At 35.2% G+C, this 57,671-nt stretch carries 41 protein-coding genes (1 of these 41 running past the window's edge); 20 read left to right on the top strand and 21 right to left on the bottom strand.

What is annotated here, in order from left to right; all coding sequences use genetic code 11:
* The 4 genes from F6K15_RS00675 to F6K15_RS00660 all read left to right on the top strand — a co-directional run.
* On the top strand, positions 1-167 hold the end of the coding sequence (locus F6K15_RS00675; RefSeq protein ID WP_293055816.1) for a calcium-binding protein. It extends 772 nt beyond the left edge of the window; 167 of the gene's 939 nt are visible here — the last part of the coding sequence; its start codon lies off the left edge, out of view; it ends in the stop codon at positions 165-167.
* A 586-nt stretch (positions 168-753) separates the two neighbouring features.
* Complete coding sequence (locus F6K15_RS00670) at positions 754-3,630, top strand: tetratricopeptide repeat protein (protein ID WP_293055813.1); 2,877 nt, start codon at positions 754-756, stop codon at positions 3,628-3,630.
* Positions 3,631-5,840: 2,210 nt separating this feature from the next.
* Positions 5,841-10,421, top strand: a complete 4,581-nt coding sequence (locus F6K15_RS00665; protein ID WP_293055810.1) for a tetratricopeptide repeat protein — start codon at positions 5,841-5,843, stop codon at positions 10,419-10,421.
* A gap of 234 nt (positions 10,422-10,655) precedes the next feature.
* On the top strand, positions 10,656-10,856 hold the full coding sequence (locus F6K15_RS00660) for a hypothetical protein (RefSeq protein ID WP_293055807.1): 201 nt from the start codon (positions 10,656-10,658) through the stop codon (positions 10,854-10,856).
* A 332-nt stretch (positions 10,857-11,188) separates the two neighbouring features.
* On the opposite strand, the gene F6K15_RS00655 is transcribed toward F6K15_RS00660, so the two are convergent.
* Positions 11,189-12,361 carry a DNA cytosine methyltransferase gene (locus F6K15_RS00655; protein ID WP_293055804.1) on the bottom strand — a complete coding sequence of 391 codons (1,173 nt, stop codon included), beginning with the start codon at positions 12,359-12,361 and terminating at the stop codon, positions 11,189-11,191.
* 490 nt (positions 12,362-12,851) lie between these two features.
* Here F6K15_RS00655 and F6K15_RS00650 point away from each other — a divergent pair, with 490 nt between their 5' ends.
* Entirely contained in the window at positions 12,852-13,334 is a 483-nt protein-coding gene (locus F6K15_RS00650; protein ID WP_293055801.1) for a hypothetical protein, read from the top strand.
* A 292-nt stretch (positions 13,335-13,626) separates the two neighbouring features.
* Here the strand turns inward: F6K15_RS00650 and F6K15_RS00645 are convergent, their stop codons facing one another.
* The 3 genes from F6K15_RS00645 to F6K15_RS00635 all read right to left on the bottom strand — a co-directional run bounded on the left by F6K15_RS00645 (position 13,627) and on the right by F6K15_RS00635 (position 18,352).
* On the bottom strand, positions 13,627-14,307 hold the full coding sequence (locus tag F6K15_RS00645) for a pentapeptide repeat-containing protein (protein ID WP_293055798.1): 681 nt from the start codon (positions 14,305-14,307) through the stop codon (positions 13,627-13,629).
* A gap of 450 nt (positions 14,308-14,757) precedes the next feature.
* Positions 14,758-16,434, bottom strand: coding sequence for a peptidylprolyl isomerase (locus tag F6K15_RS00640; RefSeq protein WP_293055795.1), 1,677 nt, complete (start codon positions 16,432-16,434; stop codon positions 14,758-14,760).
* Positions 16,435-16,990: 556 nt separating this feature from the next.
* On the bottom strand, positions 16,991-18,352 hold the full coding sequence (locus F6K15_RS00635; RefSeq protein WP_293055793.1) for a peptidylprolyl isomerase: 1,362 nt from the start codon (positions 18,350-18,352) through the stop codon (positions 16,991-16,993).
* A 311-nt stretch (positions 18,353-18,663) separates the two neighbouring features.
* On the opposite strand from F6K15_RS00635, the gene F6K15_RS00630 reads away from it, so the two are divergent.
* The gene (locus tag F6K15_RS00630; RefSeq protein WP_293055790.1) at positions 18,664-19,215 is read left to right on the top strand and encodes a peroxiredoxin; all 552 of its coding nucleotides are present in this window, start codon (positions 18,664-18,666) and stop codon (positions 19,213-19,215) included.
* A 424-nt stretch (positions 19,216-19,639) separates the two neighbouring features.
* Here F6K15_RS00630 and F6K15_RS00625 read toward each other — a convergent pair whose 3' ends face one another.
* Positions 19,640-19,777, bottom strand: a complete 138-nt coding sequence (locus F6K15_RS00625; protein WP_293055787.1) for a hypothetical protein — start codon at positions 19,775-19,777, stop codon at positions 19,640-19,642.
* Between the two features lie 304 nt (positions 19,778-20,081).
* Here F6K15_RS00625 and F6K15_RS00620 point away from each other — a divergent pair, with 304 nt between their 5' ends.
* Positions 20,082-21,116, top strand: a complete 1,035-nt coding sequence (locus F6K15_RS00620) for an AI-2E family transporter (protein WP_293055784.1) — start codon at positions 20,082-20,084, stop codon at positions 21,114-21,116.
* Positions 21,117-21,714: 598 nt separating this feature from the next.
* On the opposite strand, the gene F6K15_RS00615 is transcribed toward F6K15_RS00620, so the two are convergent.
* Positions 21,715-22,551, bottom strand: coding sequence for a prephenate/arogenate dehydrogenase (locus F6K15_RS00615; protein ID WP_293056135.1), 837 nt, complete (start codon positions 22,549-22,551; stop codon positions 21,715-21,717).
* Between the two features lie 36 nt (positions 22,552-22,587).
* On the opposite strand from F6K15_RS00615, the gene F6K15_RS00610 reads away from it, so the two are divergent.
* From F6K15_RS00610 to F6K15_RS00585, 6 genes are all read left to right on the top strand, one after another.
* Positions 22,588-24,138 carry a pentapeptide repeat-containing protein gene (locus F6K15_RS00610; protein WP_293056133.1) on the top strand — a complete coding sequence of 517 codons (1,551 nt, stop codon included), beginning with the start codon at positions 22,588-22,590 and terminating at the stop codon, positions 24,136-24,138.
* Positions 24,139-24,856: 718 nt separating this feature from the next.
* Positions 24,857-26,374 carry a pentapeptide repeat-containing protein gene (locus F6K15_RS00605; protein ID WP_293055782.1) on the top strand — a complete coding sequence of 506 codons (1,518 nt, stop codon included), beginning with the start codon at positions 24,857-24,859 and terminating at the stop codon, positions 26,372-26,374.
* Positions 26,375-26,379: 5 nt separating this feature from the next.
* The gene (locus F6K15_RS00600; RefSeq protein ID WP_293055779.1) at positions 26,380-27,918 is read left to right on the top strand and encodes a helicase C-terminal domain-containing protein; all 1,539 of its coding nucleotides are present in this window, start codon (positions 26,380-26,382) and stop codon (positions 27,916-27,918) included.
* Between the two features lie 742 nt (positions 27,919-28,660).
* Positions 28,661-28,873: a DUF2839 domain-containing protein gene (locus tag F6K15_RS00595; RefSeq protein ID WP_202220845.1), complete on the top strand. Its 213-nt coding sequence runs from the start codon at positions 28,661-28,663 to the stop codon at positions 28,871-28,873.
* A 1,395-nt stretch (positions 28,874-30,268) separates the two neighbouring features.
* Positions 30,269-30,634: a DUF1815 family protein gene (locus F6K15_RS00590; RefSeq protein WP_293055768.1), complete on the top strand. Its 366-nt coding sequence runs from the start codon at positions 30,269-30,271 to the stop codon at positions 30,632-30,634.
* 336 nt (positions 30,635-30,970) lie between these two features.
* Positions 30,971-31,849, top strand: a complete 879-nt coding sequence (locus F6K15_RS00585; RefSeq protein ID WP_293055765.1) for an alpha/beta fold hydrolase — start codon at positions 30,971-30,973, stop codon at positions 31,847-31,849.
* Between the two features lie 431 nt (positions 31,850-32,280).
* On the opposite strand, the gene recA is transcribed toward F6K15_RS00585, so the two are convergent.
* Positions 32,281-33,363: a recombinase RecA gene (gene recA, locus F6K15_RS00580; RefSeq protein WP_293055762.1), complete on the bottom strand. Its 1,083-nt coding sequence runs from the start codon at positions 33,361-33,363 to the stop codon at positions 32,281-32,283.
* A gap of 1,166 nt (positions 33,364-34,529) precedes the next feature.
* Between recA and F6K15_RS00575 the strand changes: the two genes are divergently transcribed.
* The 5 genes from F6K15_RS00575 to F6K15_RS00555 all read left to right on the top strand — a co-directional run bounded on the left by F6K15_RS00575 (position 34,530) and on the right by F6K15_RS00555 (position 42,939).
* The gene (locus F6K15_RS00575; protein WP_293055759.1) at positions 34,530-35,660 is read left to right on the top strand and encodes a DegT/DnrJ/EryC1/StrS aminotransferase family protein; all 1,131 of its coding nucleotides are present in this window, start codon (positions 34,530-34,532) and stop codon (positions 35,658-35,660) included.
* Between the two features lie 583 nt (positions 35,661-36,243).
* Complete coding sequence (gene crtB / locus F6K15_RS00570) at positions 36,244-37,134, top strand: cyanoexosortase B (RefSeq protein ID WP_293055756.1); 891 nt, start codon at positions 36,244-36,246, stop codon at positions 37,132-37,134.
* A 586-nt stretch (positions 37,135-37,720) separates the two neighbouring features.
* On the top strand, positions 37,721-38,440 hold the full coding sequence (locus F6K15_RS00565) for a cyanoexosortase B system-associated protein (protein WP_293055753.1): 720 nt from the start codon (positions 37,721-37,723) through the stop codon (positions 38,438-38,440).
* 173 nt (positions 38,441-38,613) lie between these two features.
* On the top strand, positions 38,614-40,128 hold the full coding sequence (locus F6K15_RS00560; RefSeq protein ID WP_293055750.1) for an SLBB domain-containing protein: 1,515 nt from the start codon (positions 38,614-38,616) through the stop codon (positions 40,126-40,128).
* Between the two features lie 600 nt (positions 40,129-40,728).
* Positions 40,729-42,939, top strand: a complete 2,211-nt coding sequence (locus F6K15_RS00555; RefSeq protein ID WP_293055747.1) for a tyrosine-protein kinase domain-containing protein — start codon at positions 40,729-40,731, stop codon at positions 42,937-42,939.
* A 660-nt stretch (positions 42,940-43,599) separates the two neighbouring features.
* Here F6K15_RS00555 and F6K15_RS00550 read toward each other — a convergent pair.
* The 7 genes from F6K15_RS00550 to F6K15_RS00520 all read right to left on the bottom strand — a co-directional run bounded on the left by F6K15_RS00550 (position 43,600) and on the right by F6K15_RS00520 (position 48,873).
* On the bottom strand, positions 43,600-44,307 hold the full coding sequence (locus F6K15_RS00550; protein WP_293055745.1) for a rhomboid family intramembrane serine protease: 708 nt from the start codon (positions 44,305-44,307) through the stop codon (positions 43,600-43,602).
* Between the two features lie 252 nt (positions 44,308-44,559).
* The gene (psbV2, locus tag F6K15_RS00545) at positions 44,560-45,063 is read right to left on the bottom strand and encodes a photosystem II cytochrome PsbV2 (protein WP_293055742.1); all 504 of its coding nucleotides are present in this window, start codon (positions 45,061-45,063) and stop codon (positions 44,560-44,562) included.
* A gap of 154 nt (positions 45,064-45,217) precedes the next feature.
* Positions 45,218-45,709: a photosystem II cytochrome c-550 gene (gene psbV / locus F6K15_RS00540; protein WP_293056132.1), complete on the bottom strand. Its 492-nt coding sequence runs from the start codon at positions 45,707-45,709 to the stop codon at positions 45,218-45,220.
* Positions 45,710-45,975: 266 nt separating this feature from the next.
* On the bottom strand, positions 45,976-46,161 hold the full coding sequence (locus tag F6K15_RS00535) for a translation initiation factor IF-2 N-terminal domain-containing protein (protein ID WP_293055739.1): 186 nt from the start codon (positions 46,159-46,161) through the stop codon (positions 45,976-45,978).
* Positions 46,162-46,216: 55 nt separating this feature from the next.
* Positions 46,217-47,197, bottom strand: a complete 981-nt coding sequence (accD, locus tag F6K15_RS00530) for an acetyl-CoA carboxylase, carboxyltransferase subunit beta (RefSeq protein ID WP_293055736.1) — start codon at positions 47,195-47,197, stop codon at positions 46,217-46,219.
* 276 nt (positions 47,198-47,473) lie between these two features.
* Positions 47,474-48,301, bottom strand: coding sequence for an A24 family peptidase (locus F6K15_RS00525; RefSeq protein ID WP_293055733.1), 828 nt, complete (start codon positions 48,299-48,301; stop codon positions 47,474-47,476).
* Between the two features lie 311 nt (positions 48,302-48,612).
* Positions 48,613-48,873: a hypothetical protein gene (locus F6K15_RS00520; protein ID WP_293055730.1), complete on the bottom strand. Its 261-nt coding sequence runs from the start codon at positions 48,871-48,873 to the stop codon at positions 48,613-48,615.
* Between the two features lie 651 nt (positions 48,874-49,524).
* Here F6K15_RS00520 and uvrB point away from each other — a divergent pair.
* Complete coding sequence (gene uvrB / locus F6K15_RS00515; RefSeq protein ID WP_293055727.1) at positions 49,525-51,525, top strand: excinuclease ABC subunit UvrB; 2,001 nt, start codon at positions 49,525-49,527, stop codon at positions 51,523-51,525.
* Between the two features lie 67 nt (positions 51,526-51,592).
* Here uvrB and F6K15_RS00510 read toward each other — a convergent pair whose 3' ends face one another.
* From F6K15_RS00510 to F6K15_RS00500, 3 genes are read right to left on the bottom strand one after another with little or no spacing between them, the layout of a single operon-like run.
* A complete protein-coding gene (locus F6K15_RS00510; RefSeq protein WP_293055725.1) occupies positions 51,593-53,599 on the bottom strand; it encodes a DUF1036 domain-containing protein in 2,007 nt (668 codons plus the stop codon).
* A 26-nt stretch (positions 53,600-53,625) separates the two neighbouring features.
* Complete coding sequence (locus tag F6K15_RS00505) at positions 53,626-54,780, bottom strand: PP2C family serine/threonine-protein phosphatase (RefSeq protein ID WP_293055722.1); 1,155 nt, start codon at positions 54,778-54,780, stop codon at positions 53,626-53,628.
* An 18-nt stretch (positions 54,781-54,798) separates the two neighbouring features.
* Entirely contained in the window at positions 54,799-55,464 is a 666-nt protein-coding gene (locus tag F6K15_RS00500) for a VWA domain-containing protein (protein WP_293055719.1), read from the bottom strand.
* 106 nt (positions 55,465-55,570) lie between these two features.
* Here F6K15_RS00500 and F6K15_RS00495 point away from each other — a divergent pair, with 106 nt between their 5' ends.
* Entirely contained in the window at positions 55,571-56,101 is a 531-nt protein-coding gene (locus F6K15_RS00495; RefSeq protein ID WP_293055716.1) for a helix-turn-helix domain-containing protein, read from the top strand.
* A gap of 110 nt (positions 56,102-56,211) precedes the next feature.
* Here F6K15_RS00495 and F6K15_RS00490 read toward each other — a convergent pair whose 3' ends face one another.
* From F6K15_RS00490 to F6K15_RS00475, 4 genes are all read right to left on the bottom strand, one after another.
* Positions 56,212-56,604: a putative toxin-antitoxin system toxin component, PIN family gene (locus tag F6K15_RS00490; RefSeq protein WP_363267069.1), complete on the bottom strand. Its 393-nt coding sequence runs from the start codon at positions 56,602-56,604 to the stop codon at positions 56,212-56,214.
* A 160-nt stretch (positions 56,605-56,764) separates the two neighbouring features.
* Positions 56,765-56,986 (bottom strand): hypothetical protein, encoded by a 222-nt coding sequence (locus F6K15_RS00485; RefSeq protein ID WP_293055710.1) that lies wholly within the window; start codon positions 56,984-56,986, stop codon positions 56,765-56,767.
* A 92-nt stretch (positions 56,987-57,078) separates the two neighbouring features.
* A complete protein-coding gene (locus tag F6K15_RS00480) occupies positions 57,079-57,297 on the bottom strand; it encodes a hypothetical protein (RefSeq protein WP_293055707.1) in 219 nt (72 codons plus the stop codon).
* Between the two features lie 96 nt (positions 57,298-57,393).
* Positions 57,394-57,609: a hypothetical protein gene (locus tag F6K15_RS00475; protein ID WP_293055704.1), complete on the bottom strand. Its 216-nt coding sequence runs from the start codon at positions 57,607-57,609 to the stop codon at positions 57,394-57,396.
* Positions 57,610-57,671 lie beyond the last annotated feature (62 nt).

Here is a 57,671-nt window from a genome sequence, read left to right as displayed (position 1 = left end):
TTGATGGAGCAAGTTCTGCAGCAATTATATATGACCCTACTAATGGTTTAGTCTACTACAACCCAACAGTAGATCCTGGTTCTGATGAAAATCAAATTGCTCGGGTTGATAATAATGTATATAATGCGGATAACCCATTACAAAATACTGACTTTGAAATCTTCTAAGTCTGGTTAATATATAGATGCGGTTTTAAATATGGGTATAACCCGAGAATGAAGATTTTGAGTCCCTCCTAACCTAATTTTAGGAGGGATAAATTTTTAGGGCGTTAGCATATTTGGGTAATGGAGGGGGTGTGGGGGATGTGGGAGGTGTGGGGGGCGTGGGGAGTAAGAATCTTGTCTACAGTTCTCAAAAAAATGTACTTTTCAATATATGGCAGAAGGCAGAAGGAAAAATCTGGCGTTGTCTGAGTTTTCAGCTTTTGATATTTCCTTTAAAAAAATTGGTTGGTGGGGGTAACACGGGGACACGGAGACGCGGGGACGCGGACATGGGGGGAACAGGCAACGGTTTCGGTCATTTTATGTGAAGAAATTTTCTTGAATTTCAGCAGAAAATTTCAGTAAATTGATGCCAATAAGAGCCAATAATTAGGAGATAAACTGAATATAAAAAGCTTCTAAGTCTTAGGTATCCTGACTTTTAGTTTTATTCAGCAAGCCCTAATTATTAATTATTAATTATTGAGCCTTTCCTTTAAATTTGAGATAAAAAGCTAAATATTCAATGATTAACTATTAGCTAAGGATGGGAATAGAAGAATATCTCAGATTAGCAAAACTCTACTTGAGCGAAGGTAAATTAGGTCAAGCTATAGTAACCTGTCAAGAAGTTTTAGAATTACAATCAAATTCTGAGGATGCCTACAGAATATTAGGGGAAACTTATCAAGTTAAAGGCAATTTTCAGGCAGCTATGTTTGCTTATGCAAAGGCTTTGGAGATTAAGCCAGAGTTTGCAGAAGTTCATGCTTTTCTTGGTGAATTATATAGTCAGAAAAAGTGGTTGATTGAAGCAGCAAGTCAATATCAACAAGGGATTAATTTAGGGCTAAAATGGCCGGAAGTTTATTATAATTTGGGTAATATTAAGCATCAATTTGGTTATTTAGAAGCTGCTATAGAATGTTATGAAATAGCAATTATTCTGAATCCTGATTATATCAAGGCTTATTTTAGTTTAGGTATTGTTTTTGAGTTACAAAGAAATTATCAAGCAGCAGTTAATATTTATAGAAAAATCATCACATTCAAGCCTAATTATGTAGAAGCATATAATAATTTGGGTGGCGTTTTAGCAGATATGAATCGCAGGTCAGAAGCTATTGAAGTTTATCAGCAGGGGTTAGGTTTAAGACCAAATTCAGCAGATTTATATAATAATATTGGTCATGCTTTATCAACAGAAAATCCCGCACAAGCGATCGCTGCTTATCATCGTGCTATAGAGTTAGACCCTAAGTTTATTAAGGCGCATTATAATTTGGGTAAAGCATTACAAGGTATTGGGGAGCATGAATGGGCGGTAAAATATTTTCAAGCAGTTATTCGACTAAAGCAAGAAAAGGATAATGTATTAGTTTACAGTGATTGTGCTTTTTCTTTAATGACTATAGGCAGGTTTAAGGCTGCTTTTTTTTATTTACAAAAGGCGATTAGGAATAATTATTTTGTTGATGGTTATTGTCAGTTATGGGAAGGTAAGTTAGAGAATGCGGAGCAGGTAGTATCTGATGAATTGTATTTGAAAAAAGTAGCTGGTTGGAATTTTCTCAAGGAGTTGCAAAAATTAGATAGTGATTCAGATTTTTTTCAGCAGCAGTATCAGAAAATATCTGAATATTTGCTCAAATATTATATTCATTTTGGCAATGTATTGATGGAAAATGAGTCTTATGCTAGTGCAGAGAGCATTTATCAGAAAGCTTTACAACTTCAGCCAAGTTCACCAGAAATTTATTGTTTATTAGGGAAGAGTTTAGTTAAACAAAAACGGTTAAATTCAGCAATTATTAGTTATCGGGTAGCTATCCAAATATTATTAAGTGAAAATAGAATTTCTGAGACTATCGGCATTTATTTTGATTTGGGAAAGGTTCTGGAAAAGCAACAACGATGGGAGCAAGCGATAGATTGTTACAATAAAGTTTTATCTGAAAAAGCAATATTAGATTCGCAGATATTCAATAATAATCTTCACCCTTACCAAAAATTAGAAGGATTATATTTATCTACAAAAGATTGGGTAGAACAATTAGACATTAACAACGACTTGCTAAGATATATAGAAGTAAAATTAGAAAAATCCACAACAGAAAATATAGCAGAAATTACTAAACCTTCAATTCAGGAATTAAGCTCTAAAAATCAGCAGAAAGATGTAGAATGTCGTGGGTTAAATTGTAGTAAATGTTTATGGGAAATTTATCAGTATTTTGAACCTAAATACCTCGCTCCAGCAGTTTATAGTCTGAATGGTAGGAGTGGGTTTAGCCCAGATACGGATTTTTTGAGTAAGAGTTTAGGGAAAAAAAGCTCTTTCCTCAGCCAACTAAAAAAAGGGGATATACCCTCCTTGACAGAAGACTCAAAAAATAGTTTGTCGAATTTTTCTCACTTTCTGAAAATTTCCCAGACTCCCAATTTCGTAACAATAGTACCAGAGGGAAGAGCTTGGGTTATGCCCAAGAAAAATTACTGGAGACTATGTTACGCGATCGCTATTATGACTCCAGATAACTATTTACTGGCGGATGTTTCTCGGGAGTATCCATCCCCATTACCAGGATGTACCAACCATGACCCAGGTAAACATCGAATATTTGATTTAGAAGAACTTCCGTCTCTAGAGAAAATTCATGGTAAAGTAGCAGTATTATCAGTACTGTCGGGAAATGTGTATTTTCATTGGATGGTAGACCTGTTGCCCAGAATAGAAATATTACGTCGGGGCATAAATTTAGAAGAGATAGATTGGTTTTTGGTTAATAACTATCAACAACCTTTTCAACAGGAGACTTTGAAAATTCTTGGCATTCCCGAAGATAAAATTCTGGCAAGCGATCGCCATCCCTACATTCAAGCAGAAGAATTAGTCGTCCCTTCATATTCTAGTTATTTAGGATGGTTACAACCTTGGGGAGTAAAATTTTTGAGGGAAGTATTTCTCAAAGAAAGAATTATTGAAAAGTCAGGGTTGCCTGAAAGAATATATATAAGTAGGAGTAATGCTAGATATCGTCGAGTAATGAATGAACCAGAGGTAGTAGAGATATTAAGCAAATTTGGTTTTACCTGTATTGCTCCAGAGTCTATGTCCCTAGAAAGTCAAATTGCCACTTTTGCTCATGCAAAAATTATAGTTGCTCCTCATGGAAGTGGTCTCACAAATATAGTATTCTGTAATCCAGAGACCAAAATTATTGAGCTTTTTTCGCCCAACTATCTCAGATACTACTATTGGCATATTAGCCAATTATTAGGACTTGAACATTACTTTTTAGTAGGTGAAGCATTTAGTTGTTATCCTATTAGGAATTTAATGTATGAAAGTTCCCTTGTAGAAGATATTTTTGTGAACTTAGGGTCACTAAATTTAATGCTTAAAGCTGTAGGTATTATCTGAAAAAGTCTGAGGTTTAATTAGGGTTTGGGAGTAGGGGAGTAGGGGAGTAGAGGAGTGGGGGGAGATTAAATATTAGACATCTGGTAAAAATCCAAAATAAAATCAATTATTATCCATAAGTTATCAATTATTCCTCCCTGTTCTCTGTTCTCTGTTCCCTGTTCCCTCTATTGGAGGAAATGTCTATTGAAGTAATTATAGAATTATCAAAGATATATTTATTATATAACCGGACTCTATATCAGAACTCAGGAGAAATGGGAATTAATTAGGAAGTAGTCGGATGAATTGTCCATTTATTTTTCTGCCCAACTCTTGCCCAAAATACTAATACTAAATCTCAAAAAGTTTGTTACTTATCTTTAGTAATGGGGAGATGAGGAAATGGGCAGGTAGGGAGTAGTGAGATGGTAATCAAGTATAGTATTACTATTCACAAATGGTATAACTTTTTGAGCTTTGTTAGACCGAAAAGCTGGCACTTTTTTCGACCTAAAAAGGCACTTGCCTTTATCTGTCAATGCTTTGAGAGTTAATCAACAAGTCCTAATTAGGGTTTGCTGAAAAAGTCTTATGGGTGAGGGTAGGAGTCAGGAGTCAGGAGTCAGGAGTCAGGATAAATGGGAATTATAGAAGGAGATAGGAGGAAGAATCATCCCAAGATTGTTCTGCGCAACTATGCGCCTAAAATGCTAATTTTTTGAACCTAAGCAACCTAAAAGCTCGGATCTTTTTCAAATGCTTTTAGATTTAATCAACAACTCCTAATTAATACTAAAAAATAGTATAAAAGCCATTCATTCTGAGTCCTGACTCCAGAGTTATGACTCCTATTTAATAACTAACCCTTCATAACGTGATATTATACAATTTATCTATGAAGTTACCCTGAATAAAAGATGATAACGACCGGTAAAATAAGACCTTCAATAATGAATAATGAATAATGAATAATGAATAATTACCTCTCCTTGAAAAGAAGAGGATTGACAAAGAGATGAAAATTTTTATTTATTATCCCCTTAAAAGGGGAGGCACATACCCACAATTTTTCGGTAAAAAAATTATGGTAGTGCATCGTTACAAAGAAATAGTATTAGGTAAAATCTGATTACTTACAATTAATCCTCTATTCCCTAAAACTAATACCTACGGAGCATAATAACCAAAAAATAAGGTCTCAAACCCACCCTTTTAAGGGTATAAAAAAAAGATAATTCCGTATTTTCTTGCCTCCCTAGTTATACTAATTTGATCGACATTTGTTACCGAATAATTAATAATTAATAATTAATAATTAAATAATTCGCGCCTTGAAGCCTCCCCTTTTAAGGGGAAAAAAGCGGTTGAGGGATGGCGAGGGGACCTCGCCATATCCAATCAACCAAGAGAAGAAATAATATTTCCTTATATTCAATTCCGTAGCGGTTTTAACCAGAGGTAATTATCAATTATCTATGATCAATTATCAATTAATGAAAAATGATAGGGACGTTGCATGGAACGTCCGTACCTCAGAAGGAAGAAGCAAGAAGGAAGAAGGGATAAATTTTGGGTATTGGTGAAGCGCGGGTATGATACTAATCTTAATTACTTAGGAGTAAACCCACCCGCAGGCCCCTCCCCTCCTGGGAGGGGAACGACCGAGTCAGGAGGGAAGAAAGAAGAAGAAACCCCGAGTATAAGGAGAAAGTTTTTTAGTCGCGTAAGCGGAACTGAGTTCTATTGCGCTCTTATCCAAACAGATATCATATCATGTCCGTTGGGGCGCGTTTGTGTAAACCCAAGAGTGAATATCTGGAAATTTAAGTTTTTTTCTTGCTCTTAAGCATTCCTACTTCTTCCCTCTTCCTTCTTGCTTCTTCCTTACCTTAGCTATACAATACCGATGCTACCGGACATGATATCATACCTCTTTTCACCAACGCCAAATATTGAAAAAAAGGGAAAAATAATAGATATAACTATCTAAAATAAACTGGAGCAACTATTTTTAAGCATATCTGTTCGAGATGTACTTTTCCATAGCATTCTTTTTTTAAACTGGTATTACAGGAGGTACTGATAACTGATAACTGATAACTGATAACTGAAGTAATGAGGGTAAAAAATAAAGGAATAGGAAATAGAAACTATTGCCCGCTTTTCAATTAAATTTTGAATCAAACCGAAAATTAACTTAATTAATAGTAGTAAAAAAAAGAGAGACAATGGCATCAACAAATCCTCCAGAAAGCCCAGCAGAAAAATTTCACCAAAAAGCAGAAGCTTATGTAGCCGAAAAAAAATTAGATGAGGCGATCGCTTCCTGTGAATTAGCTATAAAAATAGAAGAAAATTATGCTCCAGCTTACAAAACTTTAGGTAATGTTTGGCAAGCAAAAGGAAAATTAGAAGCTGCAGAAAATTACTATAAAAAAGCGTTAGAAATTAAATCAGATTGGCCGGAAGTATATGCTAATCTCGGCAGTTTATACGCCATGCAGCAAAAATGGCAAGAGGCAATATCCTATTATCAAAAAGCTGTAAATTTGAAGCCAGATTTTGCTGGAGTTTATCGCAATATGACTAAAGTATGGTTATGTTTAGGCAATGAAAAATCGGCTACATATTGTCAGTACAAAGCATTTTCTCTAGAACCTGAAAAAGCCACCCTAGAAGAAATTCTTAACTTAGGTAAAAATCTACAGCAACAGGGTAGTTTAAATGAGGCAATATCTTGTTATCGAATTGCTATTAAATTAAATGCTAATTCAGCAGAAGCTTATCAAAATTTAGGAGCTGCTTTAAAGGAGCAAGGGAATCTAGATGAAGCTACAGTTTGTTTTCGCAGAGCTATCGAACTTAGACCAACTAATACCAATACAAAAGTAGGAACTTCAACAGATATTAAAGCGAGTGAATATGATTTAATTTCTGGTAAAGAATTAGAGCCAGAAGATACTTTAGTTGGCAGTTTAAATAATCATCAAGAAAATGCTAATGATACCCTGACTGCGGCAGAACAGACAGATAATATTCCACCTCAACTAACAACTGCGATTAATACTGAAGATATAGAAACTTATATGATGGTGGCAGAGACTTATGTGAATCAGAAAAAATGGCAACAAGCTATTACTGTGAGTCAGAAAATTATTTCAATTAAACCAGAACCCAAAGCTTATAAAATAATTGGTAATTCTTTACAAGCTATGGGGAAATTACCAGCAGCATTAGATTCGTACAAAAAAGCATTAGAAATTAAACCAGATTTTGTAGAAGTACATGCAAATATAGGAACTATATTTGCTCAACAACAACAGTGGGAAAAAGCAATACAATATTATCGAAGAGCAATTGCAATTAAACCAGAATTTGCTGGAGCATATCGTAATTTAGCGAAAATTTATACCCAACTTAATCAGTCAGCAGCAGCAGCAGAATATTTGTTTCAAGTATTAAGACTAGAACCAGGAAAAGCCACAGCAGAAGAATTTTTATTTACCGGAAATAGTCTGAATGAAAATGGTCAATTAGAACAGGCGATCGCTTGTTATCAAGGGGCAATTCAGTTAAAGCCACAGTTAGTAGAAGCTAGTTATAAATTAGGAGAAATTTTAATTCAAAACGGTCAGTGGGGAGAAGCAGTTGCTTGTTATCAAAGAGTCATATCTGCAAATCCAAATAATGTAGAACCTTACGAAAAATTAGCAGATGCTTTATTAAATCAAGGACAGCTAGAGTCAGCTTTACAAAATTATCAAAAAGCCAAACAGCTAGAACCAAATAAAATAGAAGTCAAGCAAAAAATTGGAGGAATTTATTATAGATATGGAGAAGTTTTTCAAGAACAAGGAAAAATAGAAGAGGCAATCAAAGCTTACAGTCAAGCAACAGAAAATTATCCAGAATTTGATATTCCCTATGGAAAATTAGGAGAAATTTTCTCACAACAGGAAAAATGGTCAGAAGCTGCCAAAGTATATAAAAAAGCAAGTGAAATAAAATCAGATAATTCTTGGTATCACAATAGCTTAGGAGAAGCTCTCAAGAAATTAGAAAAATGGTCAGAAGCTGTTGAACCTTATCGTCGAGCAATAGAATTAAATCCTGACTTTTCTTGGTCTCATAATAACTTAGGAGACTGTCTATTAAAACTAGAAAAATGGTCAGAAGCTGTTGAACCTTATCGTAAAGCAATAGAATTAAATCCTGACTTTTCTTGGTCTTATATTAACTTAGGAAAAGCTTTGTGGTCAGCAGGAAATTGGCAAGAAGCAATAGACCCATATCGTCGCGCCATAGAATTAAAAGCAGACCTACCAGAAGCTTATCAAAAATTAGGAGATGCCCTGAAAAAACGCGCTCAATTAGATTTAGATGAAGCCATAAAATGGTACGAAAAAGCCATAGAAAATAACCCTGAAAATGAACAGCTTTATCATAAAGCATTAGAAATCAAACCAGAAGACCACAAACTTTATTTACAACTAGGTAATACATTAGTAAAAAAAGGAAAAACTCATGGAGCGATCGCCTTTTATCAGTTAGGTTTACAAATTAATCCAGATGACCCTGAAATTCAGGCAGAATTAGAAAAGATATTACCAAAAAAAAAGACTTTAAAGGAACAAGGAACAAGTAATAGGCAACAGGCAACAGGCAACAGGCAACAGGCAAATTTCACTCTTTTGAAAAGGGAGCAGGAAATAGAAAATAAGGAACAAACAAATATTGCTATTTCTCCCTCGACTTCTCCTGTCATTGAAAAAGAAGATACCTATCAATTATGGCTAAAAGAAAACTTACCCAGCTCAGAAAAACTAAAGAAGATGTCGGAAAATTTAGACACCTTTCGATATCAACCATTAATTAGTATTATCTTGCCAGAAAAAACAGCATTTCTAGAGTTTCAAGAGACAATTGAATCAGTTATAAATCAAGTTTATCCAAACTGGGAAATTTGTTATATTGCCGATAAACTTCCACAAAATCTAGAAACAGATAACAGAGTAAAATTAGTCTTGAAAGACGAAAGTGGAGATATTGCCATAAATTTAAATACTGCCTTAGCATTAGCAACAGGAGATTTTGTTACCCTCTTAAATTCTGACGATATTTTAACCCCAGATGCTCTTTATGAAATGGCGCTATTTCTGAATAAACATCCAGAAGCAGATATGGTTTATTCAGACGAAGATAAATTAACAAAAGAAGGGAAATTAACTCAACCATACTTTAAACCAGATTGGTGTTCAGACTCATTTTTATCTCGAATGTACACTGGTCATTTGTGTATATATCGCCGAGAATTACTAGAAAAATTGAACGGTTTTCGAGCAGGATATGAAAATAGTTATGAATATGATTTAATTCTGCGCTTAAGCGAAACAAGTCAAAAAATATTCCACATTCCCAAAATACTTTATCACAACAAAATTTCTGAAAATGGAGTAGCAATAAATCAGAAAATTTCAGCAGAAACAGGCAAAAAAGCATTAGCAGAAGCATTAGAAAGAAGAGGAGAAAAAGGAACAATTTATAACCTCACTCAACATCCTGGTTTCTATCAAATTCGTTATCAAATTTCAGAGAAAAAGCTAGTCAGTATTATCATTCCCACCAGAAACTTAGGAGAAATTTTAGATAGATGTCTAGAGTCAATCTTTAGCAAAACAACCTACCCAAATTACGAAGTAATATTGATTGACAATGGCAGCGACGAATCAAAAACAAAAGATATTATCAAAGGGTGGAAAAATCAAGAACCACAACGTTTCAAATGTTATGAATATGATATTCCTTTCAATTTTTCCAAGCTCAATAACTTTGCCGCAGAAAAAGCAGAAGGAGATTATTTACTATTCTTAAATAATGACACAGAAGTAAAAACTCCTGACTGGTTAGAAGCAATGGTCGAACAAGCACAAAGAGAAAAAATAGGAGCAGTCGGTGCTTTATTATTATACCCAGACAATACAATTCAACACGCCGGAGTAGTATTAGGAATGAGGAGTATAGCAGACCATAGCCATCGTGGTTTTTCTCCCACTGATACTGGATATAATGGTCAAATTATTTCTGTGAATAATTATTCCGCCGTAACTGCCGCTTGTTTAATGTGTCGGCGAGAAGTATTTGAAGAAATGGGTGGGTTTGATGAAGAATTAGCCGTAGCATTTAACGACGTAGATTTATGTTTAAAAATGCTAGATAAAGGTTATCGAAATATTTATGTACCTCACGCTGTTTTGTATCACCATGAATCGAAAAGTAGGGGAGTAGAAAATACAGGAGAAAAACAATTACGTTTCCAACAAGAAATTCAGAAAATGAAGCAAAGGTGGAAATATTTAATAGATGAAGATCCTTGTTATAACCCTCATCTAACTCGACAACAAGAAGACTTCAGTTTAAGGATTAAAACAAATGTCGAAGTTGGTATTTCTTTATATGAAAAAGATCCAGAAATAGTTGGTTGTTCAATTGATGTACCCAAACCAGGAGTAGAAAAAGATATTAGTTCTATTTGTATAGGTGGATGGGTAGTAGGAAAAACATCTCCTCCAGTAACAGTAGAATTAATTGTAGCAGGCAAAGTCATCAGAGAAGTTCCTGCTAATTTACATCGTCCAGATGTAGGTCAAATTCATCCAGAAATTCCAGAGGCTAAATATTGTGGTTTTTGGGGAGAATTAGAAGTAATTGAATTTGCACCAGAGGTGAAAATTTCCTTAGAAGCTATTCTCAAAGATGGTTCCCATGTGCGACTGGGAATGGTGAATTTGAAATGTCCTAATTTGATTTAAAAGGAAGAAGGAAGAGGGAAGAAGGAAAAATTATCAAGATACTTGTCTGAAATGAATGAGTATTTCCTATTTCCTCTTTACTGAATAAGCAAGAACGAAGAAGCAAGAAGCAAGAAGCAAGAAGGAAAAATTATCAAGATATTTATCTAAAATCAATGAATATTTCCTATTCCCTCTTTACTGAAGAAGCAAGAAGGAAGAAGGAAAAATCATCAAGATATTTGTCTAAAATCAATGAGTATTTCCTATTCCCTCTTGACTGAAGAAGCAAGAAGGAAGAAGCAAGAAGGAAGAAGGAAAAATCATCAAGATATTTATCTAAAATCAATGAGTATTTCCTATTCCCTCTTGACTGAAGAAGCAAGAAGGAAGAAGGAAAAATCATCAAGATATTTGTCTAAAATCAATGAGTATTTCCTATTCCCTCTTGACTGAAGAAGCAAGAAGGAAGAAGAAAAAAACATCAAGATATTTGTCTAAAATCAATGAGTATTTCCTATTCCCTCATTTAGTGGAGATGTCTAATTTAAAATGGTAATTTTAACTGAATTGGAAAATTATTATCCTCACTTTTGCTATCAACTTTCACTCTATAGTTTTGATGATTATTAATACTCAAAAAATGCCAAGGAATAGGATTAATTTCTTATACTGTTAAAACTTTAATTATGTAGGAATAAAGAAGAAGGAAGAAGGAAAAATCATCAAAATATTTGTCTAAAATCAATGAGTATTTCCTATTCCCTCATTTGGTGGAGATGTCTAATTCAAAATGGTAACTTTAACTGAATTGGAAAATTATTATCCTCACTTTTGCTATCAACTTTCCCTCTGTAGTTTTGATGATTATTACTACTCAAAAAATGCCAAGGAATAGGATTAATTTCTTCTGCTGTGAAAACTTTAATTATGTAGGAACCAAATGCTTTTGCTAGAAGTGGCGGTACAGCATTGCAAATTTGTGTGTAGTTCTCAATTGTCGTACCCTTAAATATAAAGCGATCGGGAAATGATTGAATACGAGCACATTCTCTAGGCGATAAAAATCTATTCTCTTCAGGATGAATAGAAGTCATTCCTCTTGTCCAATAAGCAGTATAAGAAGGTAGATCCTTTTTTGCTCTTCTATATCCTCCACAATAAGTTACTTTATTCTCTTCATATTTGTCTATAAATACTTTCATTCCTTCTCCCATAGGAACAGAACTAATTTTTTCTAAAACTCTTTGACTATGATTTTGAGTAGTGTGGTTTTCTACATTTTTACTCCCTTCTCTCGCCCAAACTTGATATGCAAATTCAGGCAATTTATCATAATCAAAAATCCCTACTTTTTCCCCAATTCCTACTTGAGCTAGATCGGATATTGCTTGCCAAATAGTAATTGCTTTTTCTGTACCTAAAACCTCACCAAATTCTGAATGAGTTGCCTTTGGTTTTTCCGGTTTAAATTCTTTTGCTCCTATTACAAAAAATCTTTGACGTTTTTGTGGTACTCCATAATGACTTGCATCAATTAAACATGAATTCCAGTAATAAGACATTGAATTAAGGCGACTTTTAAGAGCTTGATAATAAACACCATTATATAGTCGTTTAAAACCAGGTACATTTTCAAATATCCACACTTGAGGAGAAAGCATTTCTACAAGATTAAAAAACGTCCAAACTAGACTATTTCGAGGGTCTTTTTCTTTTTTATAACCCTCATTACTAAAACCTTGACATGGAGGACTACCTACTATTAAGTCAGGATTAAGTAAGTTTTTATCTGGATTAAATTTAGTTAAATCTAGGCAAAAGATTTGATTACCTAAATTAGCTCTAGCTGTGCGACAAGCTGATTCATTTATATCATAGGAACCTAAATGTTTTAATCCAAGCATTTGTAATCCACAACCCCAACCACCTGCACCACTAAAAAAGTCAAGATAATTCATTAATTGATAATTGATAATGGATAATTGATAATTACCTTGGATTTTAACCGTTACGGAATTGAATATAAGGACATATTATTTCTTTTTTCCTCTTAAAAGGGGAAGCTTTAAACTATAGCAATCAGGAATCAGTTGTGAGAATTAAAGTATTCCTTAAAAGTATAGAATATAGCAATTATTACATTCATATGATACGTTTTTTTCTTCTTCTCTGTTGCCTGTTACCTTCCGGAGCTATTGCCTAAAAGTTTCCAATATCTCACAACTAAAATCATATTGCTATAGAATTATTTAATTACTAATTATTCGGTAAGCTTCATCAATACCACTCCTATAGTTTTATATATTTCTTTGAATCACCTTAACCATAAGGAAGAGGTAAAAATCACCCAATTAGGAACGGTTTATAATTTTTACCCGGAATTTACTGTCTCATCTTAGAACTATCAAACAGAAATAAATAACCCAATTAATTCCTAGAGAACTTTAGATGAATACTCAAACTAACCTCAACAAAATTATTAGTCTCAGTTTGGTTGCTTTAACTGCTACTTCTTTGTCATTTGCAACTATAATTCCCACGAAAGTTGCTTTTGCAGAACCAAGACAGTCAAAAAGTGTAAGTCCAGGTCTAATGAACGAAGGGATGAATGGAGTGTGGAATTTGCAATGGAGAGTAAATGGGTGGTTACACAGGGGACGTTTAAGAATGGATGGAAATTTTGGAACTATGATTGTCAATGTCACTGGACCTAATGGTAGAAAAGTTTATGCCGAACAACAAATGAATATGGTTCCAGATACTAATGGTTATACTCTTCAGGGTAGTAGACCTACTTATCCTGGTAGTAATAAGATAAACCCTGACTATAAACCTGATAATTTTTATGTTGAATGGGATAATTATGGTAATTTAGAAATGAGAAACTGTACTGATTATCATGATTGTATTCCAGTCAAGATAACAAAATAGCCTTAGTAAATTAAATCAAGTTTAATCAAGTTATTGTAGGGGTAAGTTTGGCAAAAAACCTATCCCTAATTAGTTATATATAATTTCTCAAATAGATAAAAGTTTTTGATTTTAAGGAACACTGGAATAGGGAATAAACAAAAGGAAAAAAATACTGTATCTCATTAATATGAGAATCCCTATAAATTAAGATTTATCACAATAAACTTTGTCTTATGTTTGCTTAATAGTACAATCAAAAAAAATCCCTCCTGAATTATGAGAACCGATAACTAAAATGACTACTACTTAACTAATCATTAATTGAACCATCAGGCATAATTGTTCCTCTCATAATTACTCCATTTAAATCTACATCAGTAATAATTGCACCTTCCAAATTAGCATTACTTAAATTAGTTTCTTGTTTATAACCCCGGAAATAGAAACTATGAAAATCTGTTCCATTCAAATTAGTATCAGCAAGATTAGCATATTCCAAGTTAGTACCACGGAGACTAGCATTACTTAAATTAGCCTTTTCTAGATTTGCTCCCCAGAGTCTTGCTTCTAACAAATTAGCATTAACTAAATTGGCATTACTTAAATCTGCTAAAGTTAGGTCAGCTTCCAACAAACGAGTGTTACTTAAGTTTGAATTTGTTAAATTAGCTCTATTAATATCTGCTCTGTATAAATTAGCTCCTGTTAAATTAGCTCCTGTTAAATTAGCTCCCGAAAAGTTAACACCATTCAAATCTGCACCCTGGAAATTTGCACCAGTTAAATTAGCTCCCGAAAGATTCGCATTACTTAGATTAGTTTCATGTAAATCTATCTCACTTAAATCGCACTGTTTCCATAAAAATGATACGCACCAATTATCTTGTAGTAGATGATTAATATCTTCAGAATTAGCTGCTATGACTGGTATGGATAAACTAAAATAAATTAAAGAAATGGCTAAGGTAATAGCGGCTAAAAATTTCATCATATCTCGTTATTTTGATTGAATTTAAATTACATCTTTTTGAACCTATGAAGGTAGAAAACAGCTTAACGAAGTCAGAAGTCCCCAAGTCAGAAGTCAAATTAGTAATGAAAAAACTTATCCTCTTGCTTAAACAGTAAATCTTTCTATTTTCCCTACTCCCCCGCTCCCCTACTCCCCTTTTGCTATAAAAAAGAAACTTTATCCAAAATCAATATAATAATATAAAATTCGCTAGTACAACTTTTATGTAATATTTTGTAAAAATTGTCTAGCGAACTAAATAACCCTTTTAATCTTACCGAATAATTCAGGTTTAAAGCCTCTCCTTTAAAGGAGAAAGAAGAAAAAATTTTCACGCTCCGCGTCAATCCTATCCGTTTTCAAGGAGATGTATTTGTTAATTATTAATTATTAATTATTAATTATTAATTATTAATTATTGAACATCCCTTAACCAAGACGGAGAGCATAATCATCAGGACTTACTGCAAAAATGTTATTTTCAACATCTTCTATAGAAGTCTCTGAAACTACTCCTAATATAAATCCACTGTCGGACAGTCTAATTACTGTGTCATCACCGAATAATTCATAAGTTAACCCTTCAGAAGGAATGAAATTAGCAACCACGATAATTTGATCGTTATCTGCGACATTAAAATCAGTAATCAAGTCAGCTTCGTCTATTTCTTCTATGCCATCAATAATATTAGCTCGCAGAATAAAACTATCTGCACCCAAACCACCAGTCAGGATATCAATACCATGATCGCCAATTAGAATATCGCCTCCTTTGCCACCTATTAATTCATCATCACCTTTTCCACCTCGCAGAAAGTCTCGACCGTCACGACCGCTAACTATATCATCACCTTCATTACCACTCAGGATATCTGTACCATTACCACCAGATATTTCATCATCACCTGCCAAACCCATAATTGCGAAAGATGAATCAGTATCAGCATCGCTTATTTCAAAAACATCAATAACATCATCACTCTCTGTTCCAATAGTGGTTGTGAAAGAAGAATCAACAACATCTATATCCAGCACGCTCTCACTGTCATCATTTTCAGCTACCTCAGTTGTTTCTTCTGGTTCTTCATCTTCATCTTCATCAACAGCGCTAGCTATTTCATCACCCTCATCATCATCTTCACTGTCTGAATTTTCTTCTCCTTCTCCTTCTTCTTCTCCTTCAACCTCTTCTTCTCCTTCAACTTCTTCATCAATAGTTTGCGTAATTTGACTGGAAAGGATAGTATCATTATTTAGTATAGATGTCTCAACAATATCATCCGGGGCTGAATTAGCATCGCTATCATCATTTTCATTTTCAGTATCTTCATCCATAGCAAGAACATAAGATACCTTCACTTCATTGTCCGCATTAACCCAATCATTGAGTAAATCTGAGTCAGTAGCTATCTCTGAAGTTCTACTAGATATATCTCCGTCAACTACCCTAGCTACAAGAATGCGATCGCCCTCTCGAATCTCTTGCACAAAATCAAAACCTTCAGTCACTTCACCGAATACTGCATAACTGCCATCCAGTTGATCGGCAATATTATCTAAAGAGAAGTAAAATTGTGAAGAAGCTGTATCTAGTGCTTGAGAGCGAGCCATCGCTATTACCCCTGCTTCATGGGATAGCTCTACTGGATCGGCAACTACCTCGTTATAGACAATTTCTCCTGTTTCTGCAACTTGAATTTCCAAAGGTATTTCCCGTGGTGCCTCTGTTGCGGGGTTAACAAATTTTCCTGAGCCTAAATCTTCAATCAAAAAATCAGGATCTCTTCCCTGGGGGTCGCCACCTTGAACTACAAAACCATCTACAAACCGATGGAATGCCAGAGCATCATAGAAATTTTGCTCTACCAGATCGACAAAGTTTGCTGCTGTGACTGGAGCAGCGGCAGAATTGAGTGTAACAGTAATTTTTTCTCTCTCACCACGCTCTTCTTCATTTTCATTTTCCTCTTCTTCATTTTCTTCATTTTCTTCTTCTTCTTCCTGGGAGACCCTCTGTACCACCATTTCTACAGTGACTTCTTGGCCTTCTAAATCAGCTAATTCTAGCTCTTCTAAATATTCTGCGGTACTTTTTTCTTCGTCCATTTGTTAATTAGTTCCTTAGTTTTCCAAAATTTGCTACTTTATTATATTCTATCCTTAAATTTTGTTGGCGACAAAACTGCTTAAATACATGAAAAAAGTCAATTTAAAAGAGGATAAACTTCTTTTAATTATTTTCGAACACTCCATGATTTTTTTCACTCTTGCATAGCAAAGTTTAAGAGCTGATTTATAGCAATCCTAAATTGCTTGTAACAAACAATTTTTATAATAGTTAGTTAATTTGAACTGAAAACCTTTAAAATTATGATTCCTGACTCCTGTACGAGCGAACGACAGTTCGCCCCTACCATCAAAATATTACAAATTAAATAGGATTGCTATAGCTTCAGTTAAAACTCAAATACTTTACTTTACGGAATAATTAACCTTTAAAGCCTCTCCTTTCAAAGAGAAACAAGCGGTCGAGGGATGGCTCCGAAACCTGCGCCATATCCAATCGACCAAGAGAGAAAAATTTTTCATAATTAGTCAATCCTATCCATTTTCAAGGATAGGCAATTATTAATTATTAATTATTAATTATTAATTGTTTAAATTATCCAATTCTCAAAGCTGCATCTCCAAAAGGCAGTGCATCAGGAACAGAAATAGTAGTAAAATCGACAAAGAAACTGGCGCTTCTAACTTCTTCTGCTGTGGAATTATTAACAGTACCAAGAATGATATTATCTTCCTCTGTTTCACCTTCTAATTGAATTACTGTATCATTTTCTTCTTGAGTAAAAGACAGAGAAGAAATTTGCACCGAAATACCTATTCTATCCCCTTCCGAAAAATTAAAATCTGCAATTATATCTGCATTATTTTCTTCATTTTCTATTAAGGTCAAAATAAAAGTATCTGCACCTGCTTCACCTAATAAATTATCCGTACCAGCATCACCAATTAAAATATCATTTCCTTCCCCACCACTTAATACATCGCTATCTTTACCACCGCGTAAAAAATCATCTCCTCCATCACCAAATAAAGTATCATTATCTAAGTTCCCATTCAGAATATCATCATCGAGACCACCAGATAATAAATCAAATCCTTTTCCACCCCGAAGATAATCAGAACTATCTCCACCATTTAAACTATCATCTCCTTGATTACCATTAATTACATCATTAAGTATTGAACCTGTAATTTCATCATTTCCTTCTAATCCCAAGACACCAAATACTTCTTGAGATAATTCTGTGGAAATTGGAAAAATATCGTCTCCTTCTGTTAAAACTTGAAAGAAATCAATAGGTAATGGAATATTGGCACGATTAACAATATTAATAAAATTATTGAGCAGAGTAGTATCAGTAATAATTTGTGAAACTCGACTAGGAACTATTCCTTGAGTAACTCTCGCAGCAGTAATACTATCGCCTAATTCTATTTCTTCTATAACATCCAACCCATCTATTACATTACCAAATATGGCAAAACTACCATCTAAGAATGATAAATCATTCAAGGGAATATAAAATTGAGAAGATGCAGAATTTAACTCTGTTGCACGAGCCATTCCAATTGCACCTACTACATTTGGCAGTTGTACTGGAGGAGAAACTATTTGATTGTAAATAATTTCTTGCCCAAGTCCTAACGGCCGAATTTCTAAAGGAATAAATCGAGTTTCATTTGTTAGTGGATCGACAAAATCACTACTTCCTAAAAGTTCCAAAGGAATATCTGGATTTCTACTGAAAGGGTCTCCTGCTTGAACTAATGAAAATTGTGGTTGATTTTCGATGCGATGAAATCTAACACCATCATAAAAATTTCGTTCTACTAAATCAACAAAATTACCTCCAGTTATTGGTGCATTTATACCATCAACTTCTATAGTAACTATTTGATTGTCGATAACCATTAATACTGTTGCCGGACTTGATATTTGTGGTAAATCTTCTTCCATTTTTCCTAATTTTATGGGTAAAGTTTTTGTACAAGTTGCTTATTATATAATAAAAATAAATTTTCTTGCTTTTCTGATAAACGCTATTTTTCCTCAAAATCCGAAATATTAGATTTGAACAATTTCCCCATAGAAAATTTGTTCCTAAATTTATCTTTAATATGGGTTTAATACCCCACCGTCACTTGCGGTGCTGAAAATTGCTTGGGGTTATAAGACACGGAGTGGCCTTTTGAAGACTATCCATCAGAAATTTTCCCTTCTGCCTTCTTCAAGTAAACTTATATAAAGTAGAGTTTTCATCGTAAATTATGACCACCCGTCGGAATCTAATTAGTATATTTTTAGCTAGTTGTTTAGCTTTGATAACTTGGTTTAACTTTATTCCTAATACTTGGGCACTTGGAGGCAAATTACCGGAGTTAAACCAACCAGCACCAGAATTTACTTTACCCACAAATACTGGAGATGGAGAAATTTCTTTATCTGATTATCAGGGTAAGTGGGTAGTGCTTTATTTTTATCCTAAAGATTTTACTTCTGGTTGTACTATTGAGGCGCGTAGGTTTCAACAAGATTTACCAAAATATATTTCTAGAAATGCTCAAATTTTAGGTGTTAGTGCAGATGATATAGACTCCCATGCAGAATTTTGTGATTCTGAAGGATTGAAATTTCCATTGTTAGCTGATACGGATGGAAGTGTTAGTAAAGCTTACGGTTCGTGGATGAATTTTTTCTCAATGCGACATACTTTTATTATCGATCCAGATGGAATGTTAGAGGAAATTTTTCTAGGAGTAAGACCGCCTATTCATAGTCAAGAAGTTTTAGCACGTTTAGATGAATTGCAACAGAGTTAACTAAGTTAATTAAGTAGGGAGCTATGCGCCACTCCCTACTAATTTTAAGTAGCAGATGAATTATTGCTACATATAGGCTTTTTTCCTCTCAGTATTATTTCTGGCGTAATTATTCCAGGTTCTTTACTTATACAAATTATTGAATTAGTTGTATGATCTCCTTCTAGAAATACTGCACCTCTAAAGCTATTTCAATAATTAATAATTAATTATTAATTATTAATTATGACCTCTCCTTCTTTAAATGAAGCTGCATAGAATAATATTTCAAGTATAGTTGACCGCAGATCGGTGTAAATAAATAGGGCTTGCTGATTACATCTAACAGCATTGACATATAAATACTTTAGCCTTTTTTGGTTCAAAAAAAGTGCCTGTTATCACGTCTAAAACGCTCAAAAAGGAGCGTATTTTAGACTCATAGTTAAGCAGAAAAATCATTCTGACAATTACTTACTCCTACCTTCTCACTCATTCCCATTTCTTCTGTCTCCTGTCTTCCCCTCCCCCGACTGTGGAGGGGCGAGGGGTGGGTTGTTTCCTGTCTCCTACCCTTACCCATAAGACTCTTTCAGCAAACCCTAAATATAGATCAATGAATGAATTTCATCATTCTATGCAACCTCATATAAAACTGGTATAAATACAATATTTATAGTATATAGTATAGCAATTATTACCCTTGGTGAGATACACAAGTTTTCGATTTGAGGGAATAGGGAATAAGGAAAAAAAAATCCTGTACCTGATGAATATGAGAACCGCTATATCATTGATTTGATAACTAAATATCAACACCTTTTCCCCAAAAAATCATAATTTTTAAGTTAATCTATTAATCTATGGAAGAGAAATAACTAAAAATTATGCTGAATGTATTAAATAAAAGATTATTTTGGTTCTTAGCATTACCAATAATTGTCATAAATGGTTGGGCTTTACTCCAAATATTTCAATATTTTGGTCGGATAATTACAATAGCCGTCTCTGCAACCTTACTCTCATTCCTGCTAGATTACCCAGTGTTTTTTTTAGAGAAACATCAAGTTAAACGCCCCAGAGCAGTTATTTTAGTATTCTTAATAGCATTAGTAATTATATTAGTTTTAGGAGTTATTCTAATTCCCCTGCTATTAGAACAACTTACCGGATTTATTGAAAAATTTCCTAGTTGGCTCGCATCAGGAAATCAACAATTAGAATCATTTGACCAATGGGCACATAAACAGAAATTACCGATTAATTTAACCCTTTGGACAAATCAATTTACAGAAAGCTTATCTTCTCAATTGCAAGATATTACAGGAGACATTATTAGTTTCATTGTTAATACATTAGGTAGAATTTTTGACATTTTAATCACCATCATTATCACTTTTTACCTAATGTTGCATGGCGATCGCTTATGGGATGGGATATTTAATTGGTTGCCCAATCACCTAGAGATTCATGTACGCAAATCATTAAGACAAAACTTTCAAAATTACTTTATTGGTCAGGCTACATTAGCTTGTTTAATGGGTGTAGCTATGACTATAGGTTTATTAGTTCTAGGAGCTCCTTTTGGTTTATTATTTGGCATCGGAATTGGTTTAATGACTTTAATTCCTTTTGGTACAGCTTTAGGTGTAACTCTCGTAAGTTTATTGATAACTTTAGAAGATTTTTGGCTAGGTATAAAAGTTTTAATAGTGATAGTTTTAATAGAACAAGCAATTGAAAACTTTGTTGCTCCTAGAATACTTGGAGGCTTCACCGGTCTTAATCCTGTCTTGATTTTAGTTAGTTTATTAGTGGGGGCACAAGTATGGGGAGTTTTGGGTTTATTAATTGCTGTACCCATAGCAGGTTTTGTCAAAAATACTGTTAATTACCTCCGCTACTATTCAGAATTTCATTAAAGGAAAGTACACCGTTTTACGGAAGTCAAAAGTTAAAAGTTAAAAGTTAAAAGTTAAATTTTATTAGCTCAAATACTGTTTCACGGAAGTCAAAAGTTAAAAGTTAAAAGTTAAAAGTTAAAAATTAGATTTTATCAGCTCAAAACTTTAATATTACAGTAATTTCAGGAAAATATTGAACATTTACAAGGAGTGAAACTATTTATGACACCTTTAAAGTGAATTGGTATTACAGCAGTTTTCGAGTTTTGGAGGTACAAAATTTTATTGCCCTAGTGCCGCTACGCGGAAGTTAAAAGTTAAAAGTTAAAAGTTAGTTAAAAGTTAAAAGTCAATCATTTTTGATTTGTAATTGTTTTGGGATTTTGTAACTGGTAAGTTATTTCCACCATCCTGCACTAGGGAGCAGGAAACAGGGAACAGGAAATACAAGAATAGTCTTACAATGTACCTCATGCTTCCTCAAAAGTGCTGTAAAACTCAGAGAAAGTAAGATTCTTCCTTCTTCCTTCTTCCTTCTTCCTTCTTCCTTCTTCCTTCTTCCTTTTTCCTTTTTCCTTCTTCCTTCTTCCTTTTTCCTTCTTCCTTCTTTCTTCTGCTATAAAAATAGTTTTCTATTTTGCTCTGTAGAGCTTAACTTTTCTTCCAGAGTATGCCAATCTTCTTGTTCAATTTGTTGAATAAACTGGTCAATTTGTTCGCGAAAAGAATAGAGCGATCGTAACACTTCCAAACGATTATATTTGGCCATCATTAGTCCTAATTCAGGATTACCTCCTCCCACCCTGCTAGTGTCACGGAAGCCAGAACTAGCCAAATCTTGTGCTAACTTGAAAACTGTAGGATTAGTCTCGCTCATACAAGCAAGAATCAAACTAGCACTGGCCATAACAGGCAAATGAGAAATCCAAGCAACAGCTCGATCATGTTCATCAGGATCGCAAAAGTAAACTTTGCTCTTGAGCATCCTAGCTATTGCTTCAACTTTCTCTATAGACCCTAGGGGAGTATTTTCCGTAGGGGTGATAACATAAGGTCTATTTTGAAATAAACCCAACTGAGCCACTTCAATTCCATTTTCTGCTTTGCCAGCCATGGGGTGTCCACCTACAAAATTAGGCCAAACTTGGAAAACAGCTTCCACAATAGGTACCTTAACCGAACCGACATCGGTTAAAATTGTAGTGGGAGAAAGAAAAGGAATCAGCTCTTCTAAAGTAGGAATAATAACAGCGATGGGAGTACAAATAAATATTACATCAGCAATAGATAATAAAGATAGATCCAAACTGGCCTCATCAACAGCCCCAAGAGCGAGTGCCTTTTGACAAGTTTTTTCTCGACGAGATACCCCAAGAACACGATAACCTAGGGTTCTTAAATCCAATCCAATTGAGCCACCGATTAAACCTAATCCGACAATACCTATATTAATCATAATCAAATGGGGATTATACCAGAGTCCGCCCTAATGATAATCGAAGAACTTCAAAAAAAATATGCTGCTGGTGAAAGAGACTTTACTGACTTCAATCTTTTTGAGGCCAATCTTAGTGGTATTAATCTCAGTGGTGCAAATCTTAGCAGAGTCAATCTCAGCGTTGCTAACCTCAGTGGAGCAAATTTAAGTGATGCTAACCTCAGTAAAGCTAAACTTAATATTACTAAACTTAACGGCGCTCATCTTAGTGGCACTAACTTAAATGATGCTGATCTTAATGTAGCTAATCTAGTTTTAGTTAATCTAAAAAAAGCTCAATTAGTTGGTGCTAAATTGATAAGAGCAGAGCTAATTAGGGCAGAATTAAGTGAAGCTAATCTATCTTTTGCTGATTTAAGTGGAGCAAGTCTGGTAGAAGCCACACTCAGAAAAACGAATCTTAGTGGTGCTAACTTAAAGGGAGCTAACCTGCGCTTTGCTTCTATGACAGGAGCTAATTTAATAGAAACTAACCTGCAAGGAGTAGACCTTAGTGGTGCTGACCTTAGTGGCGCTGACCTTAGTGGTGCTGAACTGAGACAAACTGATTTGACTGGTGCTAACTTGAATGGAGCTGATTTAAGTGGGGCTAATTTACGTTGGGCGACTATGATTGGGGCTAACCTGAAGTGGGCTAATCTTAGTGATGCCAAGCTTAGTGGTGCTGACCTAAGTAGATCTGACTTGTCCCAAGCTAATCTTTTAAATACTAGTTTAGTTCATGCTGATTTATCAAATGCTTGTTTAATTGAAGTAGATTGGATTGGATCGGATTTAACAGGTGCAACTTTAACAGGTGCAAAAATTTATGGTGCTTCTCGCTTAGGAATTAAAATAGAAGCAGCAATCTGTGAATGGTTTGACTTGAGTGCTAATGGAGATCAAAGTAAAGTCCATTATCTCAATTCTGAGAAAATAACAAGTTTCTTTCACCAGACTCTTCCTAAAGTAAAAATTATTGTTGATGCTCCCTTAGATAGTTCTAGTCATTATGCTCTAGCCGCAACATATTATCAAATTAGTAAGTATTTACCAGAGCTCAATCAACCACCTTCTATACAAATTAACTCTTGTCGAACAATAATCTCGTTTCAAATGAACAGCGACAAGAAACTATTTGCTACTGCTTATGCTGCTATTATTGCTTTTAATGATGCTGCTAAGACACAAGAGAAAATTAGCAATATTATGAAAATGCTTAACTCTCAAGATATAAACTATTTAACTCCTGTATCAGCTCAAAAAATTCAGCAGTTAACTACGGTTTTCAGCCAATCTATTAAACAAGTTAATCGAATTAATAAAGACAAGGAATTACTGAGGTTTTGCAACGGAATTAAGTTTTTTCAGACACCAACAAAAATAACCCTGCTTAATTCAAGCAATCAAACCTTTAATGTTTATCATCATCCTACATTTGGTAAGCGAAAAGTAAGTAAAAATAGTGAAGTAGACACGATCATTCAAGTACCTCAAACAGAGTCATATTCTCTAAATACAATTATGGATTTTATTGATGGTTTTCATAACTTTGAACATTAGTTTATTTATACAACATCATTATTAATAATGATGATCTCAAATTTAAAAGTTTTATTCTTTCAGAGTTGTTTGTTATTTTACATTAATGGGACTGATACCAGAATAAAATATTTGTTACATTAGTACAATAGAAAACTTGTATACAATACAATACAATGCCTCTAGATTAACTCAAACTTTGTGAGAGAAAATCCTCTTCTCTCAAAGAGATTTAAGATTTTCCCCTATTCCCTAAAATCTTGAATTTTGTACTTCACCTAAATTGCAGCAAACTATAAAATGATAGAGTTGAAAAAAACTCGACACAAAATTTGATCTTAAAAGTCAAAGCAAGATAAATACAGCAAATTACAATTATATGAAGTACAAACATTAACAATAAAACTTTTGTGGTCGGCCATCTTGGCCGCTACTGGTCTACATCACTTAGATAAAATCTTCTGTATCTTGATGATTAATGTAGCAGTGTTAATTTTAATTTGGCATAAAATATTTTGGAATTAAGGAAAAGGCTGTTAGATTTATTTTCTATTCCTGGATTTTTTACAAATTATTTAAGACTGCTAGAACCAGAAAATTAATATGGGCTTCAAGTCTAACAGTTAACTTGATTAGATTACCTACTTTTATTTTGTACAAATAACTAATTGATATAAAAAAATCATATTAAAATTCAGTAGAAAAAAATATTTAGTCAACTTGAGTTAATCAACAACAGATGTCAGAAGAAATATTCAGAAGATACGAATTAGTTAAAAGATATGCACAAGGGGAAAGAAATTTTACTGCCATCAACCTGACAGAAGTTAACCTCAGTAAGATGAACTTAAGTCAAAGTAATTTCAGTAATGCTGCCCTATTTGTCTCTAATCTTAGTGGTGCAAATCTTAGTGAATCAAATTTCAGTAAGGCTAATCTTAATGTAGCTCGCCTTAGCGGTGCCAATCTCAACAAGGCAATATTAAACCAAGCTACTTTAAATGTGGCCAATCTAGTCCAGGCGAATCTGACTGAAGCTCAATTAGTAGAAGCTACACTACTTAGAGGAGAATTAATCAGGGTAGATATGACTCAAGCTAATCTTCGGCGAGTTAATCTCAGTGGTGCTGATATGAGAGAAGCTATCCTGACAGAAGCAAACTTAAGCCAAGCTAATCTTAGTAATGTAAATCTACGAGTTGCCATAGCACAAGGAACTCATCTAGAACAAGCTGACCTACATAGCGCTGATCTGACAAAAGCAGATCTGCAAGGAGCTGATTTTACCCATGCTGAATTAAGGCAGGCCGATCTAAGTATGGCTAATCTCAGGAATGCCAAGCTAAATGGAGCTAATCTTAGATGGGCTACTCTTAATGGAGCTGACTTAACTAATGCTAACCTGAGTAATGTTAAGTTGAGTGGGGCAAATCTTCGTGGAGCAAATTTAACTAATACAAAATTAACTAATGCCAGTTTAGTTCATGCTGATTTAACTGAAGCTAATTTAATTAGAGCTGATTTAGTGGGAGTAGATTTATCAGGGGCAATTTTGACTGGAGCAAAACTTTATGAAGTCCCCAGATTAAATATTAAAGCTGAGGAAATTGTTTGTGAATGGATTGATACTAGCCCCAACGGAGACCATAGCCAAGTCTATTATTTTAAATCATCAGCAGAATCTAAGAGATTTTTTAACCAAAAATCCCCAACAGTTCAAATTATTGTTGATTTACCTTTAGACCTAAAAGGTAATGTAGCTCTTGCGACAACTTACTATCATTTGGCCAAGAATTATAATTTTATTACTCGCCCTCCCAGCATTGAAGTTAGCTACCGAAAAACTATTTTGAATTTTAGAGTAGATAGTGATGAACTTTTATTTCTGCTAGCATTTATTGTGATTTTTCCTTTCGCTGATGCTAAAAAAGCTCAAGTTAACGTGATAGAAATTGTCAAAAATATTCCTTTACAAAAAATGAATACCAAAATATTAGAATTAGAAATAGAAATGAAACAGCTTGTCAAAAAAAATCAGCGAATTCAAACAATTATCGAGTCTGTTAGAGGCAAAATTGCTTTTTTTTCCAGCCCTACTCAGTTGATTTTAAATAATTCAACTGGTCAGAGTTTAGTAGTAAGTAGTAATCCAAACTTTGGTAAAAAAAACTGTCAAAATATAAAAGAGCAAACATTTTCTTTGCCTTCTAAAGATAAGGTAGTTGATTTTATCAACAGCTTTTATTATTTGGGTTAAAGTTTGTGATCGAAGTAGAAGTCCATAGATCCCTGCGTAATTTTCTGCGATCGCAAAATGAACCTCACTGGCCTCATAATTTGACGATGGCACGTTTAGTAGCGAGGGCCTTGCGACTGGGACGTAGTGCTTTGATTCAAACAGGGTCTCCGCCAGGTAGTCATAATCAACAATATCAGTTAAGCTACCTAGTACCAATTTTAATGTGGCCTCAAAAAACAATATTAGTTGCTCCTCACCAAGTACAGCAACATTTACTTGGGGTAGAAATTCCTAAGTTGCTTGCAAATAATTCATACAGTAGCTCATCACTGCCCAATAAAGCAATCCAAACTTATCCACTAGAAGACTCTGACTTTAATGGACTACTCCTGATAACTCCTGAAGCTTGGTTAGTTAAACAATGGGAAAATGGGCAGTTTTTTCAAGGTATTCCCACAATTATAGATTGGGCAGACGATTTAGAAACTTGGGTCCAAAATTATTTAACTACCAGTTTTTTATCTGCTGACTGGAATCAACTAATGCAAGTTTACTCTGATCGAGCTGACTTTATTCGGGAAGCTAGGATAAATTTAACACGATCGCTCTTCCAACATCCAGCAAACCCCTACAGTTGCTACTTAATTGAACAAGATGAGGAGCAGATTTTACAAAATCTAATTGAACGTTTGTCATTGACCCCAAGAAACAAGGAATTACATCGTCATCATTTGAATAATGATTTTTGGTTGAGGTGGCAAAGCGATGGACAACTAAGGTGGGCAGAAATTCATCGCCAGAGAGGGTCATTTTCTTTATACTGCACTCCTTGTGATTTATCTGAAGCTCTGAATAATATATGGACTCAACAACCTGTAGTGATTATTGGAGGAGCATTGGATTTAGAGGCCCAAGCTTCTAACTATAGAAAGATGATGGGGTTAGGGGACTTGACCTGCGTTAAATTTTCTCCAGATCGCCACAATGAGATGATTCAACTATATTTGCCTAATGGTTTGCCAATGCCAAATACACCTAAATTTCAGGAGGCATTAATTCAAGAAATTAGGACTTTATTGTATATCAGTTCTAGTACTGTTGATGGATTAATAGCAATTATCATTGGAGATGTACCACTGAAAGCTCAAGTGGGTGCTATTTTGGCCTCTGAATTTGGTTCCCGAGTTCAAGTAGAAACAAATTCTCCTGGAGTACAAGGCATTTTGATTACTGGTTGGGAGTTTTGGCAAAAGTATCAAAGAGAATTAAAAGCACCTAAGTTATTGATAATTGCTACTTTACCTCTTCCATCTTTGGAAAGTCCCTTAGTATCTGGACGAGTAAATTTTTATAAGCAACAGGGTTTAGATTGGTTTAGATTATACCTTTTACCAAAGGCACTACAGGAGTTACAACGTGCTATTGCTTCTGTCAGAGAATCTCAAGGTGTTGTTGCTTTGTTGGACAGTCGTGTAATTCGTCGTAGTTATGGCAAGCAAGTTTTAGTAGCTCTTAGTCCTTTTGCCAAGATTGATTACTTAGATACTACATGGTTAACTTAATTAAGTCAGAAGTCAGAAGTCAGAAGTCAGAAGTTAGAAGTTAGATAGGGCAGCCGTCGGATTTGTGGAATACAATAGTATTAGTATCTAATTATTTTTGTCACGGTATAAGTCGGTGGGAGCATCTTGCTCCTGTTCTAAGTGTTCCTTATCTCCACTTACCATTACTATGCAGGACTACCAAGATTTATTATCCTAACCAAAAGACGTAGTGCTATAGTTTCACCCCTCAAACAGAAACACTATAGAACCCTGATGATATCTATATAATTATGGTAGTCAAGTCTTTTCGCGCATCAATTTTGACCGAAAATCATCTGAAGGAGTGTTTTTTGTATTATTTCTCCCCACATCTTCCTTCTTCCCTTCCCCTCCTGGGAGGGGGAGGGGCTAGGGGTGGGTTGTCTCCTGTCTCCTGTCTTCCCCTCCTGGGAGGGGCTAGGGGTGGGTTGTCTCCTGTCTCCTCGCTAAAAAAACGTGCGTATTTATGAAGATACGATCAGGGGTTCTATAGATATTGCTTTTGGTATTTTTGGATAAATTATCTTGCATTGCAATTATGACGTTGGTCCTCTGGCAATATTCTGAATAGTAGCTAAATTAACCAATTGATTAAGAACTAATTCTTAAAGTTAACTTTTTTGCTCCTTTCTTAAATAGATTTAACAAAAAAAGCTTATTCTTGTCGAGGCTCACTGTTATGATCTAAATTAAAATCACTTAAATAACTATTGAGATAATTATGGGTGAAGCAAAGCGTCGTAAAGAATCATTAGGAGAACAATACGGCCAAGAAGCACGGTTTATTTCTTGGCTGCCAATTACTAAAAGTCAAAGTCAGAAATTCATGCAGTTAACTTCAACTGGTGCATGGATTGGTATTGGGTTTCTCATTGTTGCCTGGTTAACAGTTAGATTCATTGGTCCTGCTTTTGGATGGTGGCAAATTGAATAATTATTTCTCTATAAAGTTAAAATAACAATTAGAGAAATTTAATAGCTAATTGTTAAATTTTAATTAACAAGTATTGATCAGAGTACTCCTAGAGTTAAATATTTTGCAAAGTATTTATTTAACAACATTGATGAGTATTGATGTAGCATAAAAGTTAAATGAATTGAAACTTTATACAAACTTTTGATATTTTAAAAAATACTAATAAAATCTGTTATAAAAAATTTTAAATCTATGAATAAATTTTAGTGAAAGTTTGATTTATGATGAATTTGATAGATGTCAAAAACAATTTATTAAAATCAATACTCAATAACATAATCTAGCAGTATAAAAAAATAAGCATTTCCTGCGGAATGCTGCTCAAACAGCAGTTAGCTATTAGCTAGCCTCCTCATAGGAGGAACTGCGGACTTCAGCTAATTTTTGGGAAGGTAAAAGCAACTTTTGAAATTGAGAAAGAATCAAAAGTCACTGCCATGCGTCCCCTTCCCAAACCTGAGAAGTCATTATTCATTACTAATTGCTGTTTGGGTAGCATCCGGCAGGGAAGCACTCACTGCTAACAGCTGAATACTGACATAAAAACTCTAAAACTCTATCTATTGTAGAATTTTAATTGACTCTAGGAATAATGAAATTATCGCAATCAATAAAATAAATAAGCGAATACATTTTATTGATTTTTATCTATAAAATAGTTTCCAATCTCAATACAATCTAATATCTATAAAAAATTAACAACTCACCTCTAGAAAAGTTTAGGTTGAATTGTATTCCCTCAAAACTCTTCCTTACCGAATAATTAATAATTAATAATTAATAATTAAATAATTCGCGCCTTGAAGCCTCCCCTTTTAAGGGGAAAAAAAGCGGTCGTTTCGGCTGTCGCCGACATGAAAAGCGCAGCTTCCCGAAGGGTGGGATGGCTCCGAAACCTGCGCTGTCCGACCATCGACCAAGAAAAGAAAATATTCCTTATATTCAATTCCGTAGCGGTTAAAACCTGAGGTAATTATCAATTATCCATTATCCATTATCCATTAATGAAAGGGTCTTTAATGCATCTTGATACTATTTAACTTATAACCATGATTAATTATTTGTATAATTTTCTGGTTTGAGTTCCTCAAATCGCTAATTTTGGAACCTAAATTTAGTTTTTAAGTCTCTCAAAATAAAGAGATATGGCATAGGTGGATGTTGCTCTTGATACTTTGCTCAAAAATTCTATTAGTTAACCTAATCAAGTATCTGGTATTCAAGGCTACTCAGAGAGATGTGCTAAAAAAATTATTAGGGATATACTTAATGTTCAAAAGCTAAATATCCAGATTTTTATAATAACTTAACTAAAAGTCTAAAATTTAGGAGTGTGGTGATAGGAGGATAACAGTGTTTCTGAGACTTGCAGAACAACATCGTCAATTTGTACAAGACCTGGTAATGAACTTGCAAGCTCTAGCAATTGTGCTGGAGAATAGAGGGTATTTGGCATCTTGTTATACCTGCGGAGGTAAAATGAATAGTGCCTCATTTATGGTCAGCTTGGGAGAGAATCATCTGATTCGCTTTCTAGTATCAGATTATGGTATTACATGGACAGAGATGCGAGACGATCGCGAACTAATGAAATTAGAAGGAGCTGAAGCAATTAGTCAGTTACAAGAACTAGCTAATTTGCTGAAAAATCAGACTCAACCTTGTCCAAACTCTAGTCAACTTCCGCAGGAAGACTTAAGTCTGAATCAGGTTATCTAGTCTATTAATTTCCTGCGTTAAACCTTGTGGGTATGACGCAGACCTTAATCTAAATTCCCAGAAAACAAATTTAGTATTTCAAACAACTCCCTCTTCAATTCCATCAAGCCTAAGTAGATCGGGAAAATAGTTCTGAGATTTGTATAAAAATTAGCAACTTACAATATCTGTAATTCATAGAAGAAAAGCTACTTATGTCGTATTTTACTACACATAGCTTGAACAGATGTTAATCTAGAAATACATAAGTTAAAAATATAACATTGGCCAGACAAAAGCTACTAATAAAATTAGACGAGTCTGGTGGTATATAGATTGGAGAGTTGATTGCAAATTATGAGTCTTCTAGAGTCTCAATGGCAACATTTTTTCGTAGATACCAATAATGTACGTCTGCATTATGTTACTCAAGGTGAGGGAGAGTTAGTCATACTCCTTCATGGGTTCCCTGAATTTTGGTATTCTTGGCGCTATCAAATCCCTGCATTGGCCCGCCATTATAAAGTTGTAGTACCAGACTTACGAGGGTACAACGATTCCGAGAAACCAGATAACGGCTATGACTTAGATACCCTAGCTGCTGATATTCGAGGACTAATTGAGCGTTTGGGTTATGTTAAAGCTCATATTGTAGGCCATGATTGGGGAGGAGCGATCGCCTGGCATCTGGCCCAAAAGTTTCCTCAATGTCTTAACCGTCTGGCAATTTTGAATGCAGCACATCCACAAAAACTGATTCAAGAAATAACAGGAAATATAGATCAACTACGACGAAGTTGGTATATATTAGCTTTTCAAGTTCCTGGTATTCCAGAATGGCTGATTCAGCAAAATTTAAGAGAATTTATTAAAGGGTTTTTTCAGGGACAAGCTATTCGTAAGAGTGTCTTTAGTACTGAAATTACTCAAATTTATCAAGCAGCTCTGGAAAAACCAGGGGCGCTGGTATCAGCAATTAATCACTACCGTCAATTTCTTTTACCTCAAAACTGGCTCAAAAACTTTTATCCTCAACCATCATTAATTACAGCACCTACTTTAGTTTTGTGGGGCAAAGAAGATTCTTTTTTAAGTCAAAAACTTACAGAAGGTTTAGATAAACTAATTGCAGCTCCTTTTTGGTTAAAAGTTATCCCTGAATGTGGCCACTGGATTCAGCAGGAAGTACCTCATACAGTGAATAGAGAGTTACTTGATTTTTTACAAAAGAAGTAAATAGGAGGGAATAGGGAATAGGGAATAGGGAATAGGGAATAGGGAATAGGGAATAGGGAACAGTAGGAAAAACATTTCCCTGTCTAAATTTATAAGTCTATGGTCAGCGCCCTATCTATACTATTGCTATCTATGAACTATTGACAAATTTAGCAAAAAGAAAAAAAATCATAGTTGCATAATCTTGAGATTAATAATAATAAAATAACTGCAACTATGAAATTCTTAATAGAAGCTAAAATTTACCGAATAATTACGAATAATTAATAATTAATAATTAAATAATTCTGGTTTAAAGCCTCCCCTGAGTAAGGGGAAAAAAAAGATAATATTCCTTATATTCAATCAAGAGCGGTTTTAACCAGAGGTAGTTATCAATTTATTCATTATTCATTATTCATTATTCATTATTCATTATTCATTAATGAATCTTACTCTTCTTCTAAAATTTCTGCTTCATCTTCTTCCTCTTCTATTTCATCAGGTAGTGCCACAGAATTAGCAGAAACCAAAGCACCATGATTTAATTTTTCCCGAACTTGATCTTCAACTTTTTTGGCAAAGTCAGGATTTTCTTCCATATAAGCGATCGCTTTTTCTCTACCCTGAGCAAAATTACTTCCTCCGTAGCTATACCAAGCACCTTTACGCTTAATTACATCTGTCTCTTCAGCTAGGTCAATAACACAACCGACACTAGAAATTCCTTTACCAAAAATAATATCAAATTCAGCAATACGGAATGGAGGTGCCACCTTATTTTTAGCAACCTTTACTTTAACATGAATACCATATTCCTCTGAAGATTTTTTCAGAGTTTGTGTACGACGAATATCAAGTCTTACCGAAGAATAAAACTTAAGAGCATTACCACCAGTAGTAGTTTCTGGATTACCATAAACAACACCAATTTTTTGTCGAAGTTGATTGAGAAAGACCACTGTACAACCAGACTTACCAATATTACCTGTAATTTTCCGTAACGCTTGACTCATTAAACGAGCTTGGAGACCCATGTGAGAATCTCCCATGTCCCCCTCAATTTCAGCTCTAGGAACTAATGCTGCTACCGAGTCAACAACAACAATATCAACAGCTACAGATCGAACCAGGTGATCCACTACCTCCAAACCCATCTCCCCAGTATCAGGTTGGGAGACCAATAAATTTTCAATATCTACCCCCAATGCAGCAGCATAAGTGGGGTCAAGAGCGTGTTCCGCATCTACAAAAGCTGCAATACCTCCTGTTTTCTGAATTTCGGCGATCGCGTGTAAAGCAAGGGTAGTTTTTCCCGAACTTTCTGGGCCATATATTTCAATAATTCTACCCTTGGGTAAACCACCTCCTAATGCTAAGTCTAAAGTCAATGCCCCACTAGGAATTGTTTCTACCTTCATGCGGGTAGAATCTCCCAAACGGACAATTGACCCTTTACCAAAACTTTTTTCTATAGTTTTCAGGACTGAATCTAAAGCTTTTTGTTTTTCTTTATTATCTGTAGCTGAAGCCATTTATTTTTTTCCCAACTTAACACTAGACATTGACATTCTCTGAGGCTAAACGGTTTGCCCCACGGTTAATAGCCTGATATTTTGAAGAGACTTGGAAATAGCTAAGTGCTAGACCCACTACTCTACACTTTAGATTAGGAGAGCCAAAACCTTCCTATTTTAGATTTCACGACAACCAAGCTGTGCGAAACAGACTATACTCCGTCACCTAATTTTCTAGGATTAAGGCCACCGCCGAACGACACGGCCAAGTTTCTACCCTAAAAAATATCCGTGCCACAAAACCCATAACTTTATTTAATTTTCTAGGTATATTTTATTTACCATAGTTTCCACAGGCAGCTAGTAAACGAAAACCTCTAAAGAATGGCCACCCAAGTAAATCGATGTAGTTTTGCATACTGCATAATAGTAACATTTTTAAATTTCTATTATTAGATGATACATATAAATATTATTCAAATGCTTTATTTTCACTTATATAAACAATAATTAGGGCTTACCGATAGATTATAAAAGTATTGATATATAAAGGTTTGAGCATTTTTATGGTAGAAAGAAGTGCACCTGTTTTAGTTGAAAACCCTCAAAAGCTAGTATTTTGGGCTGACTATGGTAGAACAATCTTGGGACAAAACGCCCGCTCCTACCTCCTCGCTCATTCCTATTTCTCCTGTCTCCTGTCTCCCTACTACAAGACTTTTTGAGCAAACCCTAATTATGGCTTACTGAATAAAGCTAAAAGTCAGGATAGCTAAGGCTTAGTAGTTTTTTATATTAAGTTTATCTCCTAATTATTAGCTCTTATTTGCCTCAAAATACTGAAATTTTCTGCTGAAATTCAAGAAATTTTCTTCACATAAAATGACCGAAACTGTTGCCTGTTCAACCACAAATCGACCTGTCTCCGCGTCCCCGTGTCCTACCCCCACTAACCAATTTTTTCAGCAAACCCTAATTATTTGTAGCAATAATAAAAATATTTATTGAATATTATTGGCTATCTTGCTCTTTCTCAGAAGTTATTTGTGCTATCTTATACTTGGTAATATAGTCAGGATAGTGTATAAAATGTCACCATAAACACTTAAAGATAGTGTAAATCAATATTTCAGTTAGCTAATACATCTGAGTAAATTTTTAGTCGTCAACATTATTTATAGATAATGGCAAAAAATATTCCTTTCGTTGACCTCAAGCTCCAACATCAACCACTAAAAACAGAGCTAGAAAATGCCATCCAGGCAGTATTAGATAGAGGAGACTTTATACTTGGTCAGGCAGTAGAAAAATTTGAGCATTCATTTGCAGAAGCTTGTGGAGTGAAAAATGCTATTGGAGTTGCTTGTGGCACGGATGCTATTGCACTGGGACTTCAAGCTTGTGGTATTGGTGCGGGTGATGAAGTAATTTTACCTACTAATACATTTATCGCCACATTAATTGGGGTACTTCATGCTGGTGCTATTCCAGTTCTAGTGGACTGTCATCTTGACAATGCCTTAATTGACTTAGAAGCAGCTCAAAAGGCCGTTACTTCCAAAACTAAGGTAATATTACCAGTACATCTTTATGGTCAAATGGTAGCTCCTAGTGAATTACAAGATTTTGCTCAAGCTAACAATTTGATTATATTTGAAGATGCAGCCCAAGCTCATTTGGCACAAAGAGAAGGATATAGTGCTGGAAGTATAGGAACTGCTGCGGCATTTAGCTTTTATCCCAGTAAAAATTTAGGCTGCTTTGGTAATGGAGGAATAGTTATTACTAACGATTCTGAGGTGGCAAATAAAATGCGTAGTATTCGTAATTATGGCGCACCGCGTAAATATGTCCATGAAGAAGTAGGGACTAATAGTAGACTAGACACAATACAAGCCGCGGTACTGAATGTCAAGCTTCCTTATTTAGAGAGTTGGAATAGCGATCGCAACCAAGCAGCTCAAAAATACGACCGCCTCCTCAGTCCAATGAAAGAAAAAGGTATTATTCCCATACAGAATTTGAGTGGGAGTGGGCATATTTATCACTTATATGTGATTCGAGTCACGGACGAATCTCCCATTAACCGGGATACCCTAAAAGAAAAATTAACAGCCGAAGGTATTTCTGTTGGTATACATTATCCTATACCCTGTCATCTCCAACCAGCCTATAAAAATTTAGGTTATAAACAAGGAGACTTCCCCAATAGTGAAATTCTCAGTCAACAGATTTTATCCCTACCTATGTATCCTGTAATTAGTGAAGAACAAATTAATCAAGTTGTTGAGACAATCAGTAATATTGTTAATTAATAACTGTTAATTTGATTGATTTTAAAATTCAGGGTCTTCTCAGAAAAATATCAGCTAAAAACAATTAATTTTAGCTATAAATGTAGAAAAAAAAGCAGAATAAAAAATAAGAGGAAAAGCATAGTTTTTTGGCTATCTCCGAATATTAATTATCCCAAAATTAAATTTAAAAAACTTTTCCTGATGGAATGCTCCGCAAACATAAATTAGCCAGCTTGATAAATAACTGAAACCCAGAAAAATTCTCTAAAGGAGGTTTTAAATCAAGCTGAAAGCCAGTGAATTTGTGAAGTTTTTATCTCAAATATTTATATCGGTCTAAGAGGTTGCCTGAGAAGTTCCATTTGCTACACCCAATGCCCCCGCGCATCCCCCAAAATTTGGGGACTAGAGCAAGCAAATTGACTCTTGTTCCCATTCGACAAAAAGCGCAGCAACATCTGGCTTCCCCCTTTCCAAGGGGGACGGGAGGGGGATTAACTTTGTTGGCTTGCTCGGGGGGCAAAATTCACTATCAAAAAACTTCTTCAGATATCCTCTAAAACTGTAATGTTTGGAATAAATATCAATAAAACTAAAAAATATGCAAACTCGTCAAAAATTTCCCATTGCTATTGAACAAAACATACTCACAATAGCGATCGCTGCCTTAGTATTTCTGATGTATATTCCTCTAATCATTTATTGGTATGATGGCTGGCTAAATAAAAGTATAAGTATAGAACATGAATACTTTAGTCATGGAATAATAGGTCTACCTTTTGCTGGTTATATTGTTTGGAATAATCGTAATAAATGGCAAGAATTACCAAATATTTTTCACCCATTAGGAGGCATATTATTAGGACTGGCAGGAGCTTGGTATGTAAGTGGTATCCCAGACTTAATAAACTTATCTTTTCCACTAATACTAGCAGGAATTTGTCTTTGGTTTAAAGGAATTCCTGGATTAAAGTTAATGGTTATGCCGCTAATTTTCGTTTTGCTTGCTAGTCCTAACCATATTCCTTATCTAATAGAACCTTATGCCTTACCTCTACAAAAATTTATTGCTGCAGTAGCTGGCTTTATTTTAAAACAATTAAATATGGATGTTACTGTAGAACAAATATATCTATATGTAGGGGAAAGAATCGTCGAAGTTGCCCCCCATTGTGCAGGTTTAAAAATGTTGTTTACCAGCCTCTATGTTTCACTAATGTTACTTTACTGGACTGGCGCTATAGCTAGTCGTGTGAAAACAATTGTTTTACTTTCTAGTGCAGTAGTGGTTAGCGTCACTGCAAATATTATCCGAAACACTATACTAACAATTTTTCATGGTACAGCCCAAGATGAAGCTTTTCATTGGTTGCATGAGGGATGGGGTGGAGATATGTATTCTGCTTGTATGTTGGGTTTATTAGTTTTGATGATGAATTCGGTAGACAGTTATTTTACAACATCAGTTGAAACGAGCAATCAGGCTGATTAAGGTAACTATTTATAAGGTAGAATTTTGAGATTTATTCTAGTTAATAAATATCGAAAAATTAATAAAAATTATGGGTTTAATAGCAAGTGTGAAAAAAGAATGCTCAACTTAGGTGAAACTTAAATTTTAACCCCGTCCTTAAGGGCGATATCTTATAAGTAATTAACACAGAACCATGGAATTTTTTTGATAATTAGCACCCCAGTTATTGTTAATTATTCTGATGTTTGCTTCTCCCCTACCCCCCAGTTACCGAATAATTAATTATTAATTATTAATAATTAATAATTAAATAATTCGCGCCTTGAAGCTTCCCTTTTTAAGGGGAAAAAAAAGAGAATATTCCTTATATTCAATTCCGTAGCGGTTTTAACCAGAGGTAATTATCCATGATCCATTATCCATTAATGAACCTACTCCCCACGCTCAAGAAAGTGTAGCAAACATTTATCAAATTGGTATAATAGGCCACAGTTACGTTTGCTGTCTACAATTTGGTTAGAGTTTGTAGACAGTAATTCTATTGTAGAAGACTATTCCCATCTACTTTTTGCTTCTTCCTTCTTAACTTCGTTACTTCTTCGATATGGTTTATAGTTTAAAAAATCTGCAAAAGTCTAAATTTCCACAAATAGTATTGCTGGTATTTCTTTTAATCATTTTAATAGTAGGGACTGTGCCTGGTTATGTAGCAGGAAAATGGTCATGGGAAAATACTGCCAAAATTACTAATCTCAAAAGCTTAAGACAAGTAAGAAAAAATGGATTAACTATTCCTGATTGGACAACAACATCTCATCAAGAAATAACAATTGCCGATCATAAGTGGTTGCTTCAAAAAATTAACAATGAAAATAAATCTGTCATTTTGTTACTATTAACTCAAAATGGACCAAAAGACAAGCCTCAAGTAGAATGGATGGATATCAATGGGTTTAATCGTTGGAAGACTGATTCATATAATCGAGTTAGTTTCACCTCAGAGATTCCTGATGAAGATAGTACTACAAACTCAAGAAAGCAAAATATATCAAATATAGAAGCTAGATTCTTGAGAGGCTGGACAAATAAACAAACTTATGCAGTTATGCAATGGTACTCTTGGCCTGGAGGTGGTAGCCCAGAACCTGGTGATTGGTTTTGGACTGATAGACTAGCTATGGTATCTCGGAATCGCGTGCCTTGGGTCGCAGTAAATATTTTATTTCCAATTGAACCTTTAGAAGATATTGACCCCTATCTGTCACAACTCACATCAATTGGACAAAAAATTCAAGCATCATTAACAGAAGAAGCATTCAAATAAATGAAGGCAGCTATGCTGAAGGCAGAAGGAACAATATAAGCGCCTCCTGTCCCCTATCTTTACCTGATAATCTGCCAATAGTTAGCGAGAGAGGTTTTATAAGATAAAAATGTAGGCAAAAATTCGATCGCCAAGTCAGTCAAACTCAATCAGATTAAGCTACCTAAAACCCTATGATTAACTGCTATTATCAAAAATTAACTCCTTTATTATTGGCTAGTTTCTACTCTAGTGCTGTAACTATTTCCTTCGCAGCTCTAGTTTTTCCCAAAAGAGCTTATGGACAAATCCCATCATCAAATAACTCTCAGCAAAATATTTCACAGCTTAAAGCACCATCCATAGGTTCTCCCCCCTTAAACCCGAATTTTGACTCGGACCCAGAGTTACGGTTGAGACGTTACTTACTAGGACCTGGAGACCAAATTTCGATTCAAGTTCAGAGATTTCCAGACCTAAATGTAGCTACAAGTATTGGCCCGGAAGGTACTATTCAAATGCCCTTAGTCGGAACAGTACTGTTGCAAGATTTGACAATATTAGAAGCAATAGAAAAGATTACCTCTGAATTAAATAAATTTATTATTAATCCAGAAGTCTCCATATCCTTAGTTGTTCAACGTCCAGTCCGAGTCACGATCGCCGGAGAAATTACTAGACCAGGCTATTATCCAGTAGGAGGAAATTATCAAATTTCAGATGCTTTAAGTGCAGCAGGTGGTACCACTTTTACTGCAGACCTAAGAAATGTAGAAGTGCGTCGGACTTTAGCTGATGGATCTGTAGTAAGTCAAGTAGTTAATATTTTAACTCCATTACAAATGGGTGGTTCTCCTCCTAATTTACGTTTAGAAGATGGAGACGTAGTGATTGTACCTTATCAGACTTCTATTGTAGCTCAAGATAGCGATCGGGAATTACTAACTAATTATAGCCAAGCAGGTCCATTACCTGCTGGTATTGTAACTGTGAATGGGGAAGTACAAAGACCTGGTTATTATCAGGCAAATCAAGTATCTTCTGCTTTACTCGCTTCTGGTGGAGCATCTCTAACTGCCGATCTACGAAACATTTTAGTACGTCGGAAATTAAGTGATGGTAGTGTAGTTGAAGAAACAATAGACTTATATACTCCCTTGCAAAATTCTACCGAATTGCCTAATATCCTTCTTAAGGATGGGGATGCTGTAATTGTACCTAGATTGCAACCAGGCTCGGATCTTGGTTATGACCGCGATCTAGTTGGGAAATCGACTTTGAGTGCACCAGATATTACTATTCGTATTTTCAGTAGTCCTAACGATACCCTTGCTACTACTAATCTTCCCAACGGTAGTAGATTAATAGATATTCTGAATGGTATAGCATTAGAGTCAGCAGATTTGGAAGCAATTAATTTAATTCGATTTGATCGGGAAACAAAAAAAATAGTTAGACGCGAACTCAATGGTAAAGATGCAATATTTGGCGATGCTTCTCAAAATATTTTACTTCAGAATGAGGATATAGTTGTTATTGATAGAACATGGATTGATAATATTAACTATTTATTTGAAAAGTATACACTTCCGATCAGGAGTTCCCTAGAATTTGTACTTTTTTTCCGGTCTTTGCAACAAGATACCTCTAATGTGTTTTTTGGTGGGGGTAGCGGTAATAATCGGAACAACAACAGGAATAATAATTAGGGTTTGCGCTTCACTAGTCTTTTAGTAGGGGGAGGAGACAGGAGACAGGAGACAGGAGACAGGAGACAAGCCACCCCTCGCCCCTCCCCCTCCCAGGAGGGGAGAAATGGCTTGGGAGCGAGGAGGTAGGAGTAAGAATTGTCCCAAGATTGTTCTGCCCAACTATGCGCCTAAAATACGCTCCTTTTTGAGCGTGAAGAGCTGAAACAGGCGCACTGCAATTCGACATCAACAAGGCTAAAGTCTTTATATATCAATGCTTTTAGATTTAATCAGCAAGCCCTAATGAATAAAAAAATAGGGAGTAGGGAGTAGGGGAAAATCATTGATAATTTCTGTACAATAATTAATTTGATTTTTTATTATTGGAGATTTCTAATAATTCATGAGGCAGAGCTATAGCAGTGTGCGCTGGTATATTTACAAATTGCGGGAGCTGCCCAATAGCTAAAATCTTATATTATCGGCAATTTATTCCCCCTGTTGCCTATTACCTGTGCACAGCGCTATAAATAAATTAGCTAATATCGAATAAAATATTCAACAGAGCCAAGAGTTAAAATTTCATTTCTAAATATATATATTAAAAAATACTAGATTATGGCTATACCAATTATTAAACGCTATTTGATCGCTTTAGGACTATACAAGTGGGTAGGAGTAGCAACTTTCACTGTAGCAGTAGGTGTTTCTGGAATAGTTGCTTTGCAGCCAACCCCAGAAGAAAAAAGTACAATTCTAGGTACATTAAGGAAAGTTAGTCCTATTTTACTATTTTCTGAGACTGGTGCTCAAATACAACAAAACGCTCAAGCAGTTACTCCAGAAATGTTACTAAATGATGAAGTTAGACAGACAGTAGCAGAAAAAGTATTGGTAGATCCAAGAAAACTCAAAGGAGCAAAATTAGCTTTCAAAGCAGATACCTTCTTTTTATCTTATGAAGATACAGATACAGAAAAAGCTATAGAAATAGTAGATGCTCTGATGGAACAAATAGTGCAGCAAAGCCGAAAAATTAATACTACATCTCAAAGAGCAATTATTGATGAAGTCAACAAACGTTTACCCGCAGCAAAAGAAGAATTGGAAAAAGCTCAACAAGATCAACAGAAATTTGAGAGGGAAGAGGAAGCTTTACTTGTTACATCAAGGGCAGCAGCTTTACCAGGTGCGATCGCAGGTAGCAGACAACAACAAGACCAGATTAAACTTCAGTTAGATGGGGTAGAAGCTCAAATTAAGAGTTTAGAAACACAGTTAGGGTTGACAGCAGATCAAGCTTATGTAGCGCGGGCACTTGCAGCAGACCCAATTATAGCTCAACTACGAGTGCAGTTGTATCAAGTAGAAAATGAGTTAGATAAGTTATTATTAGATTTTACAGAAGAATATCCATCTGTAGTTGAGTTGCGTAGGCAAAAACAAGTTGCAGAACAACAACTGCAACAACGTGCTACAGAAGTTTTAGGAGGTAATGGTATTGCAGCACCATTAAGAAAAGTAGAGGCAATTAGAATTGATGCTTCTTTAGACCCCACAAGACAACAGTTAGCGGAAACTTTAATAGCTCTGACAACTCAGCAGGAGCAACTACAAAAACAACTACAAACAACAATTCAAATTGAGCAGGACTTGCTAGCTGAGTATGCGACTATTCCTAATAAGCAATTAAAATTAACTCAGTTGCAAGAAGAAGTTGCTGTGAAAAAGTCTCGCTTGGATAAGATGCGAGTGACTTTAGAAGATGCTGAAGCAGCGGAGGCAGAGATAATTAGTAGTGTAGCTATTGCTCAGAAAGCTGGTGTTGCTAAGAAGGGTGAACCAGGAGGAGAAAAAAGTATGCCTTTGATGTTGGCAGTAGGGGGACTAGCAGGCATAGTTGTTGGTGGAGGCTTAATTTTTGTTTTGGGAATGCTTTCTGGCAAGTTCTATTCTTGGGAAGAAATTCAAACAGCATTAAAGGAAAAAGATGTACCATTGTTGGGTCTATTGCCAGATGTGATGTATTTTGACAACATGGAAGCTATGGATATAGAGGAAATGCCCTTATTAGTTGAGCATAATTCTCCTTATCTTGAACCTTATGAAAAGTTACGCACAAATTTACAACGTCAAGGGACTAAACCTCTGAAAGTTTTGTTGCTGAGTAGTGGAGCAAAAGGGGAAGGTAAAACATTTTGTGCTTATAATTTAGCGATCGCTGCTGCACGAGCAGGTAGGCGGACACTTTTAATTGAGGCAGACTTAAGATCTCCTTCTAAAGTTCAATCTCTTAAAATTGTTCCCGACCCACAGAGAACTATTGAACCTCTTCGTTATTACAGTGACATCAATGATTGTATCCAACAAGTGCCAGAAGTAGAAAATTTGTATGTCATCCCTAGCCCTGGCCCTGTGAAACAAGCAGGAGGTATTATTGAATCAAGTGAGATGAAAAGGTTACTTTCTGATTCGCGACATCGTTTTGATTTTGTCATCTTGGACTCTCCTTGCATCAGTAAAAACAATGATGCTTTTATGTTAGAACCTTATACTGATGGGATGATTATTGTGGCTAGGCCACATTTCACTATATCAGGTGTACTAGCAGAGGTTATAGAACAGTTAACAGGTGATGATGAAGACGAATCTGGTAAATATATTCCTAAGCTTTTGGGGGTTGTGGTCAACGCGGCTGATATTCCTATAGATATTCCATTGGAACAATTTGATGATTTGGATATACCCGAACCACAGTTGGCTGACTCACTGAGAACATCTACTCTGAACACTGGAGTGGGAACATTGACACAGGTTCGCGAGCAATAACGATTTTGTTTGCTCCTAATTAATTCCTCGTTTCTCCTAACTACTCTCTACTCCCCTTTTCCCCTCCACCGGAGGGGTTAGGGGTGGGTCTTCTACTCCTGAAAAAGACTTTTTCAGCAAGCCCTAAGTAGGGCTTGCTGATTAAATATGAAAGCATTGAGTGATATTAGTTTTAGCCTTTTTAGGTATTGAAAAAGTGCGAGGTTTTAGGTGGTAATGGTTCAAAAATTCAGGATTTTGCTCAAGAGTTGGGCAGAACAATCTTGGGACAAAACGCCCGCTCCTACCTCCTCCAAATTCCCATTTCTCCCCTCCACCGGAGGGGTTAGGGGTGGGTTGTCTCCTGTCTCCTGTCTCCTGTCTCCTGTCTCCTGTCTCCTACCTTCACCCATAAGACTTATTAAGCAAACCCTAAGTAGGGTTTGCTTAATAAAGCTAAAAGTCAGGATAGCCAAGGTAATGGAGTTTTTTATATTAAGTTGATCTCCTACGTTTATGGCTGTTATTGGCATCAATTTACTGAATTTTTCTGCTGAAATTCAAGAAAATTTCTTCACATAAAATGGCCGAAACCGTTGCCTGTTCCCCTACAAATCGACCTGTCTCCGCGTCTGGTACGTCCCCGTGTCCTACCCCCACAACCAATTTTTTCAGCAAACCCTAAGTATTTATGTCTGGCGAGGAAAATAATCCAAACAGAGGACCAAGAATAGCTCCAAAGACAAAGCCTCCAGCATGAGCCCAATAAGCTATACCACCTGCTTCCATACCAATATTGGCTGGTGTATTCAGACTAGCAACACTATAAAATGCTTGCTGCAAAAACCAAAAACCTAGGAAAAAGAATGCTGGAATACGAACGGTGGTAATAAAAAATCCCAGAGGTAATAATGTGAGAACCTTAGCTTTGGGATATCTGAGGATATATGCTCCCATTACACCGGCGATCGCTCCACTTGCACCCAAGGTGGGAATAGCTGAACCGGATGAGAAAAACCACTGGGATAAAGATGCTAGTACACCGCAAGCGAGATAAAAAATTAAAAATTTCACATGACCTAAACAGTCTTCTACATTATTGCCAAAAATCCAGAGGAATAGCATATTTCCACCCAAATGTAACCATCCCCCATGTAGAAACTGAGAACTGAATAGAGTTAGCCATTCAGGAAGTGGGGAAGTTGGTAGTGGCACTGAACAAGTATTGCTGAGTTGACAAGGAACTACAGCCCAAGAATAAAAGAATTGCCTAAGTTGAATATCTGACAAACTAATTTCGTACAAAAATAATAGGACATTAGTTACAATTAAGCCGTATACTACAAAGGCTGTTTTGCTAGTAGGGTTTTCGTCGTTTAGTGGAACCACGGTTATTTTTCCTGTTTTGCAACTTGTTCGCTAATAATAGTCATGTCTATACCACTATGTTCTTCTTTGCTACTTCTATATATTTTAATTTTATGGAAACTTTTTAGATAGAAGTTAAAAGTAGTTACAATTATTTGAATTGAAATCCATACACTACTCTTTCGAGAACTTCTCAAGTATCAATAGTTATTAAGGAGGGTGTTTTTTTATTTGTCAGTTAAGGATATTAGTCTGAAGTTTTCTAGAACGATGTCAATTTTGTTCAACCCCTTCTGCTCCCCAAGCAGGAGCTTTTTGTGCAGCTCTCAAAATAAATGCGCCCATCTGTTCGACTTCGGCTTGTGACATCCAGTTTTTGGTAACTTGACGACAAAAATAAGTATAATCACTACCGTCATATATCATAGGGTCTCTGAAGAAAGCAACTAAATTATTAATGTTATCTCGTGGTGGTGTTGCTCCTTCTAAGCTTTTGAGGGATAGAGATATTGGAGGGTTTACTAAATTTGCTCCTCCTACATGACAGTTAAGGCAATTTTTGGCAAAAATCTGTTTGCCTGTAGATAAATCTTCAGCAGAAAATTTCTTTGTTTCACCTTGTTCATTCAGTTTAATTTCTACTGGTTGTTTAGCGTCTAAATATCTTTTTACATAGGAATCTACAGCAGCTTCGGCTGATTGAGTATCAAAAATTATTACTTGAATAATAATTAATATAGCTAGTAGAAAACGAATCAGTAATGATTTATTCAACATACTATTTTTATTACTTTAATTAAGTACAAATCTAGAATAATAAATAATTGATTTTAGATTAGGGTTTAATGAAGAAAAAACTAATTTTTTTTGTCTCCCATCAAAAAACCAATAATCTAAAATCATCAGTCAATATTTCAAAGAAAAAGGAATTTTAACGGAAGATTTTACCGCCGCCCCATCCTTTGCCTAAAACTTTAGGCTGTACGAGAATATAACCAGCGACCCCGTATAAATCATCCTCTGTGAGATTTCTCATTTCTGGATAAATATCGGCACTCTTTTTGCTGGGGTGAAATTCAAATATCTCAACCTCCCCATCATAGGTAGTAGGATTTATCATGTAGTCTATGAGACCTTCTATGTTATCTCGTGATGGATAGGCTAAAGCTAAAGCTTCTGGACCAAGGCCAATATCAGGATTAGTTTTGGTTATTCCTCCCACATGACACTGAGAACAAACATTATTAAATACCTGTTTGCCTCTGGCGTATTCCTTAATCTTAAGTACAACTTCTTTACCTTCCTCATTCAGAGGTAGAGTCCGGACATTATCTGTTAATTCGGCTGCTGTGGCAATGTTAACGAACGTTTGAAACGTCAGAAATACAATGGCAACTACAGCAATGAAAAATTTTTTCAACATTCTTCTCCTTAAAACTGGCAAGTTAATCAAGTGACATACTCCCACGCCAACCTTAAGGTATGACATGGGCTTCTCGTTTCCCAGTCCCGGTACCCCGTCGGACTCCACGAGCTTTAAGAACGGAATGCCCTACCGCCCTATTTTTGATATTTATTGCTACATTCAAATCGCAGTCAATAATCACACTGCAATTGGCACAATAATTTGATCTAATTTTTATTTATCAGTGGCATCGTGTCAATTAGTCAAGTATTTAACAACTTTTATTAAGAATTAGATTTTTGTTCTTGGGCTAATAAATGAGACATGATTGCTTTAGCATCCTCTAAGGCCAAACGAGTCTGAGGGTGCTTATAAGAGATTCCCTTTTGGTCACAAAGACGAAGTACTTCATCTACATGGACATTAAAGTCTTCTGCTATTTCCTGGATTGATATATCTGCGAAACCCATAAGATTTTTTCAATTTATAAATAATTTAAAAAAAATTCCTGGAAGCACTCAGAATCTAATTCTGAGGCATGGTTTGAATTATGTTGTCATTTGTCATGGAATTATGTTGTTCTGGCTGAAAGGGTAAATGGCAGTGTGGCCCTGTTTCTAATGATTCAGTAGAAGTAGGAGCAGCAGGATGAGTTTTATGAAGGCGAATTAACTGAGCCAGAGTTTTCTTTAACTGAGTACGAGGTACTATTATGTCTATGAAACCATGTGCCAATAGATATTCGGAGGTCTGAAAGTTTTCAGGTAGCTTTTCACGGACTGTTTGTTCGATAACTCGTCGTCCAGCAAAGCCTATTGTTGCCTTTGGTTCAGCGATAATAATATCTCCAAGCATGGCAAAACTTGCTGTCACCCCACCTGTAGTTGGATGAGTTAAAACTGGAATATATAGCAGTTTCTCTTCTCGATGACGTTCTAAAGCACCGGATATTTTGGCCATTTGCATCAGGCTCAACATTCCCTCTTGCATTCTGGCCCCACCAGAAGAACAAATAATTATTACAGGTAAGCGCTCTTTAGTAGCTTGTTCTATTAATCTAGTCAGTTTTTCTCCAACAACTGACCCCATACTTCCTCCCATAAATTGGAAGTCCATCACTCCCAAAGCTACGGGTTCAGCTTCGATGTTGCCGATACCTGTTTGTACGGCATCTAAAAGTCCTGTTTTTCTTTGATATTCTTCGAGACGATCGCTGTATGCTTTGCGATCGCGGAATTTCAAAGGGTCTGTCCCTCTAACTTTTTCGTTAATTGTCATCCATGTGTTACTATCTAGCAAATGCTCAATTCGCTCATTGCTGGATATTTTCATGTGGTATCCACATTCGAGACAAACCATTTGATTAGCTTGGAGGTCTTTGGTATAAGTTAAAGCACCACAAGCTTCACATTTGATCCACAGTCCATCAGCAATTTCTCGTTCAGGTCTCTGTTGAGAGTTCTGGACTGACTTTTGACGATTTGCAAACCAATCAAATAGAGACATTAAAATAATTTAGAATTAATTATTAAGTGATTAAATTTTTGCTAAAGCGTTGTGCTTTTATCCTATTCAGGTAATTAAGTATAGAATATAGAGCTATGACTATCAGCGAACAGAAAATAAACTAAGAGCGTTTTGATTCAAAAAAATTATGTCATAGTTTAAAAAAATTGGTTTTAAATTCGGGTTATTATACTTAGTTTTTATCTGCTTAGAAAAGTTTTAGCCCTAAGTATCTATACTTTAGATATCCTGATTAATATGCTTCATCCAGAAAAATCAGGATGAGAATCCAGGGAAAAATAGATTGAAGTAAGTTGATAATATATCATCACCCCAGATAACAGTCAAACCAGCTCCAATTGCTAAAAAAGGCCCGAATGGCATTGGTTGCTTTCGGTCTAGCCAACCTAGAGCGATCGCTCCTCCACCTATAAATGCTCCCATAGTACAGGCGAGAAAACAAGTTAATAGTAAATATTTCCAACCTAGCCAAGCTCCGATCATTGCTGCTAGTTTGGCATCCCCTCCACCCATAACTGTTTGTCCGAAAGCTATGGAACCGAATATAGAGATTAAGTCAAATAACCATAAACCAACTACTGCGCCGATAATACCAACCATTAAAAAATTGATTAGATTATTTTCTTGAATATTTGTCTCTAATATGGTAAGTAACTGGAAGCCTAAACCCAAGACTAATCCAGATTGTGTAAGAGGATTGGGTAAAGTCATGGTGTCTAAGTCAATCATAGACAGAGCTAGCAGCCAACTGAAAAAAGTCCAATAACCTAAGGTGGGAATTGTAGTTCCAAATTTCCAGAAAACGAGCAAAAATAAGAAACTTGTAATGATTTCTACTAAGGGATAGCGGATAGAAATTGGGCTGTGGCAATGGCCACAACGTCCGCCTAACCATAACCAAGCAAATATTGGGATATTTTCCCAAGGTTTTAATTTACTTTGGCAACGGGGGCAGTGAGAGGGGGGGAAGAGTATGGATAATTTAGAAGGTATGCGATAAATGACGACGTTGAGAAAGCTGCCAATGGATGCACCAAGGGCAAATACAATTAGGGTAAGAGGCCATATTCGAAGTAGGTCCATATTTGGTTGAACAGTTTCGTTAAAGGAGTCAGGAGGCAGAAGGCAGGAGGCAGGAGGCAGGAGGGAAGAAAGAATAAGAAAGAGAAAGTTTTTTGTTTGCTGGCGCACAACTTTCCTATTTCCTGGGTCGAAGCTGCGCTAAGGTTATGAAGGGCGCAAAGGTTAATGCGTCAGCGGAACTGTGTTCTATCGTTAATTATTCGGACATGATATAATTATATATTTGGATTCGGTTAAACGTTAATGCGTCAGCGGAACTGTGTTTTATAGTTAATTATTCGGACATGATATAATTCTATATTTGGATTCGGTTAATAAATTTTTGATTCAATTAGGTCTACAGGGACGAAAAGTTCACCTGGTAATAAAATTGGCTGATGGGAGAATATCAGACTAGCTCTGTAACTGACGGGACTAATAGCGACACCAAAGGGAGGTCTAAGTAGGTCAGGATGAGTTTCCAGATAAGTACGATAGAGTAGTTTAGCCAATTTTTGCAGGGACGGAGGAAGTAATAAAGCAATAGCTGGATCTAGATATTTTGCTGGTCTTTTTTGTGTAGCGTTTACCACGAGGAACCCTGATTTTAAAATTCAAAAGTCAAAAGAAAGTCAAAAGTTGAAAGTAAGAAGTCAAAAAGAAGAAGTACAGGAGTCCAGTAGGGTGTGTTAGCGGAGCGTAACGCACCATCCCATTTCTTTACTATTCCGTATTCCCTATTCCTTTTTTCATAGCACTTGGTCTCCATATCCCAGATAAAACACTATAGTTGTTAATCAAAAATGCACTATGATATTTACCAAGATTTTTTAGGTTGGATAACTTTGCTGAATATAGTGGTATTAATCTTAACTTTGAAATTAAAATATACAACAGACATCTGCAATAATCAAAAATAAAATTAATTATTGTACATAAATTATCAATTCTTCCTCCTACTTCCTACTCCCTCTTTTCTGGAGATTCTATTATAAAATATAGTTGTCAATCAAAAATGCACTGCGATTTTTACCTAGTTTTTTTAGGGTTGGATAAGTTTGCCGAATATAGTGATATTAATCCTAACTTTGAAATTAAAATATACAATTGAGAATGAAAGCTATCTAAGAAAAGATTAGGACAGTATCGACAGCTTAAAACTCAGACAACGTAAGATTTTTTCTTCTTCCTTCTTTCTTCTTCCTTCTTCCTTCTGCAATAACATAAATACTACTAAAATTATTATGGGAAATTTTTGTTTGCAAGCTCCTTTTCAACCTACTGGTGACCAACCTCAAGCGATCGCTCAATTAACTTCTAATATTCAGACTGGACATGATTTTCAAACTTTACTAGGAGCTACAGGTACGGGTAAGACTTTTTCTATAGCTTCTGTTATTGAAAAAGTAGGTAGACCGACGTTAGTTTTGGCTCATAATAAAACTTTAGCGGCTCAATTGTGTAATGAGTTGCGCGATTTTTTTCCTAATAATGCGGTTGAGTATTTTGTTAGTTATTACGATTATTATCAACCGGAAGCTTATATTCCGGTGACGGATACATATATAGAAAAGACTGCTTCTATTAATGATGAAATTGATATGTTGCGTCACTCGGCAACTCGGTCTCTTTTTGAACGTCGAGATGTGATTGTTGTGGCTTCTATTAGTTGTATTTATGGTTTGGGAATGCCTGCTGAATATTTAAAGGCTGCTATTTCTTTGCAGGTGGGAGAAGAAGTTAATCAACGACAAATTTTGAGAGATTTAGCGACAGTTCAATACAGCAGAAATGATTTAGATTTAGGTCGAGGAAAGTTTAGAGTTAAGGGCGATGTTTTGGAAATCGGACCTGCTTATGAGGATAGAGTTATTCGGGTAGAATTTTTTGGGGATGAAATAGATGCTATTCGTTATATTGACCCTGTAACTGGAAAGATTCTCCAAAGTTTAGAGTCTTTAAATGTTTATCCGGCACGTCACTTTGTTACTCCTGAAGAAAGATTGGAAGCAGCTTGTAATGATATTGAAACAGAATTAGATGAGCAATTAGAGGAATTAGAAAAGGCAGGAAAGTTGTTAGAAGCTCAACGTTTGGAACAGCGTTGTAGATATGATTTAGAAATGCTGCGGGAAGTGGGATATTGTAATGGGGTGGAAAATTATTCTCGGCATTTAGCAGGTAGAAAAGCAGGGGAACCTCCGGAATGTTTGATTGATTATTTTCCGGAAGATTGGTTATTAGTTATTGATGAATCTCATGTGACTGTTCCACAAATTCGGGGAATGTATAATGGCGACCAAGCTAGGAAAAGAGTTTTAATTGAGCATGGATTTCGTTTGCCTAGTGCGGCAGATAATAGACCTTTAAAATCTGATGAATTTTGGCAAAAGGTTAATCAATGTATTTTGGTTTCTGCTACTCCTGGAAATTGGGAAATAGAAAAGTCTGAGGATAGAATTGTTGAGCAAATTATTCGTCCGACTGGTGTTGTTGACCCGGAAATTTTTGTGCGTCCGACTGAGGGTCAGGTTGACGATTTATTGGGTGAAATTAGAGAAAGAGTTAAGCGGGAAGAGAGAGTTTTAATTACAACTTTAACTAAGCGGATGGCTGAAGATTTGACTGAATATTTGCAGGAGCAAAATGTGAGGGTTCGTTATTTGCATTCGGAGATTAATTCTATTCAGAGAATTGAGATTTTACAGGGGTTGAGAGAGGGAGAGTTTGATGTTTTGATTGGGGTGAATTTATTACGGGAAGGTTTGGATTTGCCGGAGGTTTCTTTAGTAGCTATTTTAGATGCGGATAAGGAGGGATTTTTACGAGCGGAACGTTCTTTAATTCAGACTATTGGGAGGGCGGCGCGTCATGTCCGGGGTCAGGCTATTTTATATGCTGATAATTTAACAGATAGTATGATTAAAGCTATTGATGAAACTGAAAGAAGACGAGGAATTCAGTTGGCATATAATAAGATGAATAATATTACACCGAAGCCTATTGTTAAGAAACAAAGTAATGCAATTTTGGCGTTTTTGGATGTGTCGCGCCGTTTAAATGCTCAACAGTTGGAAGAGGTTTATGAACAGGTGGATGAGTTGTCTTTGGAGGAGTTGCCGGAGTGGATTAAAAAGTTAGAAAATCAGATGAAAGAAGCGGCGAAAAAATTGGAATTTGAAGAGGCGGCTAAATTGCGGGATAGAATTAAGTATTTGCGGGATAAGTTGGTGGGTAATTCGTAAGCATTCAGCAGTCAGCTATTAGCTTCTCCTATAAATACAATTAACTTGAGTTTTTTCATCCTATTTATCAGTAAAAACTCCAAGTATTCGTACCTGGTGAAACGGAAAATTTACTCATACTTACTCTTTTTTGATTACTATCATTACAACTTACTTTATCACTTTTAGAAATTGTAAACTTGTCAACTGAATTTATACAAAAAGAGTCTTTTCCCTTTCCCCATTCATGTTCACCCCGGTTATACATTCCGTAGACATAGACGTTATCCCTGTAGTTTTGAGCGACAGTAATTTTTCTACATTTTTCTGATTCAACACGATACCAACCTTCTGATAGAAATTCATTTTCATTCCAGTAAGTGAATGCAGCGTATATTTTATCATGAGAAGTTTTATTACAAAAATTTATATAAGTAGTATATTCTTTAGATTCATTGTTGCGGTTTTGCCGATAATTATTATTGATGCGATTGATACGGTTTTGCAAAGAATTATTTTTATCTTTTAACTCTTCTTTTTCTTCTTCTAAGTTTTTGACTTTGGCTTGCAAATTTTCAATATTCTCGTCTAGAGATGTAGTTTTTTTTCGCATCTCCTTAATTAAGTCATCTATATCAAAGTAAATTAAAGGTTTTTCTCCTTCAATAATATTGCCAAAATTTTCTAATTCTAATTCCAGAGAATAAGATGATAAGTTCCATTTTCCAGAGGGAAGTTTATTTTGCTCTCTTAGTCGCTCAATTTGCTTAATTATTTGATTTCTTTCTTGATATTGGAGGAAAGATAAACCAGCTAAAGCTGTACTAATAATTGTAGAAATTGTGACTATAGTTTTCCATGGAGTTACAGACATATTTTTTCCAACAGAAGAGGATGATTTTTGAGTATTTTGAGTAGATTTGTTTGCTTGAAAAGAAGAAGATGATTTTTGAGTATTTTGAGTAGATTTGTTTGCTTGATAAGAAGAGGATGATTTTTGAGTATTTTGAGTAGACTTGTTTGCTTGATAAGAAGAGGATGATTTTTTGATAAGTATACGTTTAGGGTGAATTGGCTGTTGAACAGATGGGAAAACATCAACGTTTAAATTGTTGGCTCGCTCGCACCAATAACACTGACCATAATGTTTACTATAGATATGATTTCTATTTTTACTACAAACTTCTAAACCATTAATTGCTACTTGTAAAGCTTGAAACCAATCTTCAGGTGATGGGCGAAAAGATGGCTTTTTATGACCGTCATTAAAACATTTAAGAAATAATTTTTCTAGTGTTGGATGTGCAGCTTTTAGAGGAATTGTATTTGGGCTAGGTATCAGGAGACTATTAATACCATAAGGCCAATAACCTTTACTAATTGATTCATTTTGTCCTGGGGGGTCTCCTGAACCTGTCCATTTTCCTGTAAAGGGATGATAACCAAATAATAAATAATAAATTATTACGGCGAGTCGAAAGCGATCGTTATATCGTGTTTGTGTGAATTGAGATAAATTTTTGCCTACTAATTCAGGGGGAATAAAACCTTCTGAACCCACTGAACAACGATAGACTTTTCCTGTTTTAGAGTCTTTAACCTGAAAAGAATCAGTATCAATTAAGGAAACTAAACTCCGGTCATTAACTAGAATATTTTTGGCACTAATATCACCAATAACATAATTTCTAGCATGAATTTCTTTGAGAATAGAAACAAAATTTAGGGCAATAATATGTAGGCAATACCAGTTAAATTTAGGAGCTTCTTGACAACGCAATTTGGGATGGTAGATATTAATCATTTCTTTTGCATTGCTAATCTCTAGCATCAAGAAGCCTACACAATTTTTTTGACTGTCTATAATTAAATCTATAGGCCAACTAATCGCAGTATGATTTTGACTAGCAGTGGGATTTTTTGGAGGGTGAGCAAGCATTAATTTGAGTTTTTCTACTTGCTGTGAAGTTGGTTTGTAATAAATTTTTCCTAAATATCCACTACGATTAGTTGTCCAGACAGCTCCTTCACCTCCCTTAGCTATTTCTTTGACTAAAGAGATAGATTTACCCTGACTATCAAAGTACATAGGCATAATTATTTAGGTATAGTGATAGATAATTATAGTTTGGATAAATACAAAATATACAGATAGATTGAGTAATAAAATAGTCCTCCTAAGCCTAAACCAGCAGAAGAAATTATCAACGCTTTTACTTTTTGGTATTGAGATTTAGAAGACTTGAGTGGTTTATATATATACAAGTTAACCAAAATTATAATTGCAGTTAATACAACAACTATATTGATAGAAATAATCCATCTAAAAATAGAATTATTAAATTCAATTTGTACAAATAAATCGTGGTAAAGTGAGTTCCAGAAAATTCCTGATAAAACATTGACAGCAAAAACTGTCAATTCTGTATTATATTTTTCTCCGATTCTAGGATAAGAAGGATTTTCTCCTGGTTCAAAATCTTCATACCAACATACTAATATAGTTTTATCATCATCAGTTCTGTTGTTCACATCTTTTGATTTTAACCACTCTTTCGTCGAAAGTTTTTCCTCCTTCTCATCTCTGATTTCCAGTGCTTTTTCAAACATCTCAAAAAAAGGCGGGTGTGGTTCCAAAGATTTCATATTAATTGCTATTCTTTCTAATCCATCACTAGCAGCACAGATAAATTGTTGCTTACCAAATAATGTCTTGACTTGCATTTCTTCTAAAGCATTGGAAGCAGTAACAAAAGTTGTTTCACTGGCATATTCTCCTTTACTGGGATGAAACAATAACTGATATTCTGATTCAGGTTGTCTAGTAACAATAAAACCATCCCCTATTTGCATAGCTGCCAACCAATCAGGAGCAGTAACAACGACCAATAAAGTACAGGAAAAATCTTTTGGGGAACAAGTATTCTCCTCTGCTTTTCCATTAAAAGCTTCTATGACTTTTCCTAACGTTTGCGCAAAAGCTTTCTTCGCAGATTCTTTTAATATTTCTGGTGATGGATCTTTCTGGTGATCTTTCAACCACTTCAGCCAAGCTGTTAAATGTTTCAGAGCTGTTGTAACTGCTAACTTTGAACCAATATCAGAATATTTGCAGCTACCAGCACCATCCGACACAGCACCAATAAAAAAGTCACCATTATCAGAAATTTGTCCAGCATTGTTAAGTCTGATAAATTTAGTGTAGTCTTGACAAGGCAACCCTGACTTTTGATGACTTGTACCTATTTCAGAGCAAGCGATCGCTTTCCAAGGCATGAAATATCCTCACTAAAATTAAGTTGGTACTTGACCCCATCCCGGAGGTGAAGTTTGTACCATTGTTGTTGCTCCCGGTTGACTATGAGATACCTGTTTAATTGATTGACTGAGCCACAAGAACATAGATTGAAAATCAAGACCATTCAGTAGTAATGGTGGGCGACTTTGAGGGGCTATTTGACTCAAAATCCCCATATCTGCATCTTCAACACCTACTGCAAAAAAGGAAAATTTCTTATCATTCTCACCTTGTCTAACTCTTTGTGCTGCATTTCGCCAATCATCATTAGGTCCGCCATCTGTAATTAAGAAAACCCAAGGTCGATAGTATTGAATGCCATTATTTTGATAATCTACTTTGCGATTTTCTAGCAAGTCCAAAGCATATTCAATCGCTTCTCCCATTGGAGTTAAATCTTCAGCATCTAGCTGGGGTGGAATAAACTGATCGATAGTGATAAAATCCTGACGCATTACAACCGGACCAAATGAAACAATCGCTACCTCTACTCTCAGTTTGGCTAGTGCATCCTGTTCCACAGATTGCTTAAAAACAGCAACACCTTGATTTAACTGCTGAATAGGTTGACCAGACATGGAATATGAGTTATCTAACAATAAAACAACCGGACAACGTGGTTCTTGATTAACTGCAAAGTCAGCTACATTACCTATTGGCATAGATTTCCCCTTTTTGTCTTATTTGTCAAGTTTTTTTACAGTAACAATAATACATTAACCAACTTCTAATCGTCTACTGAGTAACGTTAGAAATAATGTTAGAATTATGTTAGCAAACTATTACATCCAATTAATAGCCCAAATTGATAAAATCTTCAGTCAAGCTGCTCAAGAATGGGACTTAGAAAGTCTTTATGCCGATCTAGCTTCTGCAAAAGGAAAACATCTCACTCCTATTGAAAAGGCTCATTTAAGAGGATTATTATGTGGCTTCAGTCCTTCGGAAATTGCGGAATATTTAGGTAAAATTCCTAGAGGTGTAGAGTCAGATTTATGTGCAACGATTTATAAATATGTTAAATCTCTTCTAGACAAGGTTGAAAAAGTAGAAAATTGGCGAAAAATTTATGAATGGCTTGATGATTATGGTTATAAATCTAAGTTAGAACAAGTGCCAGTTAAAAGTTTATTACCGGAACAAAGCATTGTAAATATCACGAATATTAATCTGGAACAAGATAAAATTGTCTTTCAATTTAATCTCACAATTCCTACATCAGAAGTTCCTGAATTATCGCTAAAAGATTTGAAGGTTGAGGAGCATCTGGATGAAAATAAAAATAATCATAATAATTAAATTGTTTTTTGATGCTAAACAGGAGGTTATTTGTCAATAAGTATCATATTTTTGTATACCCATAAACTCTAAGGATTCAAATTATTCTTTCATGTTTTTGGTATTTTGTTTCAAGATAAACTACTTAAAAATTGACTTGGTGTAACAATCAAAATATCTCGAAAAGGATGCAATTCTAATAAGTCTTTGTCTCCTGTGATAATATGAGTAGCATTTCCAGAAACAGCTAATTCTAAAAATTTATTATCTTTAGGGTCTCGACAAATATCAATTGTTTCGGTAATAGCTATTAATTCTGTTTCTTTGGTTAAATTAGCTAAAAAATATTCACGAATTTCTCTTGATAGATAGCGGTCAAATTTTTGACGACTGAGTACATCAATTAATTCTGATAAAATTTCAGCAGAAATTAAGATTAATCCGTTTTCTTTCGCTTCTCTAAAGGCTTGCATTGTGGTCGATTTAGAGAATATTAATGCACTTACAATTATGTTTGTATCAATTACCGAATAATTAATAATTAAATAATTAAATAATTTAGGTTTAAAGCCTCCCCTTTCAAGGGGAAACAAGAAAAAATTTTCCTTTTATTCAATCCTATCCGTTTTAGGGAGAGGTAATTATCAATTATCCATTATCAATTATCAATTATTGAAGATACGCTTAGTTTTCATCATTAAGAATTGATTCTAAAATCTCTGGTGTCATTCCATTAGCAATTGCTTGTTGACTCGCTTCTTCCATGATATCTAAGAGTGGTTTTTGGCTAATCGCTTTTTTCAGCATTAGGTTAAGAAAAATTTGGATTTTTTGCTGTTTTTCTGCTTCTGCTTCTCGGTAAGCTTTGGCAGTTTCAGGGTCAACTTGAATGGTAATATTTTCCATGATAAATTAAAGTTAGTTAATCTATTTGAGGAGTTGATGAAGATAACAAAAGTCAACTGATTCAGATATTAGTATCTAAAATAATTCGTAATCTACTCATCTTGTAATAATTCTTCTAAAATTTCAGGTGTTAAACCATTTTCGTCCGCTTCTTGACGAATTTGCTGGACAATTTCTTCAAAACTTGCATCTTTGAAAAGTTCTTTAAGAATAAGGTTAAAAACAAGAAGCACATTTTGCTGTTTTTCCGGTTCTGCTTCTCGGTACGCTTTGGCTATTTCAGAGTCAACTGGAATGGTAATATTTTCCATAATAAATTAAAGTTAGTTAGTCTATTTGAGAAGTTGATAGAAGATAACAAAAGTCAACTGATTAAGATATTAGTATCTAAAATAATTCGTAATCTACTAATCTTGTAATAATTCTTCTAAGATTTCAGGTGTTAAACCATTTTCGTCCGCTTCTTGACGAATTTGCTGAACAATTTCTTCAAAACTTGCATCTTTGAAAAGTTCTTTAAGAATAAGGTTAAAAACAAGAAGCACATTTTGCTGTTTTTCCGGTTCTGCTTCTCGGTACGCTTTGGCTATTTCAGAGTCAACTGGAATGGTAATATTTTCCATAATAAATTAAAGTTAGTTAGTCTATTTGAGAAGTTGATAGAAGATAACAAAAGTCAACTGAT

The sequence above is a fragment of the Okeania sp. SIO2B3 genome, assembly GCF_010672525.1.
In the GTDB taxonomy this organism is placed as follows: Bacteria; Cyanobacteriota; Cyanobacteriia; order Cyanobacteriales; family Microcoleaceae; genus Okeania.
This window is presented reverse-complemented; position numbering and strand designations above follow the sequence as displayed.

Coding starts and splice junctions, on each gene's coding strand:
- F6K15_RS00670 (WP_293055813.1), top strand. CDS start 754: ATGGGAATAGAAGAATATCTCAGATTAGCAAAACTCTACTTGAGCGAA.
- F6K15_RS00665 (WP_293055810.1), top strand. CDS start 5,841: ATGGCATCAACAAATCCTCCAGAAAGCCCAGCAGAAAAATTTCACCAA.
- F6K15_RS00660 (WP_293055807.1), top strand. CDS start 10,656: ATGAGTATTTCCTATTCCCTCTTGACTGAAGAAGCAAGAAGGAAGAAG.
- F6K15_RS00655 (WP_293055804.1), bottom strand. CDS start 12,361: ATGAATTATCTTGACTTTTTTAGTGGTGCAGGTGGTTGGGGTTGTGGA.
- F6K15_RS00650 (WP_293055801.1), top strand. CDS start 12,852: ATGAATACTCAAACTAACCTCAACAAAATTATTAGTCTCAGTTTGGTT.
- F6K15_RS00645 (WP_293055798.1), bottom strand. CDS start 14,307: ATGATGAAATTTTTAGCCGCTATTACCTTAGCCATTTCTTTAATTTAT.
- F6K15_RS00640 (WP_293055795.1), bottom strand. CDS start 16,434: ATGGACGAAGAAAAAAGTACCGCAGAATATTTAGAAGAGCTAGAATTA.
- F6K15_RS00635 (WP_293055793.1), bottom strand. CDS start 18,352: ATGGAAGAAGATTTACCACAAATATCAAGTCCGGCAACAGTATTAATG.
- F6K15_RS00630 (WP_293055790.1), top strand. CDS start 18,664: ATGACCACCCGTCGGAATCTAATTAGTATATTTTTAGCTAGTTGTTTA.
- F6K15_RS00625 (WP_293055787.1), bottom strand. CDS start 19,777: ATGGGTAAGGGTAGGAGACAGGAAACAACCCACCCCTCGCCCCTCCAC.
- F6K15_RS00620 (WP_293055784.1), top strand. CDS start 20,082: ATGCTGAATGTATTAAATAAAAGATTATTTTGGTTCTTAGCATTACCA.
- F6K15_RS00610 (WP_293056133.1), top strand. CDS start 22,588: ATGATAATCGAAGAACTTCAAAAAAAATATGCTGCTGGTGAAAGAGAC.
- F6K15_RS00605 (WP_293055782.1), top strand. CDS start 24,857: ATGTCAGAAGAAATATTCAGAAGATACGAATTAGTTAAAAGATATGCA.
- F6K15_RS00595 (WP_202220845.1), top strand. CDS start 28,661: ATGGGTGAAGCAAAGCGTCGTAAAGAATCATTAGGAGAACAATACGGC.
- F6K15_RS00585 (WP_293055765.1), top strand. CDS start 30,971: ATGAGTCTTCTAGAGTCTCAATGGCAACATTTTTTCGTAGATACCAAT.
- recA (WP_293055762.1), bottom strand. CDS start 33,363: ATGGCTTCAGCTACAGATAATAAAGAAAAACAAAAAGCTTTAGATTCA.
- F6K15_RS00575 (WP_293055759.1), top strand. CDS start 34,530: ATGGCAAAAAATATTCCTTTCGTTGACCTCAAGCTCCAACATCAACCA.
- crtB (WP_293055756.1), top strand. CDS start 36,244: ATGCAAACTCGTCAAAAATTTCCCATTGCTATTGAACAAAACATACTC.
- F6K15_RS00565 (WP_293055753.1), top strand. CDS start 37,721: ATGGTTTATAGTTTAAAAAATCTGCAAAAGTCTAAATTTCCACAAATA.
- F6K15_RS00560 (WP_293055750.1), top strand. CDS start 38,614: ATGATTAACTGCTATTATCAAAAATTAACTCCTTTATTATTGGCTAGT.
- F6K15_RS00555 (WP_293055747.1), top strand. CDS start 40,729: ATGGCTATACCAATTATTAAACGCTATTTGATCGCTTTAGGACTATAC.
- psbV2 (WP_293055742.1), bottom strand. CDS start 45,063: ATGTTGAATAAATCATTACTGATTCGTTTTCTACTAGCTATATTAATT.
- psbV (WP_293056132.1), bottom strand. CDS start 45,709: ATGTTGAAAAAATTTTTCATTGCTGTAGTTGCCATTGTATTTCTGACG.
- F6K15_RS00535 (WP_293055739.1), bottom strand. CDS start 46,161: ATGGGTTTCGCAGATATATCAATCCAGGAAATAGCAGAAGACTTTAAT.
- accD (WP_293055736.1), bottom strand. CDS start 47,197: ATGTCTCTATTTGATTGGTTTGCAAATCGTCAAAAGTCAGTCCAGAAC.
- F6K15_RS00525 (WP_293055733.1), bottom strand. CDS start 48,301: ATGGACCTACTTCGAATATGGCCTCTTACCCTAATTGTATTTGCCCTT.
- uvrB (WP_293055727.1), top strand. CDS start 49,525: ATGGGAAATTTTTGTTTGCAAGCTCCTTTTCAACCTACTGGTGACCAA.
- F6K15_RS00510 (WP_293055725.1), bottom strand. CDS start 53,599: ATGCCTATGTACTTTGATAGTCAGGGTAAATCTATCTCTTTAGTCAAA.
- F6K15_RS00505 (WP_293055722.1), bottom strand. CDS start 54,780: ATGCCTTGGAAAGCGATCGCTTGCTCTGAAATAGGTACAAGTCATCAA.
- F6K15_RS00500 (WP_293055719.1), bottom strand. CDS start 55,464: ATGCCAATAGGTAATGTAGCTGACTTTGCAGTTAATCAAGAACCACGT.
- F6K15_RS00495 (WP_293055716.1), top strand. CDS start 55,571: ATGTTAGCAAACTATTACATCCAATTAATAGCCCAAATTGATAAAATC.
- F6K15_RS00485 (WP_293055710.1), bottom strand. CDS start 56,986: ATGGAAAATATTACCATTCAAGTTGACCCTGAAACTGCCAAAGCTTAC.
- F6K15_RS00480 (WP_293055707.1), bottom strand. CDS start 57,297: ATGGAAAATATTACCATTCCAGTTGACTCTGAAATAGCCAAAGCGTAC.
- F6K15_RS00475 (WP_293055704.1), bottom strand. CDS start 57,609: ATGGAAAATATTACCATTCCAGTTGACTCTGAAATAGCCAAAGCGTAC.